Origin of the sequence: Natronococcus pandeyae (assembly GCF_008122205.1) — an archaeon.
Taxonomy (GTDB): domain Archaea; phylum Halobacteriota; class Halobacteria; order Halobacteriales; family Natrialbaceae; genus Natronococcus; species Natronococcus pandeyae.
On sequence record NZ_PHNJ01000015.1, the window covers coordinates 55,905 to 113,575 of the forward strand.

Below are 57,671 nucleotides of genomic sequence, written 5' to 3' on the forward strand. Positions count from 1 at the left end.
GCTTCCTCGAGATTATCGCACCGGGCGAGTTCTCGGAGTTCTTTGACGAGATCTCACGTATCTACCCACTCGACCCCGCGGACGAGGAGGCACTCGCCCGCTTCGCGGAAATCTGCGAGCGATATGCCTTCGAGGCCGATCTCGAAAGCATTCCCAAGCTCTGCGAGAAACATGGCCTCCAGATATAGGGTGCAAGACTGGCCGACTCCCACGGTTTCCCGTATTGTATTTATCCACTGTATTCAACACGCCGTTCTTGATAGCAATTAGGGAGTACAGTTAGAGTCTGCTGAATAGAGAGCGCGAATGTTACACGAAATCTGACTCGATGTTGACTAATGAAGGTCTGCGTACCTCTGTAGTCAGTTCGTAGTTGCAGAATTTTGGTGATTAGTTTCTTTCTCGTACAGGCTAACCATTCGACTGAAAAAGAGAAACATGAGGACCATTGAGACAACAGTCCCAACTACCGTTCTTACGGGGTCGCGTTCGATAGCCGCTCGAATCGTATACAAGTAAATCGGTGCACAGACAGCGGTAAACAGTGTCTCCTTTGAGGACAAGATACCCTGTTCAAGCCATACTTGTTCGCCCAACACGACGCGTGTTGCCCACGCGTCGTCATTTTCTGGTGGCGGAGCTACGAGAGGATTTATCCCGACAAATAAGAGTATCCCGGCCAAGAGCGGTCGATTCTGCCGATAAATCGCCAAGATGAGTGTCGGATACGCGACTACGTACGTCCAGACGCTCGTAGGGTTAGCATGCCCCGACCAAAAAAACCGGTCTACGAGACTATCTATTGAGATACTCTTACCAATCACAACACCTTGAATATCGTTGTTCACCATGATAAATCACACTTCAACGCTGACTGATACAGTCTAACGGTCAATCGTGCATAAGTACACAGAAGTTCGGGATATGTTGATGATCAGTCTGAAGTTCTACTGATCGACTGGTTCAGCACGACATTGGTTTGTTGCAGCTATCCTCTAGTCTTGCACGTCGATTTCAACATGTCCGTGATCTGCCACGCTGGAACGTATGAAAATCTACGCTAATCCCTATCACTGCCGCCTTCGGTGCTCAATGCAACGCTCTACCCTTGACACCCTCGGATGGATTGCAGCGGGAAGCCTTAGGCCGTATAGGAGCTATCTCCGACGACTTCCCGGAACGTCCCTCTCCCAACCGACTTTTCTTTGTCGAACTCCGTCACCTCGACGTTGACCCGTTTTTCGACATGCTCAGGTCCGACACCTTCGATATACAGCCGAGTATCACCCACATTGGCGATCCCGGTATTGTTTCCGTTATACTCGTTGACAAAGATGTTTATTTCGTTGCCTGGTTCCAGCGACGGGTTCGTTGTCCGAAACTTCCATCCCTTGAAATAACTGTCTAACATGCTCATATTCGAGCCACCTCTTCTGATTCACGATCGATAAGGTATTCTCGGCCGAACCCAGTGTACGCCGCGACGACGAACACAGCAACGAGCAACCATCCATGGAAGACGTAGGGGAACACTTCGACTGGGTTGACAAGCATTCCAGCTTCGATGAACTCGTATTCGGCCGGAAGCCCTTGCATAGCTTCGAATCCGACTAGCACGCCACCTGACCACGGGAAAATGTAACCTAGGGCCGCCGTGTTGGCGTCGAGAATGTTTGCCCGGCGATAGCCGTTGAGGTTGAACCGCTCGCCGACCTTCGAGATGTACGGTCCGATGGCGATCTCGGCTGCAGTGTTGATCGTGATAGCCGCGTTGATCAGCGCCGAGGAGCCGACCATCGTCAGCTCTGCTCTACGGACGTTCGTCGCCAATCGGTCGAAGGAGAACTCGAGAATGGCCTCGAACGCTCCGCCACGGATCATGATCTGTGCAGCGGCGATAATGAACAAGATCAGGATAGCCAGCTCAAAGAAGCCGGCAATCCCCTCTAAGAGGCTGCCGCCGACGCCGACGGCGTCGGGTTCGACGACTTCTAAGATGGGAAGGAATGCCAGCGGTTCGACGAGCGGACCGTCGGCCGGTGCTTGGAACACGAGCATATCGCTGACGGCTGCGAGACCAAACACGAGGTTCGCGACGATTGCCGTGACGATTCCCCAGGTGATTGCCTCTACGATGTGACGCCCCCTCACGGCTGCACCGATAACGACGGCCATCGAGATGAGATGGACGAGGCCAGCCGGTTCAGCTGCTTCGAGAAAAATCTCGCGGGCGTCGCCCTCGATCCCGAGTCCCGGCATCATGCTACTTGCGAGTATGTACGCGGGAAACGCAAGGATGGCAGCGATGATCGCGTACTTGAACCGAGAGGCGACGACACCGCCGATGTCCGAGTCCTGCGTGACCGCGCTGACGATCGTCGTGTCACTGACCGGCGCGAGGTTATCTCCGAAGATTGCGCCCGAGAGGATCGCCCCAAACATGAGTACGGGGTTCGCTCCGAGCAGAATACCGGCTGGGAAGAACAGAACGACGAACGCGATCGTCGTCCCGTATCCGGTCCCGATCCCCGTGGCGAGCAGGGCAGCCAGGATGAACGTGATCGCCGGAAACAGGATTCCCCCGACGCCCGTGATGTCAGCGGCCCAGACGAGCCCTTCGACGAAGCCACCGGCCTGTAGTGTCTCCGCGAACATCCCTGCCCACAACCAGGCGACGACCGCCGTCACCGCGACGGGTTGGGTCATCCCCTCGAAGATCGTGTTCGCGTATCCTGTCCACGACCCCTTCACGAAGAACATCCCGGTCATCAATCCGATCAAGATCCCGATCGTGAGTCCGGTCGTATCGGCGACCCGCCACAAGGCGGTCTGGACGATCGCCCAGACGATGAAAAACGCGATCGGAAACGCGCTCATTCCTCGCCCACCGTAGAACTGAAGCTCCGACTCCTCCTCCCCTGTATCGACGTCGAACTCGTCTGTCGGACCAGTGCCGTTTGACGCCACTTTAGCACGGACATCAGGAAACACCATAAAATTTTTTCAAGATGATAGGGAAAATCTCGGATAATGTGCTGAAATTTATAGACGGAACGCGATCAATAGCAGCACAACGCGTCTCCGAGAGTACCTGAACCAGCCCTACCGCCGGTTGCTCGACGTGCTGTACGAGATGCCCAGAATCGTCGCTCAACTCGGCCTTGCGGTGGATCAGCTACCGGATTTCACCACCGTCTGTACGCGGAAACAAGATCTCAAAATGCGGGTCTGGCGGGTGTTGCTTCAATTACCTGTCTCGCTGCATGAGCTCGGCGACGTTCAAGCGATCGACGCAACCGGCTTCAAACGCCATCAAGCCAGCCGCCACTACGTTCTTCATGTCGGCTACAACTTTGACGACATCAAGACAACGGCGCTCGTCGATTGCAAGACCAGTGCCATTCTCGATATCCATTGCTCGATGAAACAGCCGCACGATACACAAGTTGGGCGACAGGGACTCACGAGAAATCTCACCCAGCTGACCACGATCACCGCCGACAAAAGCTACGACTGGGATGTGCTCCGGTACGAACTCAGAGACGCTGGCATCCGCCCGGTAATCAAACACCGTGAGTTCTATGGACTTGACACAGCGCACAACGCTCGCCACGACGAGAACGTCTATCACCGACGCTCGATCGTCGAAGCGATCTTTTTTCCCACTGAAACATCGGTTCAACGAGACCTTGCGGGCGAGAACGTGGTTTGGACAGTTCAGAGAGCTCGTTCTAAAGGCCGCCGTCAGAAACATCGAGCAAGCTGTGAGACTCTAACACCACTGATCCCACGCGTCTAAACAAGCCCCAAAGCGCAAATGTGGTAAAGACTGAGACGGGATCTGTGAGGGTTAGCAATCGGTCAGTACAGATGATCTACTCACTGTGAAACCACCCGTCGAGATCCGCCCCGTCCTGAGGACCGGGCTTTCTCCTCGACTCTCCGTACCCGTCTCGAGAGAACGGTATCGGGATGGTCGTCATCTCGTCGCACGTCCGGTGGTGAAGACCGACGAAAGGGGTCAGTCGTCGGCCGCGACGGCCGGGGCGTCCCCACCAGTCGCGGGTTCGTCGACGATCCAGCCGGCGGTGGTCGCCTGCTCGGCGACGTGGGGCTGGAAGACCCACGCGCTCAGCACCAGGATCGGGACCATCGTCAGCGCGACGAGCGCGTACCCGACGTGGAGGTTCGGGAGAAACGGCGCGGCGAAGACGAGCGGATAGACGGTGCCGCCGACCGTGCCGATCCCGCCGACGATGCCGGCGACGGTCCCCGAATTGTTCGGGAACATCGCGGGCACCTGCGCGAAGATCGCGCCCTCGGAGAACGCACAGGCGACGCCGACGACGAAGCCGGCGGCGACGGCGAGATAGATGTTGCCGGTCAGTCCGGCAGCGGTCATCCCGACCAGCGCGGTGACGACGAACGCGAGCGTCGCGAACGTCCACTGCTCGCGGTAGCGGCCGTCGAACCAGGGCAGGATCTCGAGTTCTCTGCGCGCGACGACGTCACTGATGTAGCCGCCCAGAGGTCGCAGGAGTCCGGCGGCGATCGAGAACGTCGCTGCGAACGTCGCCGCGATCACGAGGTCGCCCTGACCGAAGCCTTCGCGGTAGTAGGTTCCCAGCCAGCCGTTCAGCGCGACCTCGAGGCCGAAGGTCATGACGTAGGCCGCCGAGAGGACGACCGCCCCGTGGCGAGTGGCAATGTAGAACCACTGCTGGGCGCTGATGCCCTGTTTGGCCGCCTTCCGTCGCTGCTCGGTCTTAGCGGCGTCGCCGAACACGAAGTAGACGATGCCGAGGACCACGGCCAGCAGACCCGTATAGAAGAACGCAGCCCGCCAGTTGGAGGTGAACAGCGGGTCGGCGTACCCTTCCCCGAACAGCCGCGGGAGCGTAAAGTACGCCCCGAGCCCCGCACCGGCGTTACCGACGCCGGCGAAGACTCCCTCCGCTAGTCCGAGGTTCTCCTCTTCGAACCACTGGGCGACGTGCTGGATACCGATGACGAAGGTGATCCCAGCCAGCGAGGCGACGATGCGCGAGGCGGTGAAGACCTCGTAGCTCTGGGCGAACGCACTGACGATCGAAAAGATCCCGACGATCACCAGCGTCAGCCCGGCCATCACCGGCGCACCGTATCGATCGGTGAGCGGACCGACGAGGATGCGACCCAGCGGGACAGCGATGACGGCAGCGCTCGAGACGAACCCTAGCTGGGCGATCGAGAGCCCGAACTCGTCGGCGATCTCGCCGGTGAACGGCGCGAAGGAGAACCAGATCACGAACCCGAGGTTGAACATCGCCGTCGCGAGCAGAAGGTTTCGCCACTTGCCGTGAATCATGCGGACTCACCGTCCAGCGAGTCGCCTGAAACCCGGTGAATCCCGCCCCAGAACGCCGTCACCTTCCGAACCCTTCCCAGAGGAGTACATTTGTCTTCGTTTTCGTCCCACCCTTCCATGTTCGGACACATATTTCGATCTATTGTGGCAGCTCAAGAACTAATAAGCGTGGCTATTAGCAGATTCACACAGTTACAGTACTCCAAGTGCGTATTACGAGATATTAGGTTCGTCGATGTGGTCGGTTCGTTCGGTATTCGGCCGATCGATCCCCCAGTTACGACGGTTCGGTACCGGTTCTTCCAGTTTGGTACGATTGGCGATACGCGCCGTCGATTGCCGCCATCGTGACGGTGGATTCGCGTTCGACTCGCAGTGTTCGAGTCTCGGGGCGCGTTCCCTCGGTGAGTGTGTGCGGCTGAACTCGCGAGCGGTGGACTATCCGGCACCCAGTCGACTCTCGCCCGGCAGTGCCCGTCGGCGCTCAGACGCCGTGGCGCTGCCGGCACTCGTCGCAGATCAGCGCGCAAAACCACTTTTGCTCCCCGCAGCCGTGGCAGAGTCTGTGCCACTCGAATTCGAAGTCGACGCGTCGATCGAGCGACACGTTTCCCCCGTCCACTGGGGGCATGTCGTCCGGATCGACCCACCTGACCAACTGCCTCGGCAGTCACACTCTCCTGGTCCCCCCGCCCCGTGGCCATCGTGATAGTCATATGAACTGTCTGCCCAGATACCTGTTTGTCGAACCAGGGGACCCCGAGGCGCTGTTCGTCTGGCCAGCGAAGTGCGACGCGGGACGCCCCCCGCATCTCGCGCCAGTGCCGGGTCTACCGCCCTCGGTGAGCGATGTCACCGTCGTAGTGTCGGTGGATCCAGAGCGCACAGCCGACGGTGACGAGTCCGGCGGCGGCGGCGATGGCGAACGCGATCCGATAGCCGGTTACCGTGTATACTCGAGTGCCACCCATGAGGTCGCCAGTCCAGTACGCGTCGAGAACCCACCCCATTATCGTCGGGAAGGCGGCCGCGCCGAAGAACGACATGCCGTTGATCGTCCCCAGCGCGATGCCGCTCGCCCGACTCGGATTCCGCTCTTTGATTATCGGATACGTGAGGACGAACGCACCCAGCAGGGCACCGGTCAAGAAAAACGCCATCCCGACGACGACGAGCGGCGGATCGCCGACGGCAGCGATCAGTCCGAGCGCGCCCGTATAGACGAGGCCGCCACCGACGATGAACTCCGTCCGTCGCGCCGTGCGATCCGACAGCCAGCCGATCGCTGGCGGGCCGATAACGGTCCCGGCACCGCCGAGCAACGTAAAGAGCGAGGCGACGGTCACCGAGGTGTCGTACACCTGGACGACGTAGGGAATCCCCCAGAGACCGAACAGGGTGAGGTTTACTCCGCCCGTACAGAACAGCAACAGCCCGACGATCCACGTCCACCTGTCACGCAGGACGACCGCGCTGTGTCTCCGGACTTCTCCCAGCGTGAGCCGCGACTGTTCGGGGACGCCCTCGATCGGTGACAGTCCAGCCCGGTCGGGCGAGTCGCGGACGACGAGACCCGTCACGACGGCGACGACCAACCCGCCGGTCGCGAGCGCCAGCAGCGACGTCCGCCAGCCGGTCGCACCAACCAGCAGGGCGAACGGCGTCGTCGCGAGGATCCCGCCGACGCCGCCGACGGCGAAGCTCAACCCGTTCATCGTTCCGAACTCGTCGACGCGATACCAGTTGGCACAGAACCGCAGCATCGAGACGAAGATGACGCTGCCGCCGAGCCCGATCAGCAGACGCGCTCCGAGCGCCGATCCGTAGCCGTTCGCGAGCGCGAACCAGATCGCACCGCCGTTCATCGTCGCCGCCCCGACTGCCGCCGTCCGTCGCGGGCCGATACGATCGACGAGGATACCAGTCGGGAGTTGCATCACGGCGTACACGAAGAAGAAACTCGCGTGCAGCGTGCCGAGCTGGCCGCCCGTCGTCTGGAACGCCGACATGAGATCGTCGGCGATAACTGCCGTCGACAGCCGATAGACGTTGACCAGCAGGAAGGTGACCGCCAGCACCCCCCACATCAGCCAGCGACGATGCAAGGGCGACGACCACTGGATCATACGTCTGCTTCCCAGAGCCGCGTGAAAGCGTTTGATATCGTGACCGACGAGCCCAACCCAGTGCCGGCCTTCCGCGCGAGGAATCGGTTCTGCGTGGCCGTAGGCGCGGAGGTGGCTTGCGCGAGAGCTGCGGGTCAGCACTGCAGCCCCGGTTCGTGAAACACCGACGCCGGGGGGTTAACGCCCCTCGTTCGTGGAAACGACGGCCTCGGCGTCGTACAGCTCACGGTACGTCGTACAATTCGGACAGCCCTGGATCACACCGTCGGCGCCGAACACCCGGACGAAGTTGTGCGTGACGTACTCGCCACAGTTGCCACAGGTTGGCACGCGTAGAACTCTCACAGCGGTCCAATAGTCGTGCTGGTCGATGCGATATTTGTCTCGCTCTCTCACCGTTCGCGCCCCGACCGACGAGTCGAATCGGAGTCGTTCGATTCTGCCTCACGCCATCGCCGCAACAGGCGATAGACCGGCAGGTAGACGAACGCGATCACGATCATCAGCGCCAGCAGCGGCCGTTCCGGGAGAAACACGACCACGAACGCGAGTACCGCGAGCGCGCCGAGTGCGCGCCCGACGCCGAGTTCGAGCATCGCTCGTTACCCCCACCAGCGTCGTTGCCCTCGCCCCGCCGCCGCTTCGCGCCGACTCGAGCGAGTGAGCGGCGTCGGTCGAGGAATCCGCGAAGCGGACGAGCGAGCGCAGTCGTGGTCGTCAGCCGGGTTTCGGTTGCGGGTGTCGGTCACGGTGGTCCCTCCTATCGAACGGACGGTCGGCACGCCGAAAGAGCCACCTGCCATTCCCGTCGTCCCGTGGGACTGAGCTGGACCCCGTGATAGCGTCGGGTGTTCGGAGCCACGAATGCTCCACCCCGAATTCTATGTTGAGTGGTAACGTAAGCCAGTACTGCCAGCGGGCGACCACACCACCCGTCACGGCACGGTGAGCGCGAGGAACGTATCATGACAGTCATCGCCAGATTCGAGGTCATTCCCGTTCGCGACGGGAGCCTCTCAGACGACATCGCACAGGCCATCGAGGCGCTCGACGAGTTCGACGTCTCGTACGAACTGACCGCGACGGACACAGTCATCGAAGCCGACGACGTCGACGAGGTGTTCGACGCCGTCCAGGCGGCACACAGCACGGTCGAGAGTGACCGCATCGTTACCTCACTCGAGATCGACGACTACCAGAGCCGCGAACAGGGGGCCGACGATCGCGTCGAGTCAGTCGCCAGCGTGCTCGGTCGCGAGCCGAAACGCGACCGGTGAGCGGCGACGGTCGGTATGGACCGGACACCGTCAGCCGGTCCCGTGTCCGGGATGGTCTCCGTCGCAACGCCGTCCACGGATGGTCGTAGCCGTCGGACACCACCCTGTGAGCGGTGCCCACGAGTGCGACTTCGCTGGGGTACTCGGCAGGATCTGGGGGCCATCCGCCGTCGGCCGTGCCGATCCACGAATTACTGGAAACGGACAGAAGACGTGTCTGATCCCCAGGTCAGCGAGCGACCGCTCCACCCGATTCCGTTCGCTGCGTCTTTCTCGACGGAGCGAGATTCGTTCTCGAGGTACCGTTTCGAGACAGAAAATTCAGTCCCCGACGAGATAAATAACAAACAATAGGTTAGTAATCCTCTAGTTCACAGGTGAGAGCAGTGGGGCGAACGGGTCGAGAGTGGGCGAACCAGCGAGACCGATCCATGCAGGTACCAGAATGTGCGCACTCGAGATTTCCGTTACCGGACCCGACAACGACGAACTGACCGCTGTCGAACGAGAACTCCTCGCGAGAGTCGTTCACGATTCGCTGGCCAGCCACTTCGACGTGTATCCCGACTCGGTCGTCGTCCAGACGATGGCGGATCACTGACTCGAGACGCCTCCGAACGGACCGTTGGCGGTGGAGAACGATCTCGGCAGGGCGTCTCGAACAACCATTCAGCGGAGTGAATCAGCCGGTCGCTGAGGTAAATCAGTTCGAAGGTGAGTGGGACGGCGGTGTTCGATAGCGTAGCAACAATTGAAACTCAGTGGCAACGATAGTTCTCGACCCGGCGAGCGGCGTCGATCGCCACCTCGAGTGACCGTTCGTTCGCGCGTCGACGCTCGAGGTCGACGCCACGAACAGCGAGCGAATCGTCCGACGCTGCGAGGAACTGGGTGCCGACCGATACCTCTCCGGAGACGGAGCACGGTCCTACAACGACCGTTCCCAGTTCGAGGCAGCCGGCGTCAGCCTCGAGTACCAGTCGTTCGACCACCCTCGGTACGAACAGCGCTTCGACGGCTTCGTTCCGAACCTCTCCGTCGTCGACGCCCTGATGAACGTCGGTCCGGATGGGACGTTCGACCTGTTGCGGTCAGCACCCGACGAATAAGTCACATCGACCGAAGGAGACGAGCGCGCGGCGTTCGTTCGTCACGACGTCTGTCCCGGTCAGTACGACACTGATCACACCCCCCGATTGATTGTTCCTGGTGTGGTATCTAGTACCAAGGCAGGAGTGATCAGCATGACGCCATTCGAGTACGTGCTGCTGGGTGTCGCGATCGCGATCCTCGTCGGCTACCTGGGGGCGATCGTGGCCACCCGACTCGAGCGACTGCGCGCGCCCTGAGAGTGCCCGGACGCGGATAACAGTACCACGCTGAACAGGGACGGTGAGCAACGAGCCTCGAGGACATCCACTGTCCCTGACCGTCCGGGAGGACCGTCACTCCGGGTCGTGGCTGGCGGGTCGCGCCTGGATCATGGTGATGATACCGAGCAGTCGGCTGGACGTGCGGTGTGTCGACAGGCCGGCCTCCGCGACGAGTGCCGTCGGTTCCTGGTTCAGACGACAGCCCATCTTCTCGTAGTGGGACTCGGCGCGCCAGTCCTGCAAGCGGGCGATCGGTTCGACGTCGCTCCGGCCGTGTTCGAGGAGGAGAATCTGGCCGTCGGGACGACACACCCTGCTCATCTCCTCGAGCGCCTCGATGGGGTCTGGAAACGTGCAGGTCGACAGCGACGAAACCACCGTCTCGAAGCTGTCGTCGGGAAACTCGAGCGCCTGGGCGTCCATCTCGGACAGGGTGCCGTCCAGGTCGAGTCCCTCGAGTCGCTGGCGTGCCTTCGCCAGCATCTCGGGGCTGATGTCGACTCCGGTGAGATCGACCGTCTCCGGGAGATATCGAAAGTTCGGTCCCGTCCCGCAGGCGACGTCGAGGACCCGGCCGTTCGCCGCTGCGAACAGTTGACGGCGATACCGACCCGTGAATCGGTGATCGAACCAGTCCATGCGGTGGATCCAGTCGGCTTTCTCCGCGTACACCGATCGGATCTCGTCTGTGGACATGTGGCGATGCTCGGACGATGGGTGAGCGGCGTCGGTCGAAGTCATGCGTAAGTTCCGGTGTTGGCGGTCCTCGAGCGCCGGACGCTGCGAGCGCTTCTCTGGGTGGAGAGAGTACGATCCCCTGGAACAAGATACCACCCGCATAAACGCATAGGGTCAGACGATGCCGTCGTTACGTCCGGGTGCGGATCCGACTGCCGGATCGGTTACCCACCATCCGGCGAATAACTGAAATACGGACGCCGAAGCCGTTCCGAATTTGATCGAGGAAGCACTCGAGGTTGCCGATAGATACGGCCTCGATTCGACGAACACGGTGCTGACGATCGCCTGTGATAGCGGCAGTCAGTACTTCGATACCATCACCGTGTGACCAGCGGTTTCAGGGAGCGGTTCGGTCGGCAGGGTGTATCGAGAACGCGTTCTCCCAGAGTGTCCCTCGAGAGCACGGTTTCGGCCAGTCGATCCGGTATCATGGCCCCGTGCCAAACTGTGAGCCGCAGCGAATTTACTGCTCCTCCCACGCGCTGGGTGCAACGTCGAGCAGGTGGACGGCGGGCCGGTAGAGAAAGACGACGACGAAAATGATCACGAGTTCGACCCAGAATCCCAGGTCACCGACGAGTGCCCGCACGACGGCGAGAACGAGGAAGACCAGAAGCAGCATCGCGACGTAGTGCGGTGCCACCTCGACGAGACGGTCGGTATCCATACGCTTCCTTCGACGATGACCATTAAAAATCGTTGTGTAGGCTCTCAATCCTCGTCACTCGCACAGAAGCGGTCACGGAGACCGTGATCGACTGCCGTTAGAGCGGCGGCGTATCAATGTGGGCACTCGAGAACTGACGGACGTTCGCTGGCGAGGGCTCCATCCGAGATGCCGATTCCAGGGCAGACGACGTCCCGATTCGAACCGGAAATCCAGTCGTTCTCCGGGAGACGCTGCGACGCGGTCTCCTCGACTGTCGGTCGCGTGTCGAGTAAGTATCTGTTACCTGCGCCGTTCCGACGCTGGTCGATAGTCTTCGATCCGGCTCGAGGGCTGGTAAAACAATATTTTCCGTACGTTACGTTTCGAGAGACCGTCTTATTTATTTAAACCCATTCCCGAAAATACTCTTCGTTCGTTCACGTTCTAATGTAATTACGCACAATATTCCTTTAATTCGACGGCAAGACTTAAGTTTCGATAGTTGGCTCTCAGAGATATGGCACGTGATGATGCGAAACTGGATGCGAACGCGACGAACAGCAAAAGCGAACTCCCGAACCAGGTAACGGTCGTCGGACACGGCACGCCCGCGAGCTTCGAGCTCACCGTCGACGGAGAGATCGAATCAGCGGAAACCCAACAGATGGCGCTCGTCTCGAATCACGCCGTCGAAGGGGCGATCGAAACCGGCGTCACCCGGTTTCGGTTCTCTGGTGAGATGGCCAACGTTCACATCGGCGACCTGAACGGGTTCGAACGAGACGACTCGCCGTCTTCACCGACGATTCACGTCGAGTACGCGAAACAGTAGTTCACGGATTGCGCGATACAGAACGTTCACGGAACCGTCGAATCCGCCATCGGTGAGCGGATGTGAACCCGGAGTACGGGAGCCGATCGGTCTCTGCAGAACGCGGTGTAAAACGTACTCGATCGCTACTCGTTGCGCGCGGGTCTCGAACCGTCCTCGAGAGGATAAAGTACGACAAGCGCCCCAAAAATACTGCTTGCCTTTCGAGTAGGAGTGAGATGTGAGTCACCACTCGCGGGCAGCGCCGCCCACGTCGAGCACCGCTGGCCGGTGCCGTGACTTCGCTGATAGCCCGCTGCCGATATCGATCGGGCGCAAACTCCACCGGAGTTCTGTAACGGGTCTGAAACGCGAACCGAGAGCAACCGCGATCCGGCGACGGTCGGTACGATACCACGATCGAGCGCTGTGTTCGTTCGGTAGTACAGTGCGGAGATACTCGGTATTCCTCAACAATAGCTAGATGCACAGTTACCGATAGATATCAAATACCGCCCGGTCGAGTAGCGTTTCGAACTCCGAACGGCCAATCTACGTGGTATACGGTAATACGGGCTTCTATCGTCCATAAACGTTGATAAGATCCTGAGAGACTGCCTTCGAAATGTCGTTAGTCCAGGGACCAGAAATCTGTCCCGAAAGACCTCAGAACCGTATATCATAAGAATTACTCCCATCTCCTGACGGACTTCGAGGTAGTATGCGAGAACGGCGCGGATATCTATTCGGTATCGGATATAAATCTATATCTACTAGTATCGTTACCTGTTAGACACACCGTCAGTGATCGGTGAAACGGGCTCGACCGGCTACCAGAATCGACAACCGATCTGTTCGCCGAGTCTGTAACCGTTCCGGCACATTCTTTACAATCATATTGATGTAATCGACGACGCTCTCGAGAACGGGAGTCGACCAGGGGTGACGGATCCGGACGACGCGAGTCAAAACGAGCCGCGAAGCTGGACGCGATCTATCTTTCCGGTCGCCGTTCGCGGAATGTCGTCGACGAATTCGATTCGCTGTGGGACCTCGTGGTCGTCGAGGTTCGCTCGGCATTCCGCTTTCACCCGCTCCGCGGTGAGGTCGGTGCCGTCTCGCTCGATGACCGCCGTAACGAGTGCGCCGCTCAGATCGTCGGTAACGTCGATGACTGCAGCCTCGACGACCCGATCGATCTGGTATAGCGTTTTCTCGATCTCTCGGGGGAACACGTTGGCACAGCCGGTCGTAAACATATCCTCGCGTCGGTCGACGATATGGAGGTAGCCGTCTTCGTCCAGCCAACCGATATCACCCGAGCGCAGCCATGTCGTTCCGTCCCGCTCGACGTAGCGCTGTCTCGCTCTCTGGAACTGCACGTATCCCGGTGCAACGGTGTCGCCGCGCCAGAGGAGTTCGCCGCGCTCGCCGGGGCTGACGGGCGTCCCCGTTTCGAGATCCTCGATACGGAGTTCGATCACCTCTCGGGCGGGCGGTCCGACGCTTCCCGGCTTTCGGCGTTCGCCGGTTGCCGGATTGAACGCCGCAAGTGGCGTCGTTTCGGTCATTCCGTACCCCTCCAGAACCGGACAGCCGAGGAGTCGTTCGGCATCGTCCAATCGTTCACTGGGCATCGGAGAGCCGCCGACGCCGACTCTCTCGAGAGCGGAGAGATCGTACCTGTCGGCCCGTTCGAAGCCGAGCAAGTCGATAATCATCCCCGGCGTCAAGAAGCTGTACGTCACGCGGTGCGTCTCGATGGCCGCGAGCGCCGCTTCGGGATCCCACTCCGGGAGCAGTCGGTTCTCGGCTTCGGCGACCAGCAACGGTGTCGTCGTCACGTTGAGTCCGGTTACGTGAAAACACTGACACACCGTTAGTCCGACCTCGTGGCGCGTCCACTCCATGTGCTTACGAATACCCTGCGCGTTAGCCTCGAGGTTGCCGTGGGTGTGTTGGACACCCTTCGGTCGGCCGGTCGTCCCGCTCGTAAAGAGGACTTCCGCGATCTCGTCGCTTCGACGAGGACGGAGTTCGTACTCGTCCTCGCTCTCCTCGAGCAACCGGTCGAACCGATCGCCGACGGAGCCGTCGACCGTCACCGGTGAGTCGACCGTGGTTGCGACGGCCGCCCACTGCTCGTCGGTCACGAGAACGGAGACGTCGCTGGTCTCGAGGATGTACTCGATCTGCTGGTCGCTGAACTGCGTATTGATCGGAACGGGGATCGCACCCCGTTTCATCGCCCCTAGATACGTACTGAGTAACTCGAGTCGATTCTGGAGACAGATCGCGACCCACTCACCGGGCTCGACGCCGAGTCTCTCGAGTGCGTTTGCCATCCGGTCGGTCTCCCTCGCGAGTTCTTCGTAGGTCCGGAGACCGTTTGCGTCGCCGACCGCCGGTCTGGTGGGACCGTTTCGCGCGGCGAAGTCGACGTGATTTGCGAAATTCATACTCTCTTGTTACTGTGGGCACCTATCCAATTTTCTAATCCGTTCAGATAATCCGTGCTGAAATAATCCATTGCTATAGATTTGTATATGCTATAAATTCATATACCATCCGCGGCGCTCGACGAGCTGTCCCATACTATCGAACGGCCGATGGGGACGAACGCAGGTGTCGGGGGAGGAATAAAACAATCCGAGGGAACATTCGCCCGCTTTTATTAGGCTATCGTATCCGGTACTACCACTGCCCACTTGACCGGCAGAGATGGAGGTTCGGAGGATCGGTTCTCCGGACGCCTGGAACGATCCCACATTGTCGAACAGCGTTGCACTGCCCCTCTCGTGAGCCCGCACTCGACCCTACTTCGACGATCCGAAGACGATGTCCGTCTGGATCGTGTCGGCGTGCTCTCGGACGAGCGAGACGATCTCTCCGCTCTCGACTTCCTCCGCGATCTCAGCCGTAGGGCCGTAGACAGCGATGGCACCGGACACGTGGTCGTCGGTCGTGATCGCTGCGCCGACCCCCGTACTTCCATCGATCATCTCACTCCGATCTACCGCGTACCCTTGTGTACGAACGGTCTCCAGTTCGGCGCGGAGTGCCTGCTCGTCGGTTATCGTCTGCTCGGTTCGCCCAGGAAGGCCGTAGCGGTCGATGATCGACGATCGTCGTTCAGGGGGCAGTTCTGCCAGGATCGCTTTCCCCGGTGCGTTCGTGTGGAGATGGACGCGACTGAGCGAGAGACGCCCTGTGGCTGGTGCGTAGTCGTCGTCTCTCCAGTGTGTCGCGAACAGGATTGCCCCCATCCCGTTCTCCTCGACGACCAACTGAACGTGCCCGTTCGACTCCCGTTCGAGGCGTTTGACCGTTTCGATCCCGTGAACGAACACCTCGTGAGTAGCGCGCGACTCCCGACCGATGTGAAAGTATCGTGTGCTGAGCCGGTACTTCCCGTTCGTTTTGACGACGTACCCGAGCCGCTCGAGCGTCTGGAGATGATTGTGTATCGTGCTCTTCGGGCGCTCGAGCGCCTCCGAGAGCTCGGTCACTCCCGCTTGCCCACGGTCACGAATCGCGTCGATCACTTCGTAGGACCGCTTGACCGAACTGATCGGAACGGAGGGGTCGTTCATACCCCAGTATGATCGTTCCGCTACTTAGGTTTGTTCGATAATGTGGTACGAGCCAGGGTGTCTCGGTATTCAGTCAGCTCTCGGCCGCCCGTCTCGACTGAATTCACCGAGCACCGCTCGCAGCGTTGCTGTGTGGCCGGATCCACAGCGACGATCCGCCATCTCTCGAGTCGAACCCACGAGAGCTGTAACCTATGTAATGAAAAATATAATAACTCCGCTCTGTGTCTGAACAGAGTGTACATGCCAGGCGGAACAGACCAGACACTCCGACCGTTTCTGTGGCGCGCAGCCAACCTGTATTCCGATACGGAAATCGTGTCCCGCAACCACGACGGAATGCAGCGATACACGTACAGCGAGTACGAGCAACGTACGAGTCAGCTCGCGAACGCACTCGACGAGCACGGCATCGAGGAAGGTGACCGGGTCGGGACGTTCTGCTGGAACCACTCGCGGCACTTCGAGACGTACTTCGGCGTGCCGTCGATCGGTGCCCAGCTCCACACGATCAATCCGTTGCTCCCCGACGCACATATCCAGTACATCGTCGACAACGCCGACGATCAGCTGATCTTCGTCGACCACTCGCTCGCGCCGAAGCTCGCGAGCGCGGTAGCCGACGCCGACGACGAGTTCGAGGGGGTCGATTTCGTCGTGATGGGAAGCGAGGAATCCGAACACCTCGAGGCGACTCCCTACGAGTCGTTCATCGAAGGCCAGGAGACGGAGTACGACTGGCCCGACATCGACGAGGAGCAGCCGGCGGGGATGTGTTACACCTCCGGGACGACCGGCAATCCGAAGGGCGTCGAGTACACCCAGCAGATGCTCTGGAGTCACACGATGGCGACCCTGACGCCACAGGGCATTCCGATGGCCGACGACGACGTCGTCATGCCCGTCGTGCCGATGTTCCACGTCAACGCGTGGGGAATGCCGTTCACGGCGACTGCAGGTGGATCCAAACACGTCTACCCGGGTCCGTCGCCGGAGCCCGAAGACATCGCGAACCTCATCGAAAACGAGGGCGTCACCATCAGCGCAGGTGTCCCGACCGTCTGGCTCGGGCTGATGGAGTACTGTTCGGAGCACGACGTCGATCTCTCGACGCTCGAGACGGTGATCGTCGGCGGCTCGGCCGCCCCGAAATCGATGATCGAGTGGTTCGACGACCAGGGCGTCGAGGTCCTCCACGCCTGGGGAATGACCGAGATGTCCCCGATCGGCTCGGTTTCCCACCTCAAATCCGATCTTCGGGACGCCGACTACGAGACCCAACTCGAGAAGCGCGGCAAGCAGGGGCTGATGGTTCCGGGTCTCGAGTTCAAGGTGATCGACGAGAACGGCGAGGAGATCGCCTGGGACGGCGAGGAGTTCGGTGAACTGTGGATCCGCGGTCCCTGGGTCACGAAGGAGTACTTCAAGCGACCCGAAGCCAACGAGGCAGACTTCGAGGACGGGTGGCTCAAGACGGGCGACGTGGTCACCGTCGACGAGGACGGCTACATCCAGATCGTCGATCGCGAAAAGGACGTGATCAAATCCGGCGGGGAGTGGATCTCCTCGGTCGAACTCGAGAACGCGGTGATGGCTCACGACGACGTCTCCGAAGCGGCCGTCGTCGGTGTTCCCCACGAGCGGTGGCAGGAGCGACCGGTTGCGTTCGTCGTCCCGGGAGAGGGCGTCGAGAGAGAGACGCTCGTTTCGGAGATCACCGAGATGCTCAAAGACGACTATCCCAAGTGGTGGCTTCCGGACGAGATCGAGTTCATCGAAGAGGTACCCAAGACCGCGACGGGCAAGTTCTCGAAGAAGGACATCCGCGAGGAGTACGCCGACCAGTCTCTCGTCGAGGGACAGGTTCCGGAGGATGCCGCACCGGATCAGGACTAAGTAGCTTCCCTCCGCTTTTCCCCTGTCTGGAACCTGAGCTACTGCACCCGTTGTTCTGACAGCCTCCGAAACGGTGACCGGTACGTTCAGTTCACTGACTCTAACAAGTAAAGCAAAAATAACATGAATAAATAAACAAGAAGATAAAATATTAAGTACTACGTTACTGTTTGTGTTACTGTGTTCCACGGTAGTACTCACCATGTCAGGAGATAGTCCCAACTCCGTCTCGAGACGAACAGTCATGCAGGGTCTGGGCGGTCTGGCCGCCGTATCGATGTCGGGCGCCACGGTCGCAGAGGCAGAGGAGGCACTCACCGAAGAGCTTCCGACGGACCCACACACCCGCGACACCTATCGGGCCATCGTCGACGCGATCATCCCCGAAACGCCACACCTGGAGGACGAACTCGGCCCGGAGCACGTTCCGGGCGGACTCGAGGTCGAACTCGAGAAGTTCCTCATCTGGGACTTCAACCACTTCCACGAGATTCGCCTCGAGACCCTGGCCAACACCGGCGAGATCGATCCGGTGACCGACGAAGCACCCTCGCCGGATCAGCTGGAACTGAATCTCGTTCCGGGCGAGGAGGATTCCGACCTCGATGCACTACTGGAGGTCGACGGTATCGACACCGACGTCCTCGACGCGGTGATCGACGACCTCAACGACCTACTCGCGACCCTCAGCGGCGGGCTCCTCAGCCCGTCCGACGAGATCACCAGAGAGGACGTCGAGGAGACCCTCGACTTCGGCACGGTCGAGGCGCTCGAGGTCACGATCGCCGACGCACTCGACGAGGACGAAACCGGGCCGGTCGATTTCGACGTGTTCGTCGAGACGGCCAACGAAACCAGTAACACGGTCATCCAGAACTATCCGTACGCCGAACTGTTCCCGATCGTCTTCGACATCGCCGCCACGGAGTTCATCCTTCTCGGCAAAAACGAGGACGCGGTCGAGCGCGGTAACGAGGAGTTCCCCGGTGGCGGGACGTTCGTCCAGCTTTCACGCGAAGATCGCCTGCGCTGTCTCTGGACTATCATCGACGGCGGTGCGATCGACCGCCTCGACGGGCTCCTCGAGCCGATCGTCACCGACGTCGGCATCCTCAAATTCGTCGTGATGGCCGTCAACGGGCTCCACGGCTTCGGCTACTACACGGAGTGGTCGGGCTACGAGGACACCAAGACGGCCACGCCGACGGATCGAGCGCTGAACGTGCCGCCGAGCGAGGTCCAGAGTCGCCAACAGACCGAGTATCCTGGCCCGCAGCCGGGTCACGCGGCCGACTGGCGACACGCCGTTCCCGGCGGGTTCGACGACCCCGAAGCGGACGATCTGGATCTCGACAGTGATCTCAAAGGCGACGACGTTCTCGAGGGTATCGGAGGTGATACGCCGTGAACGATCCGGACGTCGTCATCATCGGTGCCGGTGCGGACGGCCCGGCGACTGCCTCACGGCTCGCACGCCGACACGGCCTCGACGTGCTCATCCTCGAGGGCGGCGCGTGGCACGGCAACGAGAAGTGGCCGAAACCACACGCGGACGCCGGCGGGACGGTAAGTACCGATCCGGACGATCTCGACGGGAAGCTGCTCGACGAGCATTTCACCGTCAAGGAGGCCGGCGCGAACGATCCCACGTTCGGCTACCTTCGGGTCGGCCCCGCCGATCACTCCCGGGCCCCGTGGTTCCGGAACATCCCGCAGAACGCGTTCCTCTGGCAGGTGTCGGCCGTCGGCGGGACGACGACGCACTACTTCGGGAACAACCCTCGAGGGTATCCGTACGCCTTCGACGAACAGCCACACTGGCCGATCGATTACGAAGAACTCGTTCCGTACTACCAGCTCAACGAAGCGGTGACGAGCACCCAGCAGGCGCCGATGACCAACAAGGAGGAGGTGTTCATCGAGGGCGCCACGGAAGCGGGATACGACCGTCTCGACACGCTGAACGTGACCGAGACCGGCTGGCGGCCGCAGCCGAACGCGGTCGAGGACCCACCGGACGAACTCAACTCGAATTTCGACGGCTCGTTCAGCTGGGACGACGGGTTCCGCGGTGATGCACTCGCCGCGGACCACTTCCAGGGCGGACCGACGCCGGAAGACGCGCCGGTTCGAGAGAAAGCGCGGAAATCCAGCAACGTCAGCTGGGTTCCGCGGGCACTGGATACGAACACGGACGAAACCGTCGGCAACGTCGCCATCCGACCGAACGCCTACGTCACGGACATCAAAACCGACGAAGGTGCCGGCAACCTCGAGGCGACCGGGGTCGAGTTCCGAGACACCTGGTCCGGTTCGACCGTGACCGTCGAGGCGGACGTCACCGTCCTCGCAGCGGGCTGTATCGAGTCGCCGCGGCTCTGGCTCAACTCCGGTCTGCCGGACGACGGCTGGGTCGGCAAGGGGCTCACGACACACTGGTTCGACTGGATCGTCGGCGTCTACCCGGACGACGCGGTCGAAGACATCAACGGCGAGCCGAACATGGATCCGTTCGTCGGGCACAACTCCGCGGTGCGATTCGACAAACCCGGCGTCGGCGGCATGGAGGACATCGGGATGTCGCCCGGCCTCGTTTCCTTCGCCAACTACCTGTTCAGTCAGGCGGGGTACAGCTTCGACGTCGAGGTCGACCCCGACGAGCCGTGGGATAGTCGCGGCTACGTGGTTGGCGAGGAACTCAAACGCCGGATGGCGGACTATCGCAACACCAAGGCACTGCTCATCTTGACCGACGACCTGCCACGGCAGGACAACGGCGTCTCGCTGGACGATACGTTCGCCGACGAACACGGTGCGGTTCCCGAACTCAAGTGGGAGCCACACCCGGACGACGACGCGAAGCGTGACGAACTTTCGCGGATCGCTGCGCGCATTCATAAGGAGGCCGGTGCAGAGCACGTCCACCGGTGTGACTGGCCGCCGTTGTTCCTCCACATGCAGTCGTCGATGCGGATGGGCAAAGTCGTCGACGAGAACGCCGAAGCCTACAACGTCGACCGACTGTTCGTCGGCGACCACTCCGCGTTAGCCAACGGCATCGGTGGACCGAATCCAACCAACAGCGGACAAGCACTCGCCCTACGAACGGCAGATCGAATCGGAGAGCTGTACTTCTGAGGCGGACACCATTTCCTGGCGAAACGACACCAGGAACACGCCACCCCGTTTCGGATTTCGATTCGTATCTTGTTTCCAGCGCTCAGAACGGAATCTCGACGACCGAGATTTGCCACTCTCGTCTCGAACGGAGCCTGACATCGGTAGTCGTGGTTAGCGAAGCGGATCCAACCGCGTGCAGCGAGAACGGACACTTGCCCTGTCCACAGTATTCAGCTCACGACCGCAGAGTTGTTCCTTTCAAATACTGTTCGATAGACCGAGAGATTCGGCAACAGACGTTCGCGAAAGTCAAATCGCGCCATCCACCTGCGATCCACGGCCGCAGACGGGAGACGGCGTCGAACTGCGTCACGCTCGACGAGAGGATCCGGTTCCACGACCGGTGTGCAGTGGATGGTACTTCAGAGGAACACCGGTCTGAAGCGTTCAATCCCGGTAGAATCTGGTTTCAGCAGGCAAGGTCGTTTCGAGCCGTTTGGATTGCACGGACCGGTCTTGTGCCGAGGTTGATCCAGGGATCGCTAAACTGACCCTTCTCAGTCACCCAAACGTAAAAGTCCATTTTTGTCTCGTTTCCCGGGAACGATAGCGACGGTACTGCCGTGTTCCCCGTTGCTGCCGTACAAGGACCCGATTCGACATCACAGCACTACCGACTCTGCCGCTTCGCCACCGTCCTCGGAGATCGAATCGTCACCGATACCTATTCGATCGGATACGATGGCATACGTGTTTCTTTGTAAATCCATTTCGACGTCTTGCTCTCGCCGCGTCATACTACACGGGAAACTATTCGCTCCGACGAGGAACGACACTCACGAGAGAAGCACACTCTTCGGTTACAGTAGTATGGGCGTAAATCCCGTCTCGAAAATCTGCCAGCCAACACGGACTGATAGCGTTGGTCGTATCGTCTCGTCGAATTCCTGCCGACGTTGCTTACCCGGGACTGCTGTGTCGCCGGAACGGCGCGGTCATCAGCACCGATCGCATCTCGAAAAGTTAGAACGTGTCTGGTCGCGCTTCACCCCAAACTGTGAGGGGGTTCGTTTCGGCAAGTACTCACATCACGACTGATCGTGGATCGATCGAGGCGGACGGAATCTGAAAGCGTAGTTGGAATCTCCGGACTTCGTGTCGTCCACTCCAGTTACGTTCCACGATGATCGCCTCATGGGGGCACGAGATACCGAGTGTCCGTGGGCGGAACTCGATCGACGAGACTGTTGACAGCCACTTATTTACAAATGTATGTCCGTAATACGCCACCGCACGACCGCAGCCGGTCGTCAGTTTCAAAATAGCTACGCTCGAGAATATACTGGATTCGATCACAAATTCCAGCAGATACCACAGTCCGCCCAAAACCCCATTCTGTGGCCGTTTAGAACCGAATTCGTCGAAGCCATTACCATCAAAGAAGAGTAGTGAAGATGGTCTTCTAACCAGTATAGTAATACCAGCATTTTGTTTGTTACTTCCGTTCCAATCAAATTCCTGAATGTTTGTCGTAGCGCCTGTTGCTTGTTTGTGATTCGATACAGTGTGTATATACAAGCCAGAATAGTTTGATAAACTATATGATGTGTATGTCGCTGTCGAACGCATGGTCACGTCGATGCCATAGCTCTCAGTCGAATCAGGATCGTCGAACGCCCACCCAGTTGCACCCCAAACCCCTCGTCGGGCGTCCCAACTCTCGGTAACGACGCTCCGCTCGCCCGGGAGAGAATCGATTTTTTGGTGGACGAGAACGTTCTCGTTCCATCGTGCGTGAACGGTAACAAGGGTCCACTTTCACCATAATATTAATAAACAATGGTGGTGAACGAACTGCGTGTCACGTTACCGCTTGACGAGCTAGTCGGTATAGCCGCGTGAATCACGCCTCGGAACCGGATACCTTCGAGTACCGGCACGGGGGCGATTCCAGACCACTCGCCACCCGGTGCGTGACAAGATACACTCGAGACATGACACGAAACGATACCAATTTCGGACCGATCGATCTCTCACGTCGAACGTTCGTCGCGGCGGCTGCACTGGCGGGCGGTTTCGGTGGAACGGCCCAGACGACCGCCGAAGCCTCGGATCACGATACCGTGGAGGTCGGGAATGGGAGTTACACGACGACGCTTCCCGATGGGATGGAAGAACCACCGGAGACGATCTCCGTAACGTCGAGCGTGGAGAGTCCCATCAACTCGAACGACTGGTGGAGTAGCCTCCTGTGGGAGGAGTTCTCCGAGAACCTGTTCGTTCACCCGCTGTACGCCGACGCGTCCGAGAACGGACTCGACGTCGGCTTCCCGACGGAGTGGACGTTCGAACGGGACCAGTCGATGAACCACGCCGTCGCGATGATGGATCTGGAAACAGATCTCACCATCGGACACACGGGCGGGACGTTCGACGACGCGCGGGTCGACGGCTGGGGTGACTGGTCGGTGAGTACCGTCTGGGGGGACGGAACGTCGACCACGCTGCGCGCGACGATGGCGCAGGGGTCGCCGTTCGTCTACTGTGAGTTCGACGGGGGAGACGCCGAACTGTCGTTCCCGAGCACGCCCGACGTCGACGAGGAGGGGAACGTCCTCCTGGTCGAGAGCAACGGAACCCACTACGGCGTGTTCGCTCCCGAGGGGGCGACGTGGGACGGGATCGGCACCGACACGCTGACGAGCGACCTCGACGGGGAGGGCTACCTCTCGGTGGCGCTCCTCCCCGACGGCTCCGACGACGCCCTGTCGACGTACGGCGACTACGCGTACAACCGGATCGTCGATACCCGCGTCGACTGGACCTACGACGAGGACGAGTCGATCGTCGAGTCGACCTTCACGTTCGAAACCAAGAACCGACCCGAGAGCGGTGCCGACGGCGTCCTCACGACGCTGTACCCCCACCAGTGGAAGTACAGCGACGCGTCGACCGAGAGCTGGAGTTTCACCACGCAGCGCGGCGAACAGCGCGTGTACACCGGCTCGTCCGTCTCGGTCACCTACGAGTATCGCGGCATGCTGCCGTACCTCCCCGACGTAGGGAACTGCGATCCGGACGAACTCGAAGCGTACGTCCAGGAGGTCGCCGACGAGGACGAGTTGATCCGGCCCGGCCAGGAGGACGACGGCGACGACACGTACTGGACGGGCAAGAACTTCGAGCGACTCGTTCAGTTGCTCCCGATCGCCGACGCCGTGGACGCGGACGACGCTCGCGATCGATTCGGTGGCGCGTTGCGCGACGAACTCGAGATCTGGCTCGACGCGACGGTCTCGGGCGATACCGATTCGCCGGACGTGTTCTACTACAACGACGTCTGGCGCACGCTCCTGGGGTACCACGATAGTCACGGCTCCGCGAGCGAACTCAACGACCACCACTTCCACTACGGCTACTACGTGAAGGCGGCGGCAGCGATCGCACGGACGGATCCCGAGTGGGCCGACCTCGACAACTGGGGCGGCATGGTCGAGCACCTGATTCGTGACTACGCGGGCTTCGATCGGAACGACGGCGAGTATCCGTTCCTCAGGAACCACGATCCCTACGCCGGCCACTCGTGGGCGAGCGGCACCGCGCTGTTCGACGAGGGGAACAATCAGGAGTCGTCCTCGGAGTCGTTGAACGCGTACGCCGCGATGATCGAGTGGGGCGAGTACACCGGCAACACCGAACTCAGGGACGCGGGCGTCTTCCTGTACACGACGGAACTCCACGCTATCCACGAGTACTGGTTCGACGTCGATGGCGACAGTCATCCCCCCGAATGGGACCACGACTATTCGTCGAACGTCTGGGGGAACGGGTACTGGTACAAGACGTGGTGGACGCTCGACGTCGAGGCGATCCACGGGATCAACTTCCTTCCCCTCGACGGCTACTCGCAGCATCTCGGCTGGGACGACGATCATGCCGAGACAAACTACCAGGAACTCGTCGAGAACCGAGGTGGCGACGACTTCGATTACTATCCCGACCTCATGTGGATGTTCCGCGCGTTCTCGGACAGCCAGGACGCCCTCGGCCTCTGGGAGGCGAACAAGGACGACTACGACGTCGAGTTCGGTATGTCCCGGGCCCAGACGTACTACTGGCTCACCGCGCTCGACGCGATCGGTTCGCCGGAGCCGTCGATCACCGCCGATCACTCGCTGTACACCGTGTTCAGCACCGACGATGGAACGGTGACCTACGCGGCGTACAACCCGACCGATTCCTCGATCACCGTCTCGTTCTCCGACGGGACGTCGCTCGAGGCGCAGGCGAACTCGATGGCGGTTACTACGGGCGGTGACGGTAGCGACGAGGACGACGAAGACGATGGCGACGACGAATCGGCACCGAGTATCGACCAGTTCGACGTCACGGAGACGAGCACCGGTCCGTGGACTCGATTTGCCGTCGAGTGGGCCGTCTCCGATCCGGACGGGAAGCTGGACCTCGTGGAGGTCGAGATGATCGACGGCAGCGGGACAGTGGTCGACTCGGCGTCGACGGACGTGAGTGGAGACAGCGCCTCGGGAGAGGATTCCGTTCGTGAACGAGACGGTGTGTCCGAGTACGACATAGCGTGTATCGTCTCGGACGAAAACGGAAACACCAGTTCCGAAACGAAGACCGTGACTGCGTCCTGAGCGCCACTTTCTCACAGGTAGTCTCGGGGTCGGTTTCGGCTCGCCCCGGTCCATTGTTCGCTTCCCTCCCATCGTTGTGAGCGATCCGGAGCCGCTTCACGAACGGGTGTTGGGGGATGTCACTCGCTCTTCGCGTTTGCTCACGTGACCTTTCTCGACTCGGTCCCCACCCCGGCATCGTTCGCTCATCGGAGATTCGGTCATCCTCGAGTGACAGTCACGACGGAATCGTCCTCGGCCAACCGGACCGCCACCGTATCGAGGCAAATGGATACGGACGGACGCGGCGCTGGCTGCGCGTCCCGTCGATCGAGACGGCTGGATTCGCACCGAAAACGCCGCAAGCACGACCGTAGCACTCGTGGAAATTCCTCCTCCGAAAAGGTAACAAATATTGTTTTGTATTCCCCTATCAATAAGAATGCTGTCATATGTGGCTCCTTACCTCTCTCGATTTTCTGTCAACGGCGCCAGATCGGACAATGGTACTATTTCGAACATGAGGTCAGATCGCCGTGAAGGGCTCAAAGTGGCACACTCGAGGTTATCAGGCAGATCAGTTGGCAGAGCCATCTCCGTAAGGTAATTATAAATACTATTACCACACACGTCGTGATGTCATGCTAGATGATAGTGAGCACGAGACGTGTGACTCGAAATCGTGGAGGCGACGGAACGTTCTTCAGGCGGCTGGCCTGGCCGGCGTGACCGGACTCGCAGGCTGTATCGGCGGCGAGACTGACGACGACGGCGATACCGACGACTCGGCGTTCGTGACCCCCGAGGTCGTTCCGCCGGAGAACATGCAGTTCAACTCGTACAACGACAACAACTACCCGTGGAGAGCGGGGCTAATTCTCTTCGACGATTTTGTGTACTTCGAAAAACTCGAGAACACGTTCCAGCCCGGGATCGTCACCGACTGGACCGTGACCGAAACGGACGCCACGCTCGATGTCCGGGAGAACGTTCCGTGGCACGACGGCGGTGAGGTGACCGCCGACGACGTCGTACGGAAGCTCAAGATCGAAATCTACGATGGAAGTAATCTCGGCAACTACGTCGACGTCGGCGGAATCGACGCTACCGACGATTACACCGTCGAACTCGCGTTCGATCAGCCGCTCGCCGAGGACATGTTCCTGAACTTCTTGATGGAGATATCCCTCGACACGCCGGAATCGCACTACCAGGAGTTCCTGGAGGACTTCGAGGACGGCGGCGAGGGCGAAAACAGTGCGGGTGAAATGCTCGGGGAGTACACGATCGACGAACCGATCGGGAGCGGACCGTTCGCCTTCGATGGAACCGCGGAGCAGGAACTCCACCTCGAGCGGTTCGACGACCATCCCGACGCGGACGACATCAATTTCACGGGGTACCACTTCCGGTTCCTGGATACCAACGAGGCCCGCTGGCAAGAAATCGAATCGGGCCAGATCGATGGGCTGCACACCGTGTTCACCCCTCCGAACATCGTCGAGGGCTTCCCGGATCACATCGAGGAGTTCCGGATCGAGGCTAACTACGGGATGGGGATCATGTGGAATCACGATCACGAACACTTCGGACAGCGCGAGGTCCGCCAGGCGATCGCCCACGTCATCGATCGCGAGGAGACTGCACAGAACGCAGGGCCGGACACCGAAGCACCGGTGGGGATACCAAGTGGCGTTCTCAGCAACCACGACGGCAGTGCCGAAGAGTGGCTGGGAGAGTACGCCGACGAGTTCAACGAGTACGAGACGGACACCGATCGTGCAGCCGAACTCCTCGAGAGTGCAGGCTTCCAGCGCGACGACGGGACGTGGTACGACGAGAACGGAGACGTTCTCGAGTTCCAGGTGAAGGCACCCGGGGGATACAGCGACTGGGTCGACGGCATACAGACGTTCAATCAGCACCTCAACGACTTCGGCATCGAAGCGGAGTTCCTCGCTCGAGACGAAGCCGCCTACTGGGGGCAGGACATCTACGGTGACGAAGGGTTCGACGTCGCACTCCACGAGTGGGCGAACGTCCAGCGTCACCCCTACTTCAGCCTCGAGTGGCTCCTCGACAGCGGGGACAACGAGAACGTCCGGAACTACGACGCCAGCGAGATCGAATTACCGCCGCTCGGCGAGGAGAGCGGATCGGAGCGGTACGTCCCGGCGGACGATCTGGAGGAACTCGCGCTGGCCGACGGCACGGACGAAGAGCGAACGCACGTCCAGCGACTGGCGTGGGCCGTCAACCAGGACCTCGTGATGTTGCCCATTATGGAGAAACAAGACCAGTCGTTCATCGCGACGGAGCGTTTCGACGCGGTCTCTCCCGACGACCCGGATGCACACGTGGACTTCCCGACGACGTACCTCGTTCGACAGGGGAAGCTGACTGCAAAATCAGAATGATGTCGTCAGAGAACGCACCCAAGAGACCGACGTAAACATGCGACGGTACTACTTCGAACGGACGGCTCAGCTGGTGTTCACCGTCCTCGCAGTGATGACGCTGACGTTCTTCCTGGTTCGACTGTTGCCCGGCGGGCCGGCGGACGCGCTCCGTGCGAACCTCATTCGGAACAATCCGGAGATGACCGCCGACCAGATCGACCGGCGGGTCGAGGCGCAACTCAACATCATGCCCGACGATCCACTCCACGTCCAGTATCTCACGTACATCACCGAGTTGCTGCAGGGAGATATGGGGCAGTCACTTTCACAGGGTGCTCCGGTCACCGACGTGATCGCGAGTGCAGCACCGTGGACGATATTCACCGTCGGAACGGCGGTCGCCATCGCGTTCGTCATCGGCATCTCCATGGGTGCCCTGATGGCATACCGTGAGGGAAGCAGATTCGATAGCGGAGCGACGATTACGTCGGTCCTGTTGAACTCGGTTCCGGACTACATCTACGGAATTATCTTCCTGTGGATTCTCGGCTACCAGCTCGACATCTTTCCGACCGGTGGACGGTACTCGAGTTCGACCGAGCCGACGATCAACCTCCTTACGCCGATTCAGACACTCGCGTTCGTCGGCGACGTCCTCTGGCACGCAGCGCTGCTGATCAGCGCCATCGTGCTGGTCGCCTGGGGCGGCTGGGCGCTCGGAATGCGCGGGAACAGCGTGCAGGTTCTCGGCGAAGACTATCTTCGAGTTGCCCGTCTTCGTGGGCTCCCACAACGGCACATCGCCTTCCGGTACGTCGGGCGAAACGCCGTCCTTCCGATGTACACGTCGATGCTGATCACGATCGGCTTCCTGCTCGGCGGTTCGATCATCCTGGAACAGGTGTTTAGCTATCCCGGGATGGGGTACTATATGATCGAGGCCCTCGAGCGGCGTGATTACCCCCTGATGATGGGAGTGTTCCTGGTCATCACGATCACGGTCGCGATCGGCGTCTACGTTGCAGACCTCACTTACGGACTGATCGACCCACGTGCTCGCGTCGATGGAGGTGGTTCGTCGTGAGCAGTCGAACGGAGTCAGTCGATGTACTCGAGAGCGACAAGGCGCTCGAGACAGTCGCCGACGAGACGCTGACGAGACGAGATCGATGGGAACTCGCGATCGAACGCAGCGTTCTCGCACCGGCGCGAATCGTGTGGTCGGACCTGCGAGCGCGGGTGGGAATCGCGATCCTCTCCGGGTTCGTCGCGATGGCAATCGTCGGCACACGAGTGATCGACGAACCTCGCACCGGCGAAGGTGATCGCCTCGAGCCTGCGTTTCAGAGCTTGGCGCACCCCCTGGGAACCGACAGCGTCGGACGTGACGTCCTCGGACAGATCGTCCACGCGACGCCGAACATGCTGTTGATGATCCTCGCGGGGGGCGTGTTCACGACCGTGATGGCAACTACGGTGGGGACGACCTCCGGCTACCTGGGCGGACGTGCCGATCGGTTGATCATGTCCGTCACGGATATCGTGATGACGATACCTGGATTGCCGCTCGTCGTCATCCTGGCGGCGGCCCTGTCGCCGCAAAATCCGCTGGTGATCGGTGTGATCCTCACGATCAACGCGTGGGCGGGACTCGCCCGCGCGATTCGTTCGCAGGTGCTCACGATCCGAAAGAACGCGTACGTCGAGGCGTCGAAGGCGATGGGAATCTCGACGCCATCGGTAGTCAGACGAGATATCCTTCCGAACATCATGCCGTACGTCCTGATCAACTTCGTCGAAGCGGCACGCAACGTTATCTTCGCTTCCGTCGGGTTGTACTTCATCGGCGTACTGCCCTACGATAGCGTCGTCAACTGGGGTGTGATGATCGATCTAGCGTACCAGGGCGGTGCGCTGCAGTCGATGGCCGCGACACACTGGCTGCTCGCACCCTTGCTCACGATCACCCTGCTCTCGTTTGGCCTGATCATGTTCGCACAGGGAACTGATAGAATGTTCAATCCACGAGTTCGAGCCCGACACACGACGTCGAACGATGGAACCGACTCCACGGCATCGCCGACAGGTGATCGCCGATGAGCAAACAGGACGGAATCGCGACCGCGGCCGAAGACTCCGACGTCGACCCGATCCTCCGTATTCGGGATCTCACGGTTCGGTTCGAGATGGACCGCGGGACGTCGAGAGTACTCAACGGAGTCGACCTCGACATCCGACGGAACGAGATCATCGGTATCGTCGGTGAATCCGGCTCCGGGAAATCGATGCTCGCGTCCGCGCTACTCGACGCCGTCGTCGCTCCCGGTATTACCGACGGAGAAATCACCTATCACCCTCCAACTGACGAACCGATCGACGTGCTCGATCTCTCCGAGGAAGCGCGTCGGCAGTTCCGCTGGGAGGAGATTTCGATGGTGTTCCAGGGTGCACTCTCGTCGTTCAACCCGACGATGGACATCCGCGGGCACTTCGAGGAAACCCTCGAGGCACACGGCTATCCGATCGGGCCTGGGATAGACCGTGCGGCCGAACTCCTCAACGATCTCTACCTCGATCCGGATCGGGTTCTGGAGTCGTATCCGCACGAACTGTCCGGCGGAATGAAACAACGTGCACTGATCGCGCTCGCGCTCGTCCTCGAACCGGAGGTGCTCGTGATGGACGAGCCGACGGCGGCGCTGGACCTGCTCATGCAGCGGTCGATCGTGAGTCTGCTCGCGGACATCCGCGACAAGCACGACCTGACCATGGTGTTCATCACGCACGACCTGCCGCTCGTGACCAAACTCGCCGATCGGATCGGCGTCCTCTACGCGTTCGAGTTCGTGGAGGTCGGGGAGACCGAAGCGATCCTTCGAGATCCGGCCCACCCCTACACGCGAGCGCTGTTGAACGCGACACCCAATCTCGACGCCCCACTCGAGGAGATGCGCCCGATCGACGGCTCCGCACCCGACCCGGTGAACGTCCCGTCTGGCTGTGCCTATCACAGCCGGTGTCCGCTGGCGACCGACGACTGCGAACGCGAGCAGCCGCGGATGGAATCCGTGACGGGCAGCCACGACGTCGCCTGCCACCACTGGACCGAGGTCGACGAAATTCCGCTGACGAACGAGGTGGACCGATGAGCGCGGACGAGACGGTCGTCTCGCTTTCCGGTGTCGACGTCCACTTCGAGACCGACAGTGGGATCAACCCGTTCGCCGACCCCGAAACGGTTCGCGCCGTCGACGACATCGACCTCGAAATCGCCGAAAACGACGTCGTCGCGATCGTCGGCGAATCCGGAAGCGGAAAGACGACGCTCGGCAAGACCGCCGTTGGACTCCAGAAACCGACCGGCGGAACCGTCAGCTACCGTGGACAGGATATCTCGGAGGCACGCAACTGGTTCTCGAAGCCGGAGATCCCGTTCTCCGAGATTCGCAGATCGCTCCAGATCATTCACCAGGATCCGGAATCGTCGTTGAATCCACACAAGTCGGTTCGATCGTCGCTCGAGCAACCACTCAAGAAGTGGCAGACGGACCTCGGGCCGGAAGACCGTGAGGCGCGCATCCTCGCGATGCTCGAGCGAGTCGGCATGTCGCCGCCACACGACTACGCACAGCGGTATCCACACCAGCTCTCGGGCGGCGAAACACAGCGCGTTGCGCTCGTCCGCGCGCTGTTGATGAATCCGGACCTCATCCTCGCCGACGAGGCGGTGTCGGCGCTCGACGTCTCCTTGCGCGTGGAGATGATGGACCTCATGCTCGACTTACAGGACTCGTTCGATACGTCGTTTCTGTTCATCAGTCACGACCTCTCGAACGCACGGTACGTCGCGGAGCACGCCGGTGGCCGCCTCGGCGTGATGTATCTCGGCGAACTCGTCGAGATCGGTCCCGTCGAGGAGGTCCTGCAGAATCCACAACACCCCTACACGAAGGTGTTGAAGTGGGCGACGCCGTCGCTCGAAATCGGCGACAGCACGGAGCCACCGATTCGCGAAATCGACATTCCTGATCCCGTGAATCCGCCGTCGGCCTGTCGGTTCCACACGCGGTGCCCGAACGCAACAACGTACTGCCAGGAGACGGCACCCGAACCGCTGTCGACCGACGGGAGCGATCGCCGGACTGCGTGTCACCGTGTCGACGAGGAGAGCGAGTACTGGCAGCGCAGTCCACTCGAGGGGGCACGGCTGGATCGATGACCGACTTCCGCTGGAGACTCATTCCGGGTCGACCGTCGAGACGCGCACTCACTGGATCGAATCGGGAACACACTATAGTACCAACTGCAACGATTGACACACCCATCGCACTGTCCGCAGCTCTCGCTTGCGTCGCTCACGGGTCGCGTTCGCTCCCCGTTCGCGTTCCGCGGTTCTCACTCACTTCGTTCGCTCACGGGTCGTCCCTCCCCGTTCGCGTTCCGCGGTTCTCACTCACTTCGTTCGCTCCGAACCGCGCTCGTTCCGAACCGCGCTCGCTCCGAACCGCGCTCCCGTCGTGCGATCAGTGCATTGATTTGCAGCGGCTACTATAACAAAACCGAAAAGAGAGAGACGTTACAGATAGAACGGAATCACACGACCATACCAAATGAAATCACACGAACACACCAAACCGAACAGGAACGCAATCGCCGTCGAAGACCGACTCGAGCAGTTGAGTCTCCGCGAGAAAGCAGCACAGCTAGCGGGGACGTACGTCGGAACGATGGGGGAGACGAGAACGGTCGAAGACGTCGTGGAACTGATCCGCGAGTACGGAATTGGCTTCGCAACACCGTTCGGATACGGTGCCTCGCCGATCAGGGATCCGATCGAAGCTGCGAAGACGGTCAACGAACTCCAGCGGACGGCGGTCGAAGAGACCAGCCACGGCATTCCGTTGCTCGTTCCCGTCGACGCGATCCACGGGAACGCCTACATCGAGACGGCAACGATCCTCCCGCACAACATCGGGCTTTCGGCGACACGAAACCGGAACCTCGCCGCCCGCGCGGGCACGGTGACCGCACGCGAGGTCGCAGCCACCGGCGGGAAAATCACCTACGGACCGACCTGTGACGTCGCACGCGATCCCCGGTGGGGAAGAACGTTCGAGAGCTTCGGCGAGTCGGCGTCCCTCTGTGGCGAACTCGCCGCGGCGAAGGTCCGCGGTGTCGCGGCGGCCGAGGAGCCCGTTGCGACGATGGCGAAACACTTCCCCGCCTACGGCGAACCGGTTCGCGGCGAGGACGCGTCGCCCGTCGACAGATCGGTCTCGTCGATCCGACGGGACTTCCTTCGCGCGTTCGAACCGGCACTCGACGCCGGCGTCGACGCGATCATGCCGAGTTACAACTCGATCAACGGCGTTCCCTCCCACGCGTCGACTCACTACATACGCGAGGTTCTCCGGGACGAACTCGGTTTCGAGGGCTACGTCGCCTCCGACTGGAACGGCATCGGGATGCTCCACGAGAGTCACGGGGTGGCGGGGAGTCCCCGTGAATCGATCAAGGCCTCGCTCGAGGCGGGCGTCGACGTCCACTCGCTGGGTGAAGGTGCCCACGTCGAACACGTCGTCGATCTCGTCGAATCCGGTGAGATTGACGAGACGGTCGTCGACGACTGCGTCCGTCGCGTACTGACGATCAAACACGAACTCGGACTGTTCGACGATCCGTACGTCGATCTCGAGCGAGTGGAGTCGACGCTCGGCAGCGACGCGCACGGCCAACTCGCCCTCGAGGTGGCTCGGCAGTCGATGACGCTCGTAGAGAACGACGACGACGTACTCCCGTTCACGACCGATCTCGACGAGGTACTCGTTACCGGCCCGAACGCCGACGAACTCTCGCATCAGGTCGGTGGGTGGAGTCTCAAGCCCGAGGACGGATTGGAGGGAACGACGGTCCGCGACGGGATCGAATCCGTCGTGTCGGACGAGACGACGGTGACGTACGAACCGGGTTCCGGGATCAGCGAACCCGACGACATCGAGGCGGCTACCGCCGCAGCGGCGGACGCTGACGCTGCCGTCGTCGTCCTCGGTGAGAACTGGTATCTCCACGAGTTCGGCCCACAGGACGTCACCGGCCCCACCGAGGGGTTCCCGAATCGGACTGACCTCTCGTTGCCGTCCGCCCAGCGCACGCTGCTCGAGTCGGTCGTCGAGACCGGGACGCCAACCGCGCTCGTGATGATCTCCGGTCGGCCGCTCGCGATACCGTGGGCTGCCGAGAACGTTCCGGCGATCCTCCAGGCGTACTATCCCGGCAGCGACGGCGGGCTGGCGGTCGCCGAAACCCTGTTCGGGCTCGTCAATCCGAGCGGGTCGCTCCCGATCTCGGTCCCCCGATCGACGGGTCATCTGCCGGTTCGGCACAACTACCTCCCGGGCCCGCACCCGATCGGAGAGGAAGAGCACCAGTCCTCGTACGATCCGCTGTGGCCGTTCGGACACGGACTCTCCTACACCGACTTCGAGTATCGCACGCTCGAGATCGATCGCGACAGTGTCAGCGGTGGCGACACGGTCACCGTCGACGTCTCCATCGCGAACGTCGGCGATCGAGCGGGAGCCACCGCGGTCCACGTCTTCGCGAGTCGACCGGTTAGTTCGGTCGTCACGCCGGACAGCGAACTGGTCGGCTTCGAACGCGTCTCGCTCGAGGCCGGCGAGGAACGAACGGTCTCGATCGAGATCGCTGCCGACGCGTTCGCCGTCGTCAGACCGACCGGTGAATCCGTCCTCGAGAGCGGCACCGTCGACCTCTCCTGTGGGGGTCTCACCGAGTCCCTCGACGTCGAGTAGTCCCTCTGGACTCGAGATTCCCGTTCGCTCGTGAAGTCGCGACGCCCCGTTGGGTGCCGATCGGTCGGTCGGCGATCCTCCGCTCGTTCGCTTCGACGGCTCGCGTCGGCAGGCGGAGGCCGATTCGGCGCGGTCACTCGTGGCGCTCGAGTTCACCGTCGATACCGACGAGATCGATCCGACGGGCTTCGATATCCTCGAACACGGCCCCCCACCCGCCGACGCTGACTAACTCCTCGCCGGTATCCACGGTCATGATTGTGTACGCACCCAACTCCGTAAGCGAGGGGTGCTGGTCGTCGCGATGCATCCACGTGTACTGCATCGATTCGACCGAGCCAGTAACCGTTGTCTCGGAATCGGTCTCGACGTCTGCTCCCCGGATACGCACGTCGAGTTGATATCCGTCTTGCACCAGACCGTAGAAGTCACAGAAGAACTCCTCGATGGTCACGTAGGTGACCGTCTTCGGATCGTCGAGATAGACGGTCGGGTAGAGATTCCAGAGACACGTGAGGAAGTACCAGTGAAAAATGAACGGCAGAATCCGATCGTGAATCAACACGCCGTACGTCTCGTCCGAGCGCGTGTTCGGAGCAAAACAGGTTCGGTGTCGATCGATCGTGACGAGAAACGGACCTGGAATCGAGCACACCCGCAGTTCGGAAATCGCGCCGTCGAGTGCCTCCGTATCGATCGGTACCGCGTCGGTACTCGTATATCCGGTCGCGCGGACGACGACCCCCCGCTCTCGGGCGGTCCGTAGTTCGGGGATCATCTCCTCGAGTTGTTCGAAGGTCGCGGCAATGTCGACGACGATCGTCGCCTCCTCGACCAGTTCGATCGCGTGTTTGACGACGGTCTCGGGATGTTTCGTTACGCTGAGTCGATAATCCATGGAACTCGGCTGCTGATATCGCTTGTCGATCTCCTCGGCTGCGTCGACCAGCAACTGTCCCTGGGTTGTCATTTCCTCGAATACCACGTCCGGTTGTCGTGGCTTCGCGTGGAGTTTCTCTTGTTCCATCGTCTCGATGTACTCCCGCGCTTCGAGGTCTCGAAGAACGTCGTAGATCTGTGAGACGGGGACGGAACTCTTCCGCCCGACCTCGACGGCTGGTGCTGACCCGAGATCCAGCAGCGTGAGGTACGCGTCTGCCTGATACGACGTCAGACCAGCGTGTTCCAGTGCCTGTCGTAGACGTTCGCGGTCCATACACTCCCATTCGGTTTAGTCGCCATGAATCATTTGGGTAGTTACTGATCAGTTTCTGTGACAGTATCGGGTTAATACACGGGGCGAGACTGACCCGCGCGTTTCAGTCCCGTATCCGCTGCTTCAGGATCTCTCCGTCGTTCCCGTCGCGGGTAGCATTTGGAACCGGTACAATAAAATATCGATCGTTCGTTCGTATCGAAAGATGGACGAAACCGGGTCGTTTGGTGAGAGATTCTGGAGGATCGCCTGTGCGTACAAACCGGCCTGGTTCGCACTACTCGGCATAGAGGCGATGCTTCTGGGCCTGATCGCGTTCTCACTTTGGTTCGGTTCTCTGGATTCCCATACACGCGCAATTATGACCGTCAATATCGTCCTCGTCGGGGCTACGTTTCTCGCGTGCGCATCCGTTCTCTTCCAATGCCACCGATATGAACGACGAAACCGTTCCCAGTCGACGCGGCGTTGAGCTATAATAACAACTGAAGCGATTTACACACTGATCGCACAGCTGTCGTGCGATCAGGTGTGCATTGACTTTCAGTGACTACTATAACAGGCCGGGAGCGTGAGCGGACGGCAACGTTCACAAGAACGAAACTCTTGTGCAACCCATCAGAGCGCGAAGCGTTCTGAGGACAGTGAAGCCGTCATGGGTCGCTATTGGTAAAATTTTCGCCAATATTAACGGTGACTGGTATTGAGTGTGCGGTACAATAGACTTCGACTCAAGGCTCATTCTTGATGTCGCAGTGTTCGGTCACCGAGGTACCGATCCAGCCGCTGCATTCCTGCACAAATTGACCGAGAAGCACGATCTTTCTGAGACAAAAATTCTCGTCAATTGATTCGGATACTTGGCTTTGTCCCCCGGTTAGGGTTAAGCGGTCAGATCGATTACGTCGACCAAAACCCAATCGAAAAGTGGTTTCACATCTTCGAGGTACACGTCGACGCTTTCATAATTTGTGGGAGGTCAGTCGGGCAAGCGTCCGAGAAGGTCTTGAGCGTTTCGTACACTACTGTAACACGAAACAACTGTACCAGTCAATTATCCCATATACTCCAGCAGAGGTTCTAAGCTAGACCGTGCCCGCTATTGAAAGCGGTAGAATATCCGACGGATCGTAATTCAGCAGAGTGAGACGAAAAAACGGTCAATCAGATTTGATTTCTTATTTTAATCTAATTGCTACGGTCGAATATACGTATGATAGATGAAGATAGCGAGATACAGCCCGACGAGGCCGGCGACGGTTAGGGCTATGAAAGAAACCAACACTACCATCTGGTGATTTGTAGAGAAAACAAACCAGATCACAGAGAGGAGGACTATCGCAGCAAGCCCTTTTGCAATAACATCGAGAAAGGTGGAGACAGTATCGATGAGATCGGAACCCATACAAAGTATTGCATATCATTGTGACAAGAATCTTGCGGGTTCTCTATAATCGTGGATACTGCACCATCTACGGATCACTCGAGACGGCCGAGATCGGGGCGCCGACCTCGAGGATCGAACGCTCGACCCGGCCGAACGAGAGCTGCGGGCCCGTTCTCTACAGTTCGGCGGGTCGAGGTGAGAACACCGACTCTGGAAACGGCTGTCTCTCACTGAATCCGACCGGTAAGCTGCGATATAGTGCAAGCTTCACACTCATTGTTCGCGTGAGTGAGTACTCTGTATGGCATCACTCGACTCGACGCAGGATCGCACTCGCGCCGAAATCGCTACCTATCTCCGGGAGTTCGCCGACGAACTCGATCCGGGCCACCAGTCGGACTCCGGTCGAAATGAACGCACGCACGATACCGGCACGCAGGAGACGGACATACAGGGTACCGACATGACGACAGGGACGAGCGACCGAGACCAGAGCCAGGGCTCGAACTCGAGCGTCGGGGAGAAAGTGACGGTGATCGCGGGCAACGAGAGTGCAACGATCAATCCACCCCAGACCTGCACGTTCGACGTCGCGATCGATACGGACTCCGACCTGCTGGATACCGGCGCGGAGCGGAGTACCACGTTCACGATCCGCTGGGACGCGGAGCAGGTCGAGGCTGACGACGAACTGAGCGTCGAATAGCGAGTTGCGACTCGCTTTTCGGTCGAACAGGATCCAAGCCCGATCACGAGGCCGTTTCTCGGTTAGATCCAGTTACGCGTCGGGGCGGTAGGGGCCGACGGTCCTGGTCGGCCGCTCGCCGTTGCGAAGCGTGCCGACCGCGTCATCCCGACACGGAAACGAGCGTGGCACCGATCACGACGACGAGCGCCGAGGCGCCGACCCGCCAGGTGACGTGCTCGAGTCGTCGTGGCAGAAACAGCGCGGAGAGGACGACCACGAGCAGCGGCGTGAGTTGCAACAGTGGCATGACGACAACGACGGGAGCAACCTCGAGCGCGGCGAAGTACGCGACGAAGGCGAGCGTCGTCGAGAACCCGCCCGCGACGTACCACGCGGTGGACGCGCTGCGAACGGGGATCGATTGCAGGGAGCCGGTCCAGACGAGGTAGCCGCCGAAGCCGATCGTCGCGGCGCTCGCCATGACCACGATCCCTGGCAGGATCGCCGTCCCTTCGGCCAGCCCGATCGAGACGAAGATGGGTTCGATGCCGATACAGACGGCCGCGGCCAGCGGCAGCACCAGCGTCGCGCCGGTCTCGCGGATCGATTGGTCGGGATTGGTCGTAGCCGCCGTTTCCCAGGAGACGACCGCGATCCCGGCGACGATGAGGACGATCCCCGCGAGGTGGACGGCGGTCAGTCGCTCACCGAGGATGACGACGGCAAAGACCGTCGCAAACAGCACGTTCGAGGCGATCACGGGCGACGTGAGACTCGCACCGATCGTCTCGATGCTCTTGAACATCAGCAGCCGCGCGACGAACATGCCCGCGACGCCGGCCGCCGCGAACGAGACGAACGAGAGCGGCGTCAAGAGGTCCGTGTAGGGCGGTGAGTACAACACGAAGACCGGCGGTGCAACCAGGGTCACGTTGCAGAACAACACGACGAGGACCGCATCGGTGACCCTCCCGTCGTCGGTTCCGAGCCGGATGCAGAGAAATTGCCCCGCGAATCCCACGGCAGCGACGGCTGCCAGTACGACCCCGAGCAGCGACTCTGACACCGCGAGTGACATCGCTCTCTGGTTTCGTTTACCGAAAGATAACGCCTCTGAAAGCACTTACGGGAGTGAGGCGCCGGTTACTCGCGGACAGAGCTGCGAGCCGCGACGGTGGCGTTTCGCCGGAACGCAACCCGTCTGAGTACGTACGACGACCGCTTCGCGAACACCGTCTCCTGACGAAGCGTCTTCGAGGTGCGTCCGACCCGCTCGTCAACCTCGCCGGAATCCACGCTCGCGACCGTCAGAAAGCGATCACGCACCGCTCGAGTACGCTCAGGAGGCGACTCGAGTTCGCCGCTACCCAGCGGACGTCCAGTGTCCTCGTAGCGGAAGACGAGGTCAACATTCGAGCCAACGCCCAGATCACCGACATCGATACCGGGAAGCTGCGTATGGACCGTCTGGACCGATCGACTCGGGACGGCCCTGGAACCGGTCGAGCAGTCGGTCGCCGACCGAGAGGGCTGGGACCGACGGGAGCGATTTTTCTTTGTGGACTGCGTAGCATGCTATATGCCAACACCCCTCGAGCGGCTTCGAAGGCGCTACGAAACGACTGATAAAAAGTGTTCGGCGTGTGGCTACGTGGACGAGGGACGAAACTGGGAGAGTCGGACGGACGGCCGACAGATCGTGTATCGCTACGTCTGTCCGATCTGTGATGCCAGCCGTGAACACACCTTCACTCTCGGGTAAGCACCGCGCTCCTGGGTCCGTGAGGCGGGCGATCACTCACGCAGCCGACCGCAACCCAACGATCCTGCATCTCCGAAGACGGACTGGCGGCCGGAGCGTGGGCTCGGCATCCACTCGAGCGGACCCGGTACAGGTGCTCTCACCTGGTCTCTGCGGATCGTTCCGGTGATTCCTCTCGCGTCGCACTGAGAGTGTATCCGCCACCATCGTCGTCGTCACCGTCCTCGTCGTCTGGCTCGCCACAGCCAGCGAGACCGATCGCAGTAACGGCCGCGGACGCCGCGAGGAAGCGTCGCCGTTCCATACGAGGCTATTGGTAACGTATGACAATAAGTATACGGACGAGACCGGTCGGCGTAGCGATTCACAGGCGGACGGTATCGTCGCGTATGTAACTCGATATCACGCATCTACGACGGGTTCCTGTCACCTGTGCACTCTCTCTGTCGCCTATTGCGCTCGTCGCTATCGCCTATTGGCCCTGATCCCGGTGTGTCGATCCGCAACCCAGGGGGCGATACAGCGGCTACCTTCGGCACGATCTGCGCGTAGTTCTTTGTCTCTTGGTGTGGGAATCCGTTCGCAGGACGTTTCAGGAGACAGCCGATGGACACCAGCCGATTCACGAGCCCCCTCACACGAGTTCGGGATGCGCTTCGAGCGGCGTTCACCGAGGATCACCCACCTCGGTTTATCGCGGGCAGCTTTGCGCTCGGGGTCTTCGTCACCACGCTCCCGACCCTCGGGACTGGTCTTCCAGTGCTTGCGTGGACGGGACACCGGTTCGAGTGGGCTAATAAATTCGCGTTCGTCGCCGCAATCGCGATCCTGAACCCGGTGGCAAAAGGCGGCGTCTACGTGGTGAGCTTTCTTATCGGGGTACAGCTGCTCGGCCCGGTTCCGGGCATCTCCCACGTCGATATCGGGTTCGATGCCGGAACCGACGTGATCGTGCGGCTGGTCGTCGGAAACGTGATCCTCGCGGTCGGATTTATGTTCGTTGGCTACGTCGTCGCCTACCGGACCGCGCACGCGGTTCGCCGGCGCCGGTCGTAACATGATCGCGCCGACTCTCGAGAGTGAGAACACTCCGAGAGGCCCTGGCCTCTTTCAGTCTCGCTCGCGGTGGATCGGTCGGTCAACTCTCGGCCCCGGTGGGAGCGTACTCGTGCTGATTCCGATCCCTGAAGACTTCCCCTGACGACAGTTACCAGGTCAGGCCTTCGTACGTCATGTTTTCCCGGGGCTGGATGATCCGACGACCGTCGACGACGACGGGGGAGGCCATCGTATCGAACTCCTCGTCTAGCGTGGCGAACTCGTCCCAGTCGGTGACGACGACGGTTCCGTCGGCGTTCTCCAGGGCGTCGGCTGCCGAGTCGGCGTACTCGAGTTCGGGGAACCGTTCCCGCATCGGTTCGATCGCGACGGGATCGTACGCGACGATCTCGGCGCCACGGTCCTGGAGGCGTTCGATGGTTGGGATCGCCCGCGAGTTTCGGATATCGTCCGTCTGGGGTTTGAACGAGAGCCCGAGGACTGCGATGCGGGCACCTTCGAGGTCGACGTGCTCGGCGAGCAGTTCGAGCAGGCGTTCCGGCTGCTGGTCGTTGACCTCGACGGTGGCCTCGAGCAGCGCCGGATCGTACCCCGCCTCGCGTGCGGCCGCGATGATCGCGTTCACGTCTTTCGGGAAGCAGGAGCCGCCCCAGCCGACGCCGCTGCGCAGGAACTGCTCGGAGATGCGATCGTCGAGGCCGATCGCCTCCATGACCTCGTAGGCGTCGAGGCCGAACTCCTTGCAGACGTTTCCGAGGTCGTTGACCAGGCTGATCTTCGACGCGAGGAAGGCGTTGTTCGCGTACTTGATCATCGAGGCCGTCTGCGGGTCGGTCTCGACCACGTCCGCGTCGTGGTCCTCGAGCAGCGGTTCGAAAACGGCGTGCAGCCGTTCCGTCCCCCACTCGGAGTTCGTTCCGTAGACGAGCTTATCCGGGGAGAGGAAATCCGAGACGGCGCTCCCCTCGCGGAGGAACTCCGGGTTCATCCCGACCTCGACGTTGTCGTTTCCGTCGGCGCCTCGTTTGACGGCTGGCTCGAGGACGTTCTCGATACTCGTCGGCGTCACCGTACTTTTGATGACGACGAGATGACGTTCAGACTTGTCGGCGAGGGCCTCGCCGGTCGCTTCGGCGGCGGCCTCGAGCGCCGTCAGATCGATGCTGCCGTCCTCGTTCGAGGGCGTCCCAATCGCCAGGAAGGTGACGTCCGATTCGGGGACGGCGTCGTAGGACGTGGTGGCCTCGAGCCGATCGCCGACGTGGGTTTCGAGGAGGTCCTCGAGCCCCGGTTCGTCGATCGGCGCGCGACCGTCGTTGAGCGTCGCGACGACCTCCTCGTCGATGTCGATCGCCGTCACGTCGTGTCCCAGTTCCGCGAAACAGGCCGCGATCGTCGTCCCCACGTAGCCGCTGCCGATGACAGAGATGTGCATTATATTGATTGCTCGCGCCGACGTGCAAGAGCGTTCTGGAAAAGTGGGACAAGACGATCGATATACTCGATTCCAGATGGGGTACTCACGGACTCGGGACCCCCAGTAGGAGGTCGTGCCCCGGTCCGACGGGTATCGCGCCGACGAGACGCTACTGTAGTATACCGGTACGAGTTACGAGTCTGACCCTACCGTCCGTACAGCCCACTCGTGCCGCGCTGAATCGCTTCCCTTCGTACGGTCTGCTGTAAGTCATTTCCGGTGCAACCGCGACACGTCTGCGGTTGCACCGGTAAATCGTTACAGCAGACCGTATCACTCGAGCCAGTCGACGAACGGCGTGTCCGTCTCGGCACGACGGTGGTACGTTCGCTGCATTCCCGTGATCGCAGTCTCGAGATCCGCACCGGCGTCGAGGCGGTCCCGGACCTGATCGCGTTTCCACGCGCTCGGGGACGTGGTGGTCGTCCAGCGCGCTTCGAGCGGCGCGAGTAGCGCCTCGACGCGAGCGGTGTCGAGGCCCCGGTCGCGGAGTCCCTGCCGTGCAAGTGCGAACAGTTCGTCGTAAATAACGGCGGGGTCACTGGTCCGGCCGCCGCGACGGGTGATCCAGGCGAGATCGGCCTCGAGACCGTCGCGCGACGCCGCGTAGAACGACTCGCGGGCGGCCGGCCAGGACAGCGTCGATACCGGATGATCGGTCGCGACGACGCCGTGGAGCAGGCCGACGACCAGCGCCTGGAGCGCGATCACGTCCGCGACGCTGGGCTGGGCCGCCAGCGGCCGGTACTCGATCCGCGGCCCCTCCGGGCCGAGGATCGGCCGGATCCAGCGCCAGCAGGTGCTCTGTTTGTGTAACAGTTCCCAGTACTCGTCGGCGAACCCCTCGCGGGGGCCGTCTTCGCTCCACTCGCGCAGCCAGGGCACGCACTGCCGGTCCTCGACTATCAGATCGATCGCGTCGGCGGGCGACGTGATGTCGTGGGGGAACCGCACCTTCCCCGGATCGCGGACGTTCATCGCCTCGAAAACGGGGATGCGCAGTGCGGCCATCCCCTCGAGGACGGGATCGCCAGCGTCGTCGGACTCCTCATAGAGGTCGGGCGGCAGGAACGGCGCGTTCGCCGCCAGCGCGAGTACGGGGCCGGCCGTGCGTAGCGCGGCGTTGAAGTACTGCGGAAAGTCGTCGGTAGGGACCTGCAGGTGGACCTGCATCGACGTGGCGAGCGACTCGACGAGGATCGTCGGGAACGCGCGCCGACAGCCGGGGACGTCGAGTTCGACTGGCCCGTGGGCCGTGATGTCGGCGTCGAGCGCGTAGTATCGCGGCCCGGAGGCCATGTTCGCCGGCCGCGGACCGTCCCCGTCGCGGTCGACGGCCGTCAGGTAGGTCAGCGTCCCTTCCGGCGGCGGAATCGTCCACATTCCGTCGGTGATGAACCGGCGATCGGCCGCCCCACATGCCCGGCGCAGGGCGGCGACGCCGTCGGTGATCGCGTCGGCCTGTTCGTCGAATCCGTCGGCGTCGAACGCCGTCGCCGGCGTGTTCAACTCGGCGTTGTGGCGCCCGAGTTCGCGCTCGCAGATCGTCCCGAACGCCGACTCGGGAGCGGCCGCGAGCCGTCCGTCGGCGTTGACAGTGTATCCTTCTAGCTCGAGCCCGACGACGAATCCGCCGTCGAACCGTCCGCGGGAGAACGCCTCGCGGAGCGCGTCCGCCTGGCTCGCCACCCGCTGTTCGAACTCGGCGCGAGTCGTCTCTCGTCGGCTTGCCCGAACGAGATTCGCGTCCATCCATTGAATGTGGGTCGTGTTACCACATGAAGGCTACGGGTGGAACCGTGCGATCCTCGAGGGGGTGCGACGGGGGTCGCCGAGACTGATCGCGATCCGGAACGCGTCTACGACCACCTTCGGAAGCGCGTCGTTGGTCGCCCTGTTCGCTTCCGGGGCGAAGAGAAAAGTCGGTAGATCTCGTTCCGCACTCGTTCTATCGGGGACTCGAGCGCGTTTCGTTTGATTCTGTGGCTCCGTCTCGAGCGGCGGACGCTCGCCGTCGGGTGCATACTGCTCGGAGACGGCCGTCGCGTAACTCGTGGAAAACGATTTGTTCTATCGTTGCAGAATAAATTCCTATTCCTTTTCGGCTTCGTTCAGAATTTGAAGAGTGTAATATATTTTTATTAATTACTGCGAGAGACGGTCGGTACCGGCACGGCACGCCGGGTGGGACGACATGACCGAAACACCACGTCGAGCGTTCATGAAGCGAACAGGAATCGCCAGTCTAACAGCCGCGGCGCTCGGAAGCGGCGTCGCGACGGCCGACCGGGACCGCCCGCCGGGTCACGACCGCCGCCGGACGCGGGGACGACTCACGCCGCTCGGGCAGGAACTACCGCCGGACGCCGATCCCAATCACGTCACGTACACGTTCGGCCACGTCAGCGAGGACGGGCAGTGGGGCGCGGCCAGCAGTTTCCCTGGAGCGAGTCCCGTCCTGAGTTCGCTGTACGACCTCTCGGACCTCGAGAACCCGGAACTGGTCCACGAACTCGAGGCGCCGAACGAGGAGACGCGATCGAACGATGTCAAGTTCGATCCGCTCCGCGAGGGGATCTATATCCGGTCTCTGGAAGCCGACGACGAGGGCTCGTTCTTCGATCCAGAGCCGGATCCTGACGGCCTGGAAGGCATCGAAGTCGTCGACTTCGACTGGGAAGAGGGGACGCCCGCGGAACCGAAAGTACTCGCGTACCTCGAGACGCCGAACATGGGCGTCCACAAGTTCACCGAACACCCCGAGGAGCCGGTCCTCTATCTTATCGACAAGGTGACCGACGAGCCGGGACTCATCGCGGTCGACTTCAGCGACCCTCACAATCCGGATATCGAGAAGATGTTCGGCCCGCCGGGCTACTGCCACGACTGCGAGGTCGAGGTCGGCCGCGAGGCCCTGCACGCCGCCTACATCATCGGCGAGACCGTCGGCTACGTTACCTTCGATATCTCCGATCCGCTGGACCCGGAACAACTCGGGTTCTTCGACTACGAGGAACAACCCGACTACACCGAAATCGGTGAGCCAGGGTTCGAACTGGCACACCAGATCCACCCCGAGCCCGAGCGAGAGCTGTCGATCATGGGCGACGAGAAGTTCGGTGGCATCCCCGGAGGAAAGCACGTCTTCGACACCGGCTGGGACGAAGGGAGCCTCGAGGATCCGATCCCCATCGGCTTCACCCACTCGCCCGATGCCCGCGACCAGGACGAGGAACCCGGCGCCTGGACGACGCACTTCCACGACGTGGTCTACGACCGCGGCGAGGTGTTGCTGGTCGACGGCGGCTACACCCAGGGTGCGTGGGTCGCGAACATCACCGACCCCACGGATCCGACGCCGACCGAGCGGTACGCGACCGACGACGGTATCGACGACGTTGCGCCGTTCGCCTGGGGCGCGCATTATAACGAAGCGCGCGACTTCGCTTTCGCCACCGACGCCAACACCGGCGTGTACACGTTCGAGGTGTCCGGGAAGGCGGCCCGCGGCGAGGACGGCGGCGGTCCGGACCACTACTACGACCTCGAAGGGATTCTCGGAGGAGAGTGAGGAGCAGAGAGTAGTGCCGACAGGGCGCGAGCCTGCTTGGCCCCCACGAGTATTATTTTAGACCGGTTGCGAAACTGATCGCGACGGTTCGGCGGCCACGTTTCGAACGGCGTTAGCGGCGTTCGTATCGTTCGCCGAACGGGGAGTTAGACGCTGATCGCGTTCCCGATATCTCGAACCGGAGTCATCGGGAGTGCATCGACGGCGGGATCTCGACCACGACGACGTCGTGTCGCGTCTCCTGGCGATGGCTGGTTCCGATCGTCGTCGCCGCGTCGCGCCCCTCTGCCGGCCGTTCGAACGAACAGCCGTCACACTGCACGAGATACTGTTTCGATTCGCCCCGTTCCGGAGCCGACTCGTTCGTGAACATATCTCACACATCGGGGCCGCGCTGCTTGAGTTATTTTCCAACGAGATTTGGTCCGTCGGGTGATATCGGTCGCGGGAAACACCATAATATCTGCCGTATCAGCGCCACTATCTCCGGTTTACTACTCGACTGTCCCGTCCGACCCGCCGTCCGCATTTCGTCCCGTTCTGGAAGCACCCACGACGACCGACAGCGGGATCGGTGCCAAACACGGATACGCCAGTATCCACCGGGGTTCGATACGCGACGGCGGATGCTCCCTCGCGGCCCTCGAGCGAGACGGTCTCGGCTCCACACGCCATCGCGTCGGTCGTCGAACAGTCGATTCGTCCCACCACGCCTGACGTTCATGCGGAATTGTAATTGCAATAAACTCTTTGCTGGTTGCGCCCCTCCCCGGTGACAGTATGGGATCGATTCGCAACGGGGACGCGAACGACCAGACGCGGACCCCGCGGCAGGAAGTCGTCGCGAGACTCGGGCGCGACGCGCTCGAGACCGACGACCTCGATCGGCTGCTTCACGACGCTGCGGTCGCCATCGCAGAGACCCTCGAGACTGAGTACGCGGCCGTCCTCGAGATGGGTCCTGACGGCAATTGCATCCTTCGACAGGGCGTCGGCTGGAACGACAGTACGCTCGGGACGGTAATCGCGTCGTCCGAACGAGACTCGTTAGCAGAATATATGCGGCGGTCGACGGACCCCGTTCACAGTGCCGATCTCCGCACCGACGAACGGTTCCGGAGCCTCAACCTGCTCACCGACCACGGCGCCGTCAGCGGCATCAGCGTCGCTATCGGCCCCGTCGACGAGCCCTGGGGGGTGCTGGGAGCGTACGCGACCGAACGGCGGACGTTTACCGATCACGATACCACGTTCGTCCAGACGGTCGCGAACGTTCTCGCATCGGCGACCGAAGCGGAGCGGATCCGCAGCGAACTCGAGGAGACCTACGGTCGGATATCCGACGCGGTCTTCGCGCTCGACGCGGACTGGCGGTTCACGTACCTCAACGAGCGCGCCCACGAGTTGATCAACCCCGAAGGGAGATCTCTGGTCGGTGAACACGTCTGGGACGTGTTTCCCGCGGCGATCGATCGGGCGTTCAAGCCGCAGTACGAACGCGCGCTGAACGACCAGGAGACGGTCTCCTTCGAGGCGTACTATCCCGACCCGCTGGACTCCTGGTTCGAGGTGCGGGCGTACCCGTCGGAGACGGGCCTCTCGGTCTACTTCCGAGACGTTACCGATCGAAAAGCGCGCGACGCAGAGCTCCGCCAGCGGGAACGCCAACAGCGGGCCATCGCGGACGTCGGACGGGTCGCAGTCGAGACCGACGACCTCGACGAACTCATGCACCGCGCGTCTCGGATCGTCGCCGGCGAACTCGACCACGAGTACTGCAAGGTCCTCGAGCTCGACCCGGAGGCGCGAGAGCTCCTGGTGTGCCAGGGCGTCGGCTGGCGGGACGGGATCGTCGGATCAGCGACCGTCGACGCCGACGTCAACTCACAGGCGGGCTACACTCTGCGTTCTCGGGAACCGGTCAGCGTCGAGGATCTCGAGTCGGAGACACGATTCCGCGGCCCCGACCTCCTCACGTCCCACGACGTCGTCAGCGGGATCAGTACGATCATCGGCTCCGTCGACGAGCCCTGGGGAATCTTCGGCACGCACGACACCGAACGGCGGTCGTATACGACGGAAGACGTCACCTTCGTCCAGAGCGTCGCCTACATCCTCGCGGAAGCGATCGAACGCCACCAGGGGCACCTCGCCGCCCTCACCCAGCTTAACGGCATCATCCGGCAGATCACCGATGCCGTGATCGATCTGCGGACCCGCGAAGAGATCTACCGGGCGCTCTGCCAGGTGCTCGTCGAATGTGACGACTACGAGTTCGCGTGGGTCGCCGAGGTAGATCCCCAAACCGGTTCGATGCAAACCGTGATCGAAACCAACGTCGAGGGAGCTCTCGACGATCTCGATATCTCGGCCGGTCTCGACGAGCCTGCGGGCCGGGGACCGATCAGCAGGGCTATCCGAACGCAGGAACTGCAGGTCACGAACGATGTGCTCGGCGATCCGACTTACGAGCCGTGGGGTGATCACGCACGCGAGTTCGGCTACCGCTCGCTGGCCGTGATTCCGCTCTGCTACGAGGGGACGCTGTACGCCGTCCTCGGCATCCACGTCGACCACACCGGCGCCTTCGAAGACGAGAAAGGGTCGATAATCGGCCACCTCAGCGATATCGTCGGCCACGCGATCGCCGCCGTCGAACGCAAACAGGCCCTCATGAGCGAGACGGTCACCGAGGTCGAGCTACTGATCCCGGACGTCCTCAACGTGCCGGGACACGATGGCAGGATCACGTTCGATCGGGCATTGCACGTTGGCGAACAGGCCCACCTCGTCTTCGGGACGGCGACCCCGGAGATGATGGCGACCGTCGAGACGCTCCTCGAGTCGGTCGACGCTGCCGATGCACTCCGCGTCATCAGCGAGGACTCAGACGCGATCCGGTTCGAGCTTCGAACGATCGACGAACCGCTGTTCGCGCGCGTCGCCGCCCACGGCGGGACCATCGAGCGTGCGTACATCGAGAACGGGACCTTCCATCTAACGCTGCACCTCCCCACGGAGACGGACGTCCGACGGATGATCGAACGCATCCAGGAGGCGTACCCCGACGCCAGACCGCTGGCCCGGCGCCAGCGCACGTGCGAAGACGACGGCAGCCGACGGGGATCGCGAGACGCGACCGCCGGTCTAACCAGCCGTCAGCGGACCGCCCTGGAAACGGCGTACTACGCCGGGTTCTTCGAGTGGCCGCGGGAGCAGTCGGGCGAAGACGTCGCGGAACGACTCGAGATCACGCCGCCGACCTTCCACGAACACCTTCGTTCGGCGACGAAAGGCGTTCTCGAGTCGATATTCGACGAACCCGCCGGCGATAACTGACCGCTGTTGTCCACCGGAGCGAGATGGTGAACGCCACGGACGGGAACAGCACCGATGGGTCTTCGCGTCAGTTTCGTTTCTCGAACGGACGGCAGTCGATTCGAACGCGACGGAGCACGCGTAAAACGTCCGCAACTCACGGACAACGTCGTGGCCTTTCAATACATCCGCCCGAGACGATTCATTTGCCTGCTCGAGCAGCCACAGACCAGGTCGGACCCGAAACGCAGTCCTGACACACCACTCCATTGACAGCACCCTTTTCGATCCACATCCGACGCGGGTTCCACTCCCTGGTTTCTCGAGCACGACTTCCAAACCGAAGCAAGACGGAGGGACCGACGGGACGCTTTCGACGACGACCGCGCGTCGACTCCTCCGACGACGGTCGGTTCGATCGGGCGGCCGAGGACCGATCGACTTCGGCCGAAACACGGTCGCCGACAGCGCGGACGTGGTTATGAAATAGCAGTGGCGGACGTTCCGGCCAGCCGTCCGACTGTCGGCAACCGTGTCACTAATTACCACTGCCATCCGGAAAATAGCTTCGTCTTTGTAAGATCAGATAGCGTGGGTGGTGACTCAGTCGTCTTCGGCGATCGGCGCCGACCGCTGTGCGATCGCGTCGAACCCGCGCTCGAGGTCGGCGAGCAGGTCGTCGGTCGCTTCGACCCCGGCCGAGACGCGGATGAGCGTGTCGGTGATCCCCAGTTCCTCGCGTTCCGCCTGCGAGAGCGGTTCGTGGGTCATCCCGGCCGGAAGTTCGATCAGGCTCTCGACGCCGCCGACCGACACCGCGAGCGTGAACTCCTTGAGCGCCTCGAGGAACGATGCGGCGTCGTCGACGTCGCCCGCGAGTTCGAACGAGAGGATGCCGCCGAAGCCGTCCATCTGCTCGCAGGCGAGGTCGTGTTGTGGGTGGGACTCGAGACCGGGGTAGTAGACGTCCGTCACGGCCTCGTGGCCCTCGAGGTAGTCGGCGATGGCCGCGGCGTTGCGCTCGTGCTGGCGCATCCGCATTGGGAGGGTCTTCAGCCCCCGTAGCACCAGGTAGCTGTCGAACGGAGCGAGCATGTCGCCGACGCCGACCTGCTGGTTGAACTGCACCTGCTCGGCGAGCGCCTCATCGCTGGTGATGACGGCCCCGCCCACCGCGTCCGAGTGGCCGTTGAGGTACTTCGTCGCGCTGTGGGCGACGACGTCCGCGCCCAGCTCGAGCGGCCGCTGGAAGTACGGACTCGCGAAGGTGTTGTCGACACCGAACGTCGCGTTCGCCCGGTCGGCGATCTCGGCGATCGCCGCGATATCGCAGAGCTCGAGCCGGGGGTTCGTCGGCGTCTCCATCCAGACGAACGCCGTTTCGTCGGTGACTGCAGCCTCGACGGCGGTCGTCTCGGTCGCGTCCACGAACGTCACGTCGACGTCCAGCCGCGTTTCGAAGACCTCCTCGAGCATTCGTCGCGTGCCGGCGTACAGGTCGTCGAACGCGACGACGTGATCGCCGGGTTCGACGACCGAGAGGATCGCCGTGAAGATCGCCGCGGTTCCCGACGAGAACGCCATCGCGTGGTCGCCGCCTTCGAGCGCGGCCAGCCGCGTCTCAAGGGCGTGCCGGGTGGGGTTCGAGAGGCGCGAGTAGACGAACTCGCCCGCGTCGGGATCGACGTCCTCGAGACTCAGATCGGTGTCGAGCCCCGGGAGCGCGAACGTCGATGCGAGATGCAGCGGCGAGATGACGTCGCCGGCTTCGCTTCCGGTCCCGAACGGTTCCTCGCCGGCGGTGACGGCGAGCGTCTCGAACGCGCGGTCGGTTTCGTCCATACCGGAACGATACCCTCGATCGTGAATAATATTTCCTATCTTACAGTAATATTATCCGGCACCTACTATAACTCGCAACTATTGCCACGGAATCGCACTCGAAGCGATTCCCGCCCACGATGTCGATACGCCACCGACGCGTCGGATCGCGGTTTCGGATCGCTAGTCCTCGCTCTCGTAGGGTTCGCCGACGGAGGCCGGCATCCGGGTCTTGCCCCAGATCGTCAGCACGACGATCACGCCGACGTACGGCAGCAGTCCCATCAGTCGCCCCGAAACCGCGATGTCGACGGTCTGGAACTGGACCTGCAGTCCCTCGAGCCCGCCGAACAGCAGCGCCGCGAGCGCCGCGCCGAGCGGGTTGTAGTTGCCGAAGAGGTAGGCGACGATCGCGATCCAGCCGCGACCGTCGACCATCGTGTCCCCGGTGCCGATGAACGTGCCCGCGTGGGCGAGCAACACCGCCCCGCCGAGGCCCGCCATGGCGCCCGAGAACAGCACCGTCGCGTACCGGACCCGGTTGACGTCGACGCCGGCGGTGTCGAGCGCCGTCGGGTTCTCGCCGGCCGCCTGAATCCAGTAACCGTACCGGGTGCGATACAGCACTACCCAGGCCGCGACGACCAGTACGATCGTCACCAGCACGAGCGGCGACTGACGGAAGAGGATCGGGCCGACGACGGGCACCTCCGCGAGGTACGGGATCGAGTAGCGGTTCATGCTCGCCAGTCCCGGGCTCCGGACGGTGCCCCACAGCAGCGATGCGAGGAACGGTGCGAAGCCCAGCCCCATGAACCAGACGGCCAGCCCGGCGACGATCTGGTCGGCCTTGTACCGGATCAACAGGACGGCGTAGCCCGCGGTCAGCGCCAGCGAGACGCCGATCGCAACCACGATCGCGAGCCAGACGTGAAGCTGGGTCGTCCCCCCGACGAGCGACAGCGTCGCCGCGGCGGTGATCGCCCCGAAGATCATGAACCCCTCGAGGCCGATGTTGAAGACGCCGCTCTTCTCGGCGTACAGTCCGCCGACGGCCGCCAGCGCGATCGGCGAGGCCAGCATGAGCGTCCGGTTGACGAAGCCGACCGTCAGGATGCGCTCGAGGGCGACGTCGAACCAGATCGTCACCACCGCGGCGAACGCGACGACGGCGATCAGCGCGAGCCCGCCGAGTTGCAGCCGCCGCTGGCTCGAATCCGTGGCCAGGCTCATCGTCGGTCACCTCCGAGGCCCGTTCGCTTGGCGATCATCCGGAACAGTTCCGGCGCGGCGACGAACAGGACGACGACGCCGACGATGCCGTCGATCAGCTGCACCGGGACGTCGCTGTGAATCTGGACGTGCGAACCCGAAGACTCGAGCGCGCCGAACAGCAGCGACGCCGGGACGACGCCGACGGGGTTGTTCGCCGCCAGCAGGCTGACGGCGATCGCGTCGAAGCCGTAGGTGCCGATCCCGGAGGGGTCGATGAAGTAGCCCTGGACCATGATGGCGAACACCGCGCCGACGAGTCCGGCGACCATCCCCGAGAGCGTCATCGTCGCGACGATCGTCCGCTGGGGATCGACCCCGGCGAAGCGGGCCGCGCTCGTCTGGTAGCCGCTCGTGACCATGTCGTAGCCGAAACTCGTCCGGGCCATGCCGACGGCGACGACTCCGACGACGGCGAGCGCCAGCGCGAGGCCGACGATCGAGAAGTTCGGGTCCGAAAACACCAGCTGCGGGAACGCGACGCCCTCCGGGAGGTACTCGGTGCGAACCGAGCGGGCGTCGTCCGGCCTGAGCGGGCCGTCGACGGCCCAGCCGACGATCCCGATGGCGATGAAGTTCAGCATGATCGTCGTGATGATCTCGTTGGCGCCGTAGTAGGCCTTCAACACGCCGGGGAGCGCCGCGTACAGGCCGCCGGCGACGACCGCCGCCAGCAGGCCGACGAGCGTCAGGCCGACCCCGCCGACCGCCCCGGCCGGAACGAACGGCGCGAGCCAGATTATCGACAGCACGCAGGCGATGCCGCCGACGATCAGCTGGCCCTGAACGCCGATGTTGAAAACGCCCGCCCGGAACGCGATCGCGACGGCGACCCCGGCCAGGATGAACAGCGTCGTAAACCGTAGCGTGCGGGTGAACGCGCCCGTACTCCCGAAGGAGCCGACGACGAGCTGCTGGGCGAACAGCAAGGGATTGTGCCCGGCCGCCGCCACGACTACCAGGCCGATCAGCAGCGCCAGTCCGGTCGAGCCGATCGCGATGCCGATCCGTTCGTAGAGCGTGGCGTCGAGCAGTCGATCGGCTATCTTGTCGAGGGTCGCCCTCGGACGGTTCGTATCGCTGTCGCTCATCGGTCGCCGTCACCTCCCGGCTGCCGGTCGACCGTAGCCTCCGCCTCGGGCTCCGACGGCTCCCCCTCGAGACGCTGGCCAGCCATCAGGAGGCCGAGTTCCGCGTCGGTCACCGCCTCCGGGGCGACCTCGTCGATGAACTCTCCCTCGTACATGACGGCGATCCGATCCGAAAGCGCCCGGAGTTCGTCGAGCTTCGAGGAGACGACGACGACGGCGAGCCCCTCGTCGCGGAGTTCGATCAGCCGGTTGTGGATGAACTCGAGCGAACCGACGTCGACCCCGCGGGTCGGATGCGAAGCGAGCATCACGTCCGGCTCGTGGCCGATCTCGCGGCCGACGATGAACTTCTGCTGGTTACCGCCCGACAGCGACGCCGCGTCGACCGCCGGGTTCGGCGGCTGGACATCGAACTCCTCGACGATCTCCTCGGCGTGATCGGTGACGCGAGCCCAGTCGATCCAGCCGTCCGCCACGTACGGCGGGACGGTCTGGTTGCCCAGCAACGCGTTTTTCACGAGGTCGTACGCCTGGACCAGCCCCTCGGTGTGGCGATCCTCAGGAATGTACGCGATGCCGGCCTCGAGGCGCCAGCGCCGGCCCGTCTCGGTGATTTCGTCGCCGTGAAAGCGGACGGTCCCCTCCTCGACGCGGCGGTGGCCGGTGAGCGCCTCGATCAGTTCGGTCTGACCGTTGCCCTGGACGCCGGCGATTCCCAGGATTTCGTGTTCTCGGACCGTAAGATCGACACCCCTGACCTGCTCGCGGCCGCGATTACCCGTCACCCGGAGTTCCTCGGCCTCGAGGACGGGCTCGCCCGGCGTCGCCGTCCGGGCCAGCCGGTCGAACGACACCTCCCGTCCGACCATCATCTCCGCCAGCTCCTGTTCCGTGGTCTCGGCCGCGGGGACGGTGCCGATCGCTTCGCCGTCGCGCAACACGGTGATCCGGTCGGCGGCCGCGAGCACCTCGTCGAGTTTGTGCGAGATGAAGATCAGCGAGTGGCCGGCCGCCCGGAGGTCGTCCAGCAGGTCGAGCAGCCCCTCGACCTCCTGCGGCGTGAGGACGGCCGTCGGCTCGTCGAGGATGAGGATCTCCGCGCCCCTGTAGAGGCTCTTGACGATCTCGACGCGCTGGCGGGTCCCGAGGTCGAGTTCCTCCACGGGCGTCTCGAGGTGGCGGTCGACGTCGAAGCCGTAGCGCGAGCAGATCGATTCGATCTCCTCGCGGGCGGCCCGTTCGTCGACGAGCCCGCCGTCAGTCGGTTCGTGACCCAGCACGACGTTCTGGAGGACGGTCATCGGCTCGACCAGCTGGAAGTGCTGGTGGATCATGCCGATCCCGGCGTCCATCGCGTCCTGGGGCGACTCGAACGTGCGGGGCTCGCCGTCGACGTAGATCGTTCCCTCGTCCTGATCGTACAGCCCGTAGAGGACGCTCATCAGCGTCGTCTTTCCCGATCCGTTCTCGCCGAGCAGCGCGTGGATCGTCCCGTGCTCGAGCCGGAAGTCGACGTCGTCGTTCGCGACGACGTCACCGAAGGTCTTGGTAATCCCCTCGAGGCGGACCGCCGGCGGGTCGTCGGCTGGTGGATCAGTGGCTACCATCGTGACTCCGTGAAACTGCGATCATGCGTGCGGGCGAGGGGCGATCAGCACCCCGTCGGTCCGCAGGTGAGTTCGACCTCGCCGTCGACGACCGCCTGCTTCGCCTCCTCGAGGTTCCCCTCGAGCGAGTCTGGCATCTCGCCCTCGAACTCCTGGCCGACGACGTAGTCGATCCCCTCTTGCTCGATGCTGAGGTTCTGCTCGCCCGAGACGCTCTCCCAGTCGTCCTCGACGACGGCCTCCGTCACCTGGTAGGTGGCCTCGTTGAGCGCCTTGATCGCCGAGCCTAGGATGACGTCGGCGTACTGCTCGTTGGCGACCGACTGGTCGCTGTCGACGCCCATCGCGAACCGGTCGTTGTCCTCAGCGGCGGCGAACGCGCCCGCCCCCGCGGCTGCGGCGGCGTGCCAGACGATGTCGGCCCCGTCGTCGAACTGGGAGGTTGCGACGTCGTTCAGCGCCTCGCTATCGGAGAAGCTACCGCCGTAGCCGGTGAGGACGTCGACGCTGTCGTCGACCCACTCCACCCCCTCGATATAGGACTGTTCGAACGCGTTGATCAGGTCGATGTCCTCGCCGCCGGCGAAGCCGACGACGCTCTCGTCCGGCTCCGTGGCGCTGCCCTCGTGGTCGATCTCCTCGTGGGTCAGCGTCCCGGCGGCGACGCCGGCGAGAAACGACATCTCGTTGTTCATCTCGATCCAGCCGGAGACGTTGTCCGCCCCCTCGACGTGGTCGTTGATCAGCATCCAGTACTGGTCGGGGTAGGCCTCGGAGTGTTCGACGAGCCCCTCGTAATGCTGGTAGCCGACCATCACGATGAGGTCGTAGCTTCCGTCCTCGGCCAGGTCCTCCTGTCGGGCCGCGAACTCTGCGGTTTCGGTTTCCTCGACCTGCGTGATCTCGACGTCGAACTCGTCGGCCGCCTCCTCGAGCCCCTCCAGGGCGTTGTCGTTGAACGCGTTGTCACCGAAGCCGGCGTCGCTCGAGATGATCGCGACCTGACCGCCATCGCCGTTCCCACCGTCGCCGCCGAGGCAGCCGGCCAGGGTCGCTCCTCCGAGAACGGCACCCGACGCAAGCACGGCCCGGCGGCTGATACCGCCCACTCGCGTCGCATTCCGTGACCCGTCCCCCTCCGTGTATGTATCGTTACCAAACATCACGGGATGTAGTGTTACAAGGCGTACATTAACTCTTTTCTAAAGAATGACAGATTCTGCTATCTTCTAACCTGCTCCGAACAGATACTTTCTGAAAAAAGGCTGAATAAATCCCGATCAGGGCGAGACGCATTCGGCTGCCAACACCAGTCCCCTAGCGATAGGCACAGCCAAACCGAGTCGAATTCGCGGCCTGCGAGCAGGCCGTGTTGAGAGACAACGGTGAGTAATCAGCGTCCGGTGAGGCCTCCACAAAAGCTCCTGACGCGGTCGACATTCCGGGACTCGAGAGGCCTGGGAGCTTTCGTAGTGTTCGATTCTCTCAGCGAGTCGGTGTAATCTGGACACCGTCCCGCGAGCGGGGGCCAAAGCTGACAACCACCACACACGGAATTGCTCGGACTCCCGCTACGGGTTCGGTGGATCGTCGATCAGAACCACGGCCTCGCCGTCGACGACCCTCGTTTCCGCGTCCTCGTCGTCGACGACCGTCGAAAGCCGGTACTGACTGTTGCCGAGATTTTCGACGACTTCGACGGTCCCGGTCAGACGATCACCGGCCCGCACCGGGGCGCGGAACTCCAGATCCTGGGAGAGATAGATCGTGAGACCGGGAAGCCGGGCGAGTGCGGCGCTGATGAGGCCAGCCACCAGCGTTCCGTGAACGATGCGCCCACCGAATCGCGTCGCGGTGGCGTACTCCTCATCGAGATGGAGGCGGTTCGTGTCGCCTGACACTCGCGAGAATACTTCGACGTCCGCCTCGTCGAGAACCTTCGAGAAGGAGACCGTGTCACCGACTGTGATCTCGTCGGACTCCTCGACGGATCGGTCGAACGTCCAGTCGTGCTGGTCGAACGCGACGGAGTCGACACCCGGCAGCTGGTCCTCGTGGGTCGCTCCGGTGGGAAACAACGAGAGGACCGCCCGATTCGCTTCGAGAGAGTTCTGCACCATCGATGCACCCATCCTGGTCCAGGCGTCCACGAACATACGTCTTCCAGGTGTAGCCCCCCTTTGGCGATTCCGATCGTTTCACGCCCGGCAGCGAACGCGAAAGCACCCACAGCTGTTCAAGACGGCGTTACGCGGTCATCGCGGCTGGTCCGACGGTCGCCATCACGGGCTGACTTCCCACCCCCTCGTGTCCCATCGCGGGCCACCAGGTTTCGGTGCGAAGTTCCAGAGTCTCCGGCGAGTAGGCGTACCGACAGCGTCGAATTGAGCCCGAACGCTGTTGCTACTGGCGGCAGCGATACCGGTTCTCCGTCCTCCATCGGGGAAGACGCCAGCAGGTGGCTGCTGAACGGCTGTTGATGGCCGGTGGCATTTCGACGACCGGCGGAAAAAGGAGCGGCTCGGGTGTTCACTGCGGTGTCAACGGTCGTTCTCTGCGGGGCTGCTCCTGTTGAGCCTGTAATAGCTGGATAATGGCGGTGCTCAGCTCGCTGCGCTGAT

Annotated in this window: 43 protein-coding genes and 3 pseudogenes (1 of these 46 only partly in view); 22 read left to right on the forward strand and 24 right to left on the reverse strand. The window is 61.9% G+C overall.

Translation table 11 applies throughout. The features are described 5' to 3' along the window. Nucleotides 1–188: the final stretch of a cupin domain-containing protein gene (locus CV102_RS20735; RefSeq protein WP_148859933.1), read on the forward strand. The gene continues 304 nt to the left of window position 1, outside the view; only the last 188 of its 492 coding nucleotides appear in the window; the start codon falls outside the window, past its left edge; it ends in the stop codon at nt 186–188. Between the two features lie 174 nt (nt 189–362). Here the strand turns inward: CV102_RS20735 and CV102_RS27280 are convergent, their stop codons facing one another. The 3 genes from CV102_RS27280 to CV102_RS20745 all read right to left on the reverse strand — a co-directional run bounded on the left by CV102_RS27280 (nt 363) and on the right by CV102_RS20745 (nt 2,967). Further along, nucleotides 363–851 carry a DUF6653 family protein gene (locus CV102_RS27280; RefSeq protein ID WP_394349511.1) on the reverse strand — a complete coding sequence of 163 codons (489 nt, stop codon included), beginning with the start codon at nt 849–851 and terminating at the stop codon, nt 363–365. 290 nt (nt 852–1,141) lie between these two features. After that, the gene (locus tag CV102_RS20740) at nt 1,142–1,417 is read right to left on the reverse strand and encodes a DUF7513 family protein (protein WP_148859934.1); all 276 of its coding nucleotides are present in this window, start codon (nt 1,415–1,417) and stop codon (nt 1,142–1,144) included. Further along, nucleotides 1,414–2,967 (reverse strand): Na+/H+ antiporter NhaC family protein, encoded by a 1,554-nt coding sequence (locus tag CV102_RS20745; RefSeq protein ID WP_233710763.1) that lies wholly within the window; start codon nt 2,965–2,967, stop codon nt 1,414–1,416. Before CV102_RS20745 ends, CV102_RS20740 begins: the two co-directional genes overlap by 4 nt. A 112-nt stretch (nt 2,968–3,079) precedes the next feature. On the opposite strand from CV102_RS20745, the pseudogene CV102_RS20750 reads away from it, so the two are divergent. Then, a pseudogene (locus tag CV102_RS20750) lies at nt 3,080–3,776 on the forward strand (IS5 family transposase); the annotation flags it as partial. Nucleotides 3,777–4,021: 245 nt separating this feature from the next. On the opposite strand, the gene CV102_RS20755 reads toward CV102_RS20750, so the two are convergent. From CV102_RS20755 to CV102_RS20765, 4 genes are all read right to left on the reverse strand, one after another. Beyond that, nucleotides 4,022–5,347, reverse strand: coding sequence for an MFS transporter (locus CV102_RS20755; RefSeq protein ID WP_148859936.1), 1,326 nt, complete (start codon nt 5,345–5,347; stop codon nt 4,022–4,024). Nucleotides 5,348–6,177: 830 nt separating this feature from the next. Next, nucleotides 6,178–7,473, reverse strand: coding sequence for an MFS transporter (locus CV102_RS20760; RefSeq protein ID WP_148859937.1), 1,296 nt, complete (start codon nt 7,471–7,473; stop codon nt 6,178–6,180). A 177-nt stretch (nt 7,474–7,650) separates the two neighbouring features. Then, complete coding sequence (locus CV102_RS26185) at nt 7,651–7,803, reverse strand: DUF7563 family protein (RefSeq protein WP_187433059.1); 153 nt, start codon at nt 7,801–7,803, stop codon at nt 7,651–7,653. Nucleotides 7,804–7,865: 62 nt separating this feature from the next. Next, a complete protein-coding gene (locus tag CV102_RS20765) occupies nt 7,866–8,069 on the reverse strand; it encodes a hypothetical protein (RefSeq protein WP_148859938.1) in 204 nt (67 codons plus the stop codon). A gap of 369 nt (nt 8,070–8,438) precedes the next feature. Between CV102_RS20765 and CV102_RS20770 the strand changes: the two genes are divergently transcribed. The 3 genes and pseudogenes from CV102_RS20770 to CV102_RS20775 all read left to right on the forward strand — a co-directional run. Then, nucleotides 8,439–8,750, forward strand: coding sequence for an MTH1187 family thiamine-binding protein (locus CV102_RS20770; RefSeq protein WP_148859939.1), 312 nt, complete (start codon nt 8,439–8,441; stop codon nt 8,748–8,750). Nucleotides 8,751–9,195: 445 nt separating this feature from the next. Continuing rightward, complete coding sequence (locus tag CV102_RS26190; protein ID WP_187433060.1) at nt 9,196–9,351, forward strand: hypothetical protein; 156 nt, start codon at nt 9,196–9,198, stop codon at nt 9,349–9,351. Between the two features lie 229 nt (nt 9,352–9,580). Further along, a pseudogene (locus CV102_RS20775) lies at nt 9,581–9,859 on the forward strand (WbqC family protein); the annotation flags it as partial. A gap of 336 nt (nt 9,860–10,195) precedes the next feature. Here the strand turns inward: CV102_RS20775 and CV102_RS20780 are convergent. Together CV102_RS20780 and CV102_RS20785 are read right to left on the reverse strand one after the other, a co-directional pair. Continuing rightward, nucleotides 10,196–10,819, reverse strand: coding sequence for a class I SAM-dependent methyltransferase (locus CV102_RS20780; protein ID WP_148859940.1), 624 nt, complete (start codon nt 10,817–10,819; stop codon nt 10,196–10,198). Between the two features lie 508 nt (nt 10,820–11,327). Continuing rightward, nucleotides 11,328–11,531 (reverse strand): hypothetical protein, encoded by a 204-nt coding sequence (locus tag CV102_RS20785; RefSeq protein WP_148859941.1) that lies wholly within the window; start codon nt 11,529–11,531, stop codon nt 11,328–11,330. Nucleotides 11,532–12,030: 499 nt separating this feature from the next. Between CV102_RS20785 and CV102_RS20790 the strand changes: the two genes are divergently transcribed. Further along, nucleotides 12,031–12,345, forward strand: coding sequence for a hypothetical protein (locus tag CV102_RS20790; protein WP_148859942.1), 315 nt, complete (start codon nt 12,031–12,033; stop codon nt 12,343–12,345). Nucleotides 12,346–13,289: 944 nt separating this feature from the next. Here CV102_RS20790 and CV102_RS20795 read toward each other — a convergent pair. Together CV102_RS20795 and CV102_RS20800 are read right to left on the reverse strand one after the other, a co-directional pair. Beyond that, nucleotides 13,290–14,783: a class I adenylate-forming enzyme family protein gene (locus CV102_RS20795; protein WP_148859943.1), complete on the reverse strand. Its 1,494-nt coding sequence runs from the start codon at nt 14,781–14,783 to the stop codon at nt 13,290–13,292. Between the two features lie 357 nt (nt 14,784–15,140). Further along, complete coding sequence (locus CV102_RS20800; protein ID WP_148859944.1) at nt 15,141–15,917, reverse strand: IclR family transcriptional regulator; 777 nt, start codon at nt 15,915–15,917, stop codon at nt 15,141–15,143. A gap of 243 nt (nt 15,918–16,160) precedes the next feature. On the opposite strand from CV102_RS20800, the gene CV102_RS20805 reads away from it, so the two are divergent. The 10 genes from CV102_RS20805 (at nt 16,161) to CV102_RS20850 (ending at nt 34,781) form a co-directional block, all read left to right on the forward strand. Further along, a complete protein-coding gene (locus CV102_RS20805) occupies nt 16,161–17,813 on the forward strand; it encodes a long-chain fatty acid--CoA ligase (RefSeq protein WP_148859945.1) in 1,653 nt (550 codons plus the stop codon). A gap of 277 nt (nt 17,814–18,090) precedes the next feature. Continuing rightward, nucleotides 18,091–19,221, forward strand: coding sequence for a hypothetical protein (locus CV102_RS20810; RefSeq protein WP_222863721.1), 1,131 nt, complete (start codon nt 18,091–18,093; stop codon nt 19,219–19,221). Further along, nucleotides 19,218–20,951: a GMC family oxidoreductase N-terminal domain-containing protein gene (locus CV102_RS20815; protein ID WP_148859947.1), complete on the forward strand. Its 1,734-nt coding sequence runs from the start codon at nt 19,218–19,220 to the stop codon at nt 20,949–20,951. Before CV102_RS20810 ends, CV102_RS20815 begins: the two co-directional genes overlap by 4 nt. A 1,976-nt stretch (nt 20,952–22,927) precedes the next feature. Continuing rightward, nucleotides 22,928–25,591 carry a glycosyl hydrolase gene (locus CV102_RS20820; RefSeq protein WP_148859948.1) on the forward strand — a complete coding sequence of 888 codons (2,664 nt, stop codon included), beginning with the start codon at nt 22,928–22,930 and terminating at the stop codon, nt 25,589–25,591. A 620-nt stretch (nt 25,592–26,211) separates the two neighbouring features. Further along, entirely contained in the window at nt 26,212–27,987 is a 1,776-nt protein-coding gene (locus tag CV102_RS20825) for an ABC transporter substrate-binding protein (RefSeq protein WP_148859949.1), read from the forward strand. A gap of 37 nt (nt 27,988–28,024) precedes the next feature. Further along, a complete protein-coding gene (locus CV102_RS20830) occupies nt 28,025–29,053 on the forward strand; it encodes an ABC transporter permease (protein WP_148859950.1) in 1,029 nt (342 codons plus the stop codon). Then, the gene (locus CV102_RS20835; RefSeq protein ID WP_148859951.1) at nt 29,050–30,069 is read left to right on the forward strand and encodes an ABC transporter permease; all 1,020 of its coding nucleotides are present in this window, start codon (nt 29,050–29,052) and stop codon (nt 30,067–30,069) included. Before CV102_RS20830 ends, CV102_RS20835 begins: the two co-directional genes overlap by 4 nt. Beyond that, the gene (locus tag CV102_RS26195) at nt 30,066–31,118 is read left to right on the forward strand and encodes an ABC transporter ATP-binding protein (RefSeq protein ID WP_187433061.1); all 1,053 of its coding nucleotides are present in this window, start codon (nt 30,066–30,068) and stop codon (nt 31,116–31,118) included. The genes CV102_RS20835 and CV102_RS26195 overlap by 4 nt, the downstream gene beginning before the upstream one ends. Then, nucleotides 31,115–32,188 (forward strand): oligopeptide/dipeptide ABC transporter ATP-binding protein, encoded by a 1,074-nt coding sequence (locus CV102_RS26200; protein ID WP_187433062.1) that lies wholly within the window; start codon nt 31,115–31,117, stop codon nt 32,186–32,188. Before CV102_RS26195 ends, CV102_RS26200 begins: the two co-directional genes overlap by 4 nt. Before the next feature lie 391 nt (nt 32,189–32,579). After that, entirely contained in the window at nt 32,580–34,781 is a 2,202-nt protein-coding gene (locus tag CV102_RS20850; protein WP_148859952.1) for a glycoside hydrolase family 3 N-terminal domain-containing protein, read from the forward strand. A gap of 133 nt (nt 34,782–34,914) precedes the next feature. On the opposite strand, the gene CV102_RS20855 is transcribed toward CV102_RS20850, so the two are convergent. Beyond that, nucleotides 34,915–35,997, reverse strand: a complete 1,083-nt coding sequence (locus tag CV102_RS20855) for a TrmB family transcriptional regulator (protein ID WP_148859953.1) — start codon at nt 35,995–35,997, stop codon at nt 34,915–34,917. A 641-nt stretch (nt 35,998–36,638) separates the two neighbouring features. On the opposite strand from CV102_RS20855, the pseudogene CV102_RS26785 reads away from it, so the two are divergent. Beyond that, nucleotides 36,639–37,086 (forward strand): annotated as a pseudogene (locus tag CV102_RS26785) (IS6 family transposase); the annotation flags it as partial. A 106-nt stretch (nt 37,087–37,192) separates the two neighbouring features. Here CV102_RS26785 and CV102_RS20865 read toward each other — a convergent pair. After that, on the reverse strand, nt 37,193–37,402 hold the full coding sequence (locus tag CV102_RS20865) for a hypothetical protein (protein WP_148859955.1): 210 nt from the start codon (nt 37,400–37,402) through the stop codon (nt 37,193–37,195). A gap of 283 nt (nt 37,403–37,685) precedes the next feature. Here CV102_RS20865 and CV102_RS20870 point away from each other — a divergent pair, with 283 nt between their 5' ends. Beyond that, on the forward strand, nt 37,686–38,090 hold the full coding sequence (locus CV102_RS20870; protein ID WP_148859956.1) for a hypothetical protein: 405 nt from the start codon (nt 37,686–37,688) through the stop codon (nt 38,088–38,090). Between the two features lie 142 nt (nt 38,091–38,232). On the opposite strand, the gene CV102_RS20875 is transcribed toward CV102_RS20870, so the two are convergent. After that, complete coding sequence (locus CV102_RS20875) at nt 38,233–39,150, reverse strand: DMT family transporter (RefSeq protein ID WP_148859957.1); 918 nt, start codon at nt 39,148–39,150, stop codon at nt 38,233–38,235. A 501-nt stretch (nt 39,151–39,651) separates the two neighbouring features. On the opposite strand from CV102_RS20875, the gene CV102_RS27170 reads away from it, so the two are divergent. Further along, nucleotides 39,652–39,834, forward strand: coding sequence for an HVO_0649 family zinc finger protein (locus CV102_RS27170; RefSeq protein WP_148859958.1), 183 nt, complete (start codon nt 39,652–39,654; stop codon nt 39,832–39,834). A gap of 139 nt (nt 39,835–39,973) precedes the next feature. Here the strand turns inward: CV102_RS27170 and CV102_RS26205 are convergent, their stop codons facing one another. After that, nucleotides 39,974–40,138 carry a hypothetical protein gene (locus CV102_RS26205; RefSeq protein WP_187433063.1) on the reverse strand — a complete coding sequence of 55 codons (165 nt, stop codon included), beginning with the start codon at nt 40,136–40,138 and terminating at the stop codon, nt 39,974–39,976. Nucleotides 40,139–40,440: 302 nt separating this feature from the next. On the opposite strand from CV102_RS26205, the gene CV102_RS20885 reads away from it, so the two are divergent. Beyond that, entirely contained in the window at nt 40,441–40,890 is a 450-nt protein-coding gene (locus CV102_RS20885) for a DUF2062 domain-containing protein (RefSeq protein ID WP_148859959.1), read from the forward strand. A 151-nt stretch (nt 40,891–41,041) separates the two neighbouring features. On the opposite strand, the gene aglM is transcribed toward CV102_RS20885, so the two are convergent. Further along, nucleotides 41,042–42,328 carry a UDP-glucose 6-dehydrogenase AglM gene (gene aglM / locus CV102_RS20890; protein ID WP_148859960.1) on the reverse strand — a complete coding sequence of 429 codons (1,287 nt, stop codon included), beginning with the start codon at nt 42,326–42,328 and terminating at the stop codon, nt 41,042–41,044. A 315-nt stretch (nt 42,329–42,643) separates the two neighbouring features. After that, nucleotides 42,644–44,122 (reverse strand): hypothetical protein, encoded by a 1,479-nt coding sequence (locus tag CV102_RS20895; protein WP_148859961.1) that lies wholly within the window; start codon nt 44,120–44,122, stop codon nt 42,644–42,646. A gap of 442 nt (nt 44,123–44,564) precedes the next feature. On the opposite strand from CV102_RS20895, the gene CV102_RS20900 reads away from it, so the two are divergent. Then, a complete protein-coding gene (locus CV102_RS20900; RefSeq protein ID WP_148859962.1) occupies nt 44,565–45,941 on the forward strand; it encodes an LVIVD repeat-containing protein in 1,377 nt (458 codons plus the stop codon). A 184-nt stretch (nt 45,942–46,125) separates the two neighbouring features. Here CV102_RS20900 and CV102_RS20905 read toward each other — a convergent pair whose 3' ends face one another. Then, on the reverse strand, nt 46,126–46,314 hold the full coding sequence (locus tag CV102_RS20905; RefSeq protein WP_148859963.1) for a hypothetical protein: 189 nt from the start codon (nt 46,312–46,314) through the stop codon (nt 46,126–46,128). Between the two features lie 407 nt (nt 46,315–46,721). Between CV102_RS20905 and CV102_RS20910 the strand changes: the two genes are divergently transcribed. After that, nucleotides 46,722–49,280 carry a GAF domain-containing protein gene (locus CV102_RS20910; protein ID WP_148859964.1) on the forward strand — a complete coding sequence of 853 codons (2,559 nt, stop codon included), beginning with the start codon at nt 46,722–46,724 and terminating at the stop codon, nt 49,278–49,280. A gap of 582 nt (nt 49,281–49,862) precedes the next feature. Here the strand turns inward: CV102_RS20910 and CV102_RS20915 are convergent. The 6 genes from CV102_RS20915 to CV102_RS20940 all read right to left on the reverse strand — a co-directional run bounded on the left by CV102_RS20915 (nt 49,863) and on the right by CV102_RS20940 (nt 57,206). Continuing rightward, nucleotides 49,863–51,101, reverse strand: coding sequence for a trans-sulfuration enzyme family protein (locus CV102_RS20915; protein ID WP_148859965.1), 1,239 nt, complete (start codon nt 51,099–51,101; stop codon nt 49,863–49,865). Between the two features lie 162 nt (nt 51,102–51,263). Then, nucleotides 51,264–52,313 carry an ABC transporter permease gene (locus CV102_RS20920; protein WP_148859966.1) on the reverse strand — a complete coding sequence of 350 codons (1,050 nt, stop codon included), beginning with the start codon at nt 52,311–52,313 and terminating at the stop codon, nt 51,264–51,266. Then, nucleotides 52,310–53,443 carry an ABC transporter permease gene (locus tag CV102_RS20925; RefSeq protein WP_187433064.1) on the reverse strand — a complete coding sequence of 378 codons (1,134 nt, stop codon included), beginning with the start codon at nt 53,441–53,443 and terminating at the stop codon, nt 52,310–52,312. The genes CV102_RS20920 and CV102_RS20925 overlap by 4 nt, the downstream gene beginning before the upstream one ends. Continuing rightward, nucleotides 53,440–55,050, reverse strand: coding sequence for an ABC transporter ATP-binding protein (locus CV102_RS20930; RefSeq protein ID WP_148859967.1), 1,611 nt, complete (start codon nt 55,048–55,050; stop codon nt 53,440–53,442). The genes CV102_RS20925 and CV102_RS20930 overlap by 4 nt, the downstream gene beginning before the upstream one ends. 44 nt (nt 55,051–55,094) lie before the next feature. Next, entirely contained in the window at nt 55,095–56,213 is a 1,119-nt protein-coding gene (locus CV102_RS20935) for a BMP family lipoprotein (RefSeq protein ID WP_148859984.1), read from the reverse strand. 408 nt (nt 56,214–56,621) lie between these two features. Continuing rightward, entirely contained in the window at nt 56,622–57,206 is a 585-nt protein-coding gene (locus CV102_RS20940; RefSeq protein ID WP_394349512.1) for a MaoC family dehydratase, read from the reverse strand. Nucleotides 57,207–57,671: the final 465 nt, after the last annotated feature.

Coding starts and splice junctions, on each gene's coding strand:
- CV102_RS27280 (WP_394349511.1), bottom strand. CDS start 851: ATGGTGAACAACGATATTCAAGGTGTTGTGATTGGTAAGAGTATCTCA.
- CV102_RS20740 (WP_148859934.1), bottom strand. CDS start 1,417: ATGAGCATGTTAGACAGTTATTTCAAGGGATGGAAGTTTCGGACAACG.
- CV102_RS20755 (WP_148859936.1), bottom strand. CDS start 5,347: ATGATTCACGGCAAGTGGCGAAACCTTCTGCTCGCGACGGCGATGTTC.
- CV102_RS20760 (WP_148859937.1), bottom strand. CDS start 7,473: ATGATCCAGTGGTCGTCGCCCTTGCATCGTCGCTGGCTGATGTGGGGG.
- CV102_RS20765 (WP_148859938.1), bottom strand. CDS start 8,069: ATGCTCGAACTCGGCGTCGGGCGCGCACTCGGCGCGCTCGCGGTACTC.
- CV102_RS20770 (WP_148859939.1), top strand. CDS start 8,439: ATGACAGTCATCGCCAGATTCGAGGTCATTCCCGTTCGCGACGGGAGC.
- CV102_RS26190 (WP_187433060.1), top strand. CDS start 9,196: ATGTGCGCACTCGAGATTTCCGTTACCGGACCCGACAACGACGAACTG.
- CV102_RS20780 (WP_148859940.1), bottom strand. CDS start 10,819: ATGTCCACAGACGAGATCCGATCGGTGTACGCGGAGAAAGCCGACTGG.
- CV102_RS20785 (WP_148859941.1), bottom strand. CDS start 11,531: ATGGATACCGACCGTCTCGTCGAGGTGGCACCGCACTACGTCGCGATG.
- CV102_RS20790 (WP_148859942.1), top strand. CDS start 12,031: ATGGCACGTGATGATGCGAAACTGGATGCGAACGCGACGAACAGCAAA.
- CV102_RS20795 (WP_148859943.1), bottom strand. CDS start 14,783: ATGAATTTCGCAAATCACGTCGACTTCGCCGCGCGAAACGGTCCCACC.
- CV102_RS20800 (WP_148859944.1), bottom strand. CDS start 15,917: ATGAACGACCCCTCCGTTCCGATCAGTTCGGTCAAGCGGTCCTACGAA.
- CV102_RS20805 (WP_148859945.1), top strand. CDS start 16,161: ATGCCAGGCGGAACAGACCAGACACTCCGACCGTTTCTGTGGCGCGCA.
- CV102_RS20810 (WP_222863721.1), top strand. CDS start 18,091: ATGTCGGGCGCCACGGTCGCAGAGGCAGAGGAGGCACTCACCGAAGAG.
- CV102_RS20820 (WP_148859948.1), top strand. CDS start 22,928: ATGACACGAAACGATACCAATTTCGGACCGATCGATCTCTCACGTCGA.
- CV102_RS20825 (WP_148859949.1), top strand. CDS start 26,212: ATGCTAGATGATAGTGAGCACGAGACGTGTGACTCGAAATCGTGGAGG.
- CV102_RS20830 (WP_148859950.1), top strand. CDS start 28,025: ATGCGACGGTACTACTTCGAACGGACGGCTCAGCTGGTGTTCACCGTC.
- CV102_RS26195 (WP_187433061.1), top strand. CDS start 30,066: ATGAGCAAACAGGACGGAATCGCGACCGCGGCCGAAGACTCCGACGTC.
- CV102_RS26200 (WP_187433062.1), top strand. CDS start 31,115: ATGAGCGCGGACGAGACGGTCGTCTCGCTTTCCGGTGTCGACGTCCAC.
- CV102_RS20850 (WP_148859952.1), top strand. CDS start 32,580: ATGAAATCACACGAACACACCAAACCGAACAGGAACGCAATCGCCGTC.
- CV102_RS20855 (WP_148859953.1), bottom strand. CDS start 35,997: ATGGACCGCGAACGTCTACGACAGGCACTGGAACACGCTGGTCTGACG.
- CV102_RS20865 (WP_148859955.1), bottom strand. CDS start 37,402: ATGGGTTCCGATCTCATCGATACTGTCTCCACCTTTCTCGATGTTATT.
- CV102_RS20870 (WP_148859956.1), top strand. CDS start 37,686: ATGGCATCACTCGACTCGACGCAGGATCGCACTCGCGCCGAAATCGCT.
- CV102_RS20875 (WP_148859957.1), bottom strand. CDS start 39,150: ATGTCACTCGCGGTGTCAGAGTCGCTGCTCGGGGTCGTACTGGCAGCC.
- CV102_RS27170 (WP_148859958.1), top strand. CDS start 39,652: ATGCCAACACCCCTCGAGCGGCTTCGAAGGCGCTACGAAACGACTGAT.
- CV102_RS26205 (WP_187433063.1), bottom strand. CDS start 40,138: ATGGAACGGCGACGCTTCCTCGCGGCGTCCGCGGCCGTTACTGCGATC.
- CV102_RS20885 (WP_148859959.1), top strand. CDS start 40,441: ATGGACACCAGCCGATTCACGAGCCCCCTCACACGAGTTCGGGATGCG.
- aglM (WP_148859960.1), bottom strand. CDS start 42,328: ATGCACATCTCTGTCATCGGCAGCGGCTACGTGGGGACGACGATCGCG.
- CV102_RS20895 (WP_148859961.1), bottom strand. CDS start 44,122: ATGGACGCGAATCTCGTTCGGGCAAGCCGACGAGAGACGACTCGCGCC.
- CV102_RS20900 (WP_148859962.1), top strand. CDS start 44,565: ATGACCGAAACACCACGTCGAGCGTTCATGAAGCGAACAGGAATCGCC.
- CV102_RS20905 (WP_148859963.1), bottom strand. CDS start 46,314: ATGTTCACGAACGAGTCGGCTCCGGAACGGGGCGAATCGAAACAGTAT.
- CV102_RS20910 (WP_148859964.1), top strand. CDS start 46,722: ATGGGATCGATTCGCAACGGGGACGCGAACGACCAGACGCGGACCCCG.
- CV102_RS20915 (WP_148859965.1), bottom strand. CDS start 51,101: ATGGACGAAACCGACCGCGCGTTCGAGACGCTCGCCGTCACCGCCGGC.
- CV102_RS20920 (WP_148859966.1), bottom strand. CDS start 52,313: ATGAGCCTGGCCACGGATTCGAGCCAGCGGCGGCTGCAACTCGGCGGG.
- CV102_RS20925 (WP_187433064.1), bottom strand. CDS start 53,443: ATGAGCGACAGCGATACGAACCGTCCGAGGGCGACCCTCGACAAGATA.
- CV102_RS20930 (WP_148859967.1), bottom strand. CDS start 55,050: ATGGTAGCCACTGATCCACCAGCCGACGACCCGCCGGCGGTCCGCCTC.
- CV102_RS20935 (WP_148859984.1), bottom strand. CDS start 56,213: ATGTTTGGTAACGATACATACACGGAGGGGGACGGGTCACGGAATGCG.
- CV102_RS20940 (WP_394349512.1), bottom strand. CDS start 57,206: ATGTTCGTGGACGCCTGGACCAGGATGGGTGCATCGATGGTGCAGAAC.